This is a genomic window from Pararhodobacter aggregans, assembly GCF_003075525.1.
Classification (GTDB): domain Bacteria; phylum Pseudomonadota; class Alphaproteobacteria; order Rhodobacterales; family Rhodobacteraceae; genus Pararhodobacter; species Pararhodobacter aggregans.
This window is the reverse complement of sequence record NZ_QDDR01000002.1, coordinates 277,858-333,660: the sequence shown is the minus strand read 5'-3', so window position 1 is coordinate 333,660 and position 55,803 is coordinate 277,858. Positions and strand designations below refer to the sequence as shown.

Annotated in this window: 51 protein-coding genes (1 of these 51 only partly in view); 16 read left to right on the top strand and 35 right to left on the bottom strand. The window is 69.0% G+C overall.

What is annotated here, in order from left to right:
* The 13 genes from DDE23_RS05720 to DDE23_RS05660 form a co-directional block, all read right to left on the bottom strand.
* On the bottom strand, window positions 1-921 hold the 5' portion of the coding sequence (locus DDE23_RS05720; RefSeq protein ID WP_107750561.1) for a flotillin family protein. It extends 630 nt beyond the left edge of the window; only the first 921 of its 1,551 coding nucleotides appear in the window; its start codon is at window positions 919-921; its stop codon lies beyond the left edge, outside the window.
* Window positions 922-943: 22 nt separating this feature from the next.
* Complete coding sequence (locus tag DDE23_RS05715) at window positions 944-1,699, bottom strand: hypothetical protein (RefSeq protein WP_107750562.1); 756 nt, start codon at window positions 1,697-1,699, stop codon at window positions 944-946.
* A gap of 2 nt (window positions 1,700-1,701) precedes the next feature.
* A complete protein-coding gene (locus DDE23_RS05710) occupies window positions 1,702-3,174 on the bottom strand; it encodes an aldehyde dehydrogenase family protein (RefSeq protein ID WP_107750563.1) in 1,473 nt (490 codons plus the stop codon).
* A 1-nt stretch (window position 3,175) separates the two neighbouring features.
* Entirely contained in the window at window positions 3,176-4,363 is a 1,188-nt protein-coding gene (locus tag DDE23_RS05705) for an ABC transporter ATP-binding protein (RefSeq protein ID WP_107750850.1), read from the bottom strand.
* Window positions 4,356-5,087, bottom strand: coding sequence for an ABC transporter ATP-binding protein (locus DDE23_RS05700; RefSeq protein ID WP_107750564.1), 732 nt, complete (start codon window positions 5,085-5,087; stop codon window positions 4,356-4,358). Before DDE23_RS05700 ends, DDE23_RS05705 begins: the two co-directional genes overlap by 8 nt.
* Entirely contained in the window at window positions 5,084-6,007 is a 924-nt protein-coding gene (locus DDE23_RS05695) for a branched-chain amino acid ABC transporter permease (RefSeq protein ID WP_107750565.1), read from the bottom strand. Before DDE23_RS05695 ends, DDE23_RS05700 begins: the two co-directional genes overlap by 4 nt.
* Window positions 6,004-6,870, bottom strand: a complete 867-nt coding sequence (locus DDE23_RS05690) for a branched-chain amino acid ABC transporter permease (RefSeq protein WP_107750566.1) — start codon at window positions 6,868-6,870, stop codon at window positions 6,004-6,006. Before DDE23_RS05690 ends, DDE23_RS05695 begins: the two co-directional genes overlap by 4 nt.
* A gap of 63 nt (window positions 6,871-6,933) precedes the next feature.
* Window positions 6,934-8,142 (bottom strand): amino acid ABC transporter substrate-binding protein, encoded by a 1,209-nt coding sequence (locus tag DDE23_RS05685; protein WP_107750567.1) that lies wholly within the window; start codon window positions 8,140-8,142, stop codon window positions 6,934-6,936.
* Window positions 8,143-8,597: 455 nt separating this feature from the next.
* Window positions 8,598-10,676, bottom strand: a complete 2,079-nt coding sequence (locus tag DDE23_RS05680; RefSeq protein WP_107750568.1) for a TonB-dependent receptor domain-containing protein — start codon at window positions 10,674-10,676, stop codon at window positions 8,598-8,600.
* Window positions 10,677-10,730: 54 nt separating this feature from the next.
* Window positions 10,731-11,507 carry a heme ABC transporter ATP-binding protein gene (locus DDE23_RS05675; RefSeq protein ID WP_107750569.1) on the bottom strand — a complete coding sequence of 259 codons (777 nt, stop codon included), beginning with the start codon at window positions 11,505-11,507 and terminating at the stop codon, window positions 10,731-10,733.
* A gap of 1 nt (window position 11,508) precedes the next feature.
* Window positions 11,509-12,573: a FecCD family ABC transporter permease gene (locus DDE23_RS05670; protein ID WP_107750570.1), complete on the bottom strand. Its 1,065-nt coding sequence runs from the start codon at window positions 12,571-12,573 to the stop codon at window positions 11,509-11,511.
* A 3-nt stretch (window positions 12,574-12,576) separates the two neighbouring features.
* A complete protein-coding gene (locus DDE23_RS05665; protein WP_107750571.1) occupies window positions 12,577-13,389 on the bottom strand; it encodes a heme/hemin ABC transporter substrate-binding protein in 813 nt (270 codons plus the stop codon).
* A gap of 3 nt (window positions 13,390-13,392) precedes the next feature.
* Entirely contained in the window at window positions 13,393-14,505 is a 1,113-nt protein-coding gene (locus tag DDE23_RS05660; protein ID WP_107750572.1) for a hemin-degrading factor, read from the bottom strand.
* A 202-nt stretch (window positions 14,506-14,707) separates the two neighbouring features.
* Here DDE23_RS05660 and DDE23_RS05655 point away from each other — a divergent pair, with 202 nt between their 5' ends.
* Genes DDE23_RS05655 through DDE23_RS25690 form a run of 5 tightly spaced genes read left to right on the top strand, consistent with a single transcriptional unit; the run spans window position 14,708 to window position 17,531 of the window.
* A complete protein-coding gene (locus tag DDE23_RS05655; RefSeq protein WP_133239523.1) occupies window positions 14,708-15,142 on the top strand; it encodes a hypothetical protein in 435 nt (144 codons plus the stop codon).
* Window positions 15,139-15,777 (top strand): MotA/TolQ/ExbB proton channel family protein, encoded by a 639-nt coding sequence (locus DDE23_RS05650; protein ID WP_107750574.1) that lies wholly within the window; start codon window positions 15,139-15,141, stop codon window positions 15,775-15,777. The genes DDE23_RS05655 and DDE23_RS05650 overlap by 4 nt, the downstream gene beginning before the upstream one ends.
* A complete protein-coding gene (locus tag DDE23_RS05645; RefSeq protein ID WP_238149910.1) occupies window positions 15,770-16,150 on the top strand; it encodes an ExbD/TolR family protein in 381 nt (126 codons plus the stop codon). The genes DDE23_RS05650 and DDE23_RS05645 overlap by 8 nt, the downstream gene beginning before the upstream one ends.
* Window positions 16,147-16,545, top strand: a complete 399-nt coding sequence (locus DDE23_RS05640; RefSeq protein ID WP_107750575.1) for an ExbD/TolR family protein — start codon at window positions 16,147-16,149, stop codon at window positions 16,543-16,545. Before DDE23_RS05645 ends, DDE23_RS05640 begins: the two co-directional genes overlap by 4 nt.
* Window positions 16,542-17,531, top strand: coding sequence for an energy transducer TonB (locus DDE23_RS25690; RefSeq protein ID WP_107750576.1), 990 nt, complete (start codon window positions 16,542-16,544; stop codon window positions 17,529-17,531). Before DDE23_RS05640 ends, DDE23_RS25690 begins: the two co-directional genes overlap by 4 nt.
* A 260-nt stretch (window positions 17,532-17,791) precedes the next feature.
* On the opposite strand, the gene DDE23_RS05630 is transcribed toward DDE23_RS25690, so the two are convergent.
* The 6 genes from DDE23_RS05630 to argE form a co-directional block, all read right to left on the bottom strand.
* Window positions 17,792-18,952 (bottom strand): M20 aminoacylase family protein, encoded by a 1,161-nt coding sequence (locus DDE23_RS05630; RefSeq protein ID WP_107750577.1) that lies wholly within the window; start codon window positions 18,950-18,952, stop codon window positions 17,792-17,794.
* Between the two features lie 12 nt (window positions 18,953-18,964).
* The gene (locus DDE23_RS05625) at window positions 18,965-20,134 is read right to left on the bottom strand and encodes an amidohydrolase (RefSeq protein ID WP_107750578.1); all 1,170 of its coding nucleotides are present in this window, start codon (window positions 20,132-20,134) and stop codon (window positions 18,965-18,967) included.
* Between the two features lie 5 nt (window positions 20,135-20,139).
* Window positions 20,140-21,312 carry a M20 aminoacylase family protein gene (locus DDE23_RS05620; protein ID WP_107750579.1) on the bottom strand — a complete coding sequence of 391 codons (1,173 nt, stop codon included), beginning with the start codon at window positions 21,310-21,312 and terminating at the stop codon, window positions 20,140-20,142.
* Between the two features lie 78 nt (window positions 21,313-21,390).
* Window positions 21,391-22,704 (bottom strand): NAD(P)/FAD-dependent oxidoreductase, encoded by a 1,314-nt coding sequence (locus DDE23_RS05615; RefSeq protein ID WP_107750580.1) that lies wholly within the window; start codon window positions 22,702-22,704, stop codon window positions 21,391-21,393.
* On the bottom strand, window positions 22,701-23,387 hold the full coding sequence (locus DDE23_RS05610; RefSeq protein ID WP_107750581.1) for a type 1 glutamine amidotransferase: 687 nt from the start codon (window positions 23,385-23,387) through the stop codon (window positions 22,701-22,703). Before DDE23_RS05610 ends, DDE23_RS05615 begins: the two co-directional genes overlap by 4 nt.
* Window positions 23,384-24,556 carry an acetylornithine deacetylase gene (argE, locus tag DDE23_RS05605; RefSeq protein WP_107750582.1) on the bottom strand — a complete coding sequence of 391 codons (1,173 nt, stop codon included), beginning with the start codon at window positions 24,554-24,556 and terminating at the stop codon, window positions 23,384-23,386. Before argE ends, DDE23_RS05610 begins: the two co-directional genes overlap by 4 nt.
* Before the next feature lie 310 nt (window positions 24,557-24,866).
* Here argE and DDE23_RS05600 point away from each other — a divergent pair, with 310 nt between their 5' ends.
* The 5 genes from DDE23_RS05600 (at window position 24,867) to DDE23_RS05580 (ending at window position 30,662) form a co-directional block, all read left to right on the top strand.
* Window positions 24,867-25,886, top strand: a complete 1,020-nt coding sequence (locus tag DDE23_RS05600) for an ABC transporter ATP-binding protein (protein WP_107750583.1) — start codon at window positions 24,867-24,869, stop codon at window positions 25,884-25,886.
* Window positions 25,883-26,956: an ABC transporter ATP-binding protein gene (locus tag DDE23_RS05595; RefSeq protein WP_107750584.1), complete on the top strand. Its 1,074-nt coding sequence runs from the start codon at window positions 25,883-25,885 to the stop codon at window positions 26,954-26,956. The genes DDE23_RS05600 and DDE23_RS05595 overlap by 4 nt, the downstream gene beginning before the upstream one ends.
* On the top strand, window positions 26,953-28,659 hold the full coding sequence (locus DDE23_RS05590; RefSeq protein WP_107750585.1) for a peptide ABC transporter substrate-binding protein: 1,707 nt from the start codon (window positions 26,953-26,955) through the stop codon (window positions 28,657-28,659). The genes DDE23_RS05595 and DDE23_RS05590 overlap by 4 nt, the downstream gene beginning before the upstream one ends.
* Window positions 28,660-28,732: 73 nt before the next feature.
* On the top strand, window positions 28,733-29,743 hold the full coding sequence (locus tag DDE23_RS05585) for an ABC transporter permease (protein ID WP_107750586.1): 1,011 nt from the start codon (window positions 28,733-28,735) through the stop codon (window positions 29,741-29,743).
* Window positions 29,736-30,662: an ABC transporter permease gene (locus tag DDE23_RS05580; RefSeq protein WP_107750587.1), complete on the top strand. Its 927-nt coding sequence runs from the start codon at window positions 29,736-29,738 to the stop codon at window positions 30,660-30,662. Before DDE23_RS05585 ends, DDE23_RS05580 begins: the two co-directional genes overlap by 8 nt.
* A 182-nt stretch (window positions 30,663-30,844) precedes the next feature.
* Here DDE23_RS05580 and DDE23_RS05575 read toward each other — a convergent pair whose 3' ends face one another.
* The 3 genes from DDE23_RS05575 to purQ are packed head-to-tail and all read right to left on the bottom strand — an operon-like array spanning window position 30,845 to window position 34,798.
* Window positions 30,845-32,227 carry a sigma-54-dependent transcriptional regulator gene (locus DDE23_RS05575; RefSeq protein WP_107750588.1) on the bottom strand — a complete coding sequence of 461 codons (1,383 nt, stop codon included), beginning with the start codon at window positions 32,225-32,227 and terminating at the stop codon, window positions 30,845-30,847.
* 60 nt (window positions 32,228-32,287) lie between these two features.
* A complete protein-coding gene (locus tag DDE23_RS05570; RefSeq protein ID WP_107750589.1) occupies window positions 32,288-34,072 on the bottom strand; it encodes a sensor histidine kinase in 1,785 nt (594 codons plus the stop codon).
* A 57-nt stretch (window positions 34,073-34,129) separates the two neighbouring features.
* Window positions 34,130-34,798 carry a phosphoribosylformylglycinamidine synthase subunit PurQ gene (gene purQ, locus DDE23_RS05565; protein ID WP_107750590.1) on the bottom strand — a complete coding sequence of 223 codons (669 nt, stop codon included), beginning with the start codon at window positions 34,796-34,798 and terminating at the stop codon, window positions 34,130-34,132.
* Window positions 34,799-35,010: 212 nt separating this feature from the next.
* Here purQ and DDE23_RS05560 point away from each other — a divergent pair, with 212 nt between their 5' ends.
* The 4 genes from DDE23_RS05560 (at window position 35,011) to DDE23_RS05545 (ending at window position 39,191) form a co-directional block, all read left to right on the top strand.
* Window positions 35,011-35,502, top strand: coding sequence for a (2Fe-2S)-binding protein (locus DDE23_RS05560; protein ID WP_107750591.1), 492 nt, complete (start codon window positions 35,011-35,013; stop codon window positions 35,500-35,502).
* Window positions 35,499-35,915 (top strand): hypothetical protein, encoded by a 417-nt coding sequence (locus DDE23_RS05555; protein WP_107750592.1) that lies wholly within the window; start codon window positions 35,499-35,501, stop codon window positions 35,913-35,915. Before DDE23_RS05560 ends, DDE23_RS05555 begins: the two co-directional genes overlap by 4 nt.
* A 94-nt stretch (window positions 35,916-36,009) precedes the next feature.
* On the top strand, window positions 36,010-38,391 hold the full coding sequence (locus DDE23_RS05550; RefSeq protein WP_107750593.1) for a xanthine dehydrogenase family protein molybdopterin-binding subunit: 2,382 nt from the start codon (window positions 36,010-36,012) through the stop codon (window positions 38,389-38,391).
* An 11-nt stretch (window positions 38,392-38,402) separates the two neighbouring features.
* Entirely contained in the window at window positions 38,403-39,191 is a 789-nt protein-coding gene (locus DDE23_RS05545) for an FAD binding domain-containing protein (protein ID WP_107750594.1), read from the top strand.
* A 734-nt stretch (window positions 39,192-39,925) separates the two neighbouring features.
* Here the strand turns inward: DDE23_RS05545 and DDE23_RS05540 are convergent.
* The 9 genes from DDE23_RS05540 to murB all read right to left on the bottom strand — a co-directional run bounded on the left by DDE23_RS05540 (window position 39,926) and on the right by murB (window position 50,906).
* Window positions 39,926-40,288, bottom strand: a complete 363-nt coding sequence (locus DDE23_RS05540; RefSeq protein WP_107750595.1) for a hypothetical protein — start codon at window positions 40,286-40,288, stop codon at window positions 39,926-39,928.
* Between the two features lie 47 nt (window positions 40,289-40,335).
* Window positions 40,336-41,979 carry a DNA repair protein RecN gene (gene recN / locus DDE23_RS05535; protein WP_107750596.1) on the bottom strand — a complete coding sequence of 548 codons (1,644 nt, stop codon included), beginning with the start codon at window positions 41,977-41,979 and terminating at the stop codon, window positions 40,336-40,338.
* A gap of 21 nt (window positions 41,980-42,000) precedes the next feature.
* Window positions 42,001-42,861 (bottom strand): outer membrane protein assembly factor BamD, encoded by an 861-nt coding sequence (locus DDE23_RS05530; protein WP_107750597.1) that lies wholly within the window; start codon window positions 42,859-42,861, stop codon window positions 42,001-42,003.
* Between the two features lie 190 nt (window positions 42,862-43,051).
* On the bottom strand, window positions 43,052-43,999 hold the full coding sequence (gene lpxC / locus DDE23_RS05525; RefSeq protein ID WP_107750598.1) for a UDP-3-O-acyl-N-acetylglucosamine deacetylase: 948 nt from the start codon (window positions 43,997-43,999) through the stop codon (window positions 43,052-43,054).
* Window positions 44,000-44,230: 231 nt separating this feature from the next.
* The gene (gene ftsZ / locus DDE23_RS05520; RefSeq protein ID WP_107750599.1) at window positions 44,231-46,021 is read right to left on the bottom strand and encodes a cell division protein FtsZ; all 1,791 of its coding nucleotides are present in this window, start codon (window positions 46,019-46,021) and stop codon (window positions 44,231-44,233) included.
* Between the two features lie 292 nt (window positions 46,022-46,313).
* Window positions 46,314-47,648 carry a cell division protein FtsA gene (ftsA, locus tag DDE23_RS05515; RefSeq protein WP_107750600.1) on the bottom strand — a complete coding sequence of 445 codons (1,335 nt, stop codon included), beginning with the start codon at window positions 47,646-47,648 and terminating at the stop codon, window positions 46,314-46,316.
* Complete coding sequence (locus DDE23_RS05510; RefSeq protein WP_238149909.1) at window positions 47,645-48,955, bottom strand: cell division protein FtsQ/DivIB; 1,311 nt, start codon at window positions 48,953-48,955, stop codon at window positions 47,645-47,647. Before DDE23_RS05510 ends, ftsA begins: the two co-directional genes overlap by 4 nt.
* The gene (locus DDE23_RS05505; protein WP_420330157.1) at window positions 48,943-49,866 is read right to left on the bottom strand and encodes a D-alanine--D-alanine ligase; all 924 of its coding nucleotides are present in this window, start codon (window positions 49,864-49,866) and stop codon (window positions 48,943-48,945) included. Before DDE23_RS05505 ends, DDE23_RS05510 begins: the two co-directional genes overlap by 13 nt.
* 92 nt (window positions 49,867-49,958) lie before the next feature.
* On the bottom strand, window positions 49,959-50,906 hold the full coding sequence (murB, locus tag DDE23_RS05500) for a UDP-N-acetylmuramate dehydrogenase (protein WP_107750602.1): 948 nt from the start codon (window positions 50,904-50,906) through the stop codon (window positions 49,959-49,961).
* A gap of 111 nt (window positions 50,907-51,017) precedes the next feature.
* On the opposite strand from murB, the gene DDE23_RS05495 reads away from it, so the two are divergent.
* Window positions 51,018-51,347: a hypothetical protein gene (locus DDE23_RS05495; RefSeq protein WP_107750603.1), complete on the top strand. Its 330-nt coding sequence runs from the start codon at window positions 51,018-51,020 to the stop codon at window positions 51,345-51,347.
* A gap of 67 nt (window positions 51,348-51,414) precedes the next feature.
* Window positions 51,415-51,726, top strand: coding sequence for a hypothetical protein (locus DDE23_RS05490; RefSeq protein WP_107750604.1), 312 nt, complete (start codon window positions 51,415-51,417; stop codon window positions 51,724-51,726).
* Window positions 51,727-51,730: 4 nt separating this feature from the next.
* Here DDE23_RS05490 and DDE23_RS05485 read toward each other — a convergent pair whose 3' ends face one another.
* From DDE23_RS05485 to DDE23_RS05470, 4 genes are read right to left on the bottom strand one after another with little or no spacing between them, the layout of a single operon-like run.
* Entirely contained in the window at window positions 51,731-52,042 is a 312-nt protein-coding gene (locus DDE23_RS05485) for a hypothetical protein (protein WP_107750605.1), read from the bottom strand.
* A 48-nt stretch (window positions 52,043-52,090) separates the two neighbouring features.
* A complete protein-coding gene (murC, locus tag DDE23_RS05480; protein WP_107750853.1) occupies window positions 52,091-53,497 on the bottom strand; it encodes a UDP-N-acetylmuramate--L-alanine ligase in 1,407 nt (468 codons plus the stop codon).
* A 10-nt stretch (window positions 53,498-53,507) separates the two neighbouring features.
* Window positions 53,508-54,620, bottom strand: a complete 1,113-nt coding sequence (locus tag DDE23_RS05475) for a UDP-N-acetylglucosamine--N-acetylmuramyl-(pentapeptide) pyrophosphoryl-undecaprenol N-acetylglucosamine transferase (RefSeq protein ID WP_107750606.1) — start codon at window positions 54,618-54,620, stop codon at window positions 53,508-53,510.
* Window positions 54,620-55,786 (bottom strand): FtsW/RodA/SpoVE family cell cycle protein, encoded by a 1,167-nt coding sequence (locus DDE23_RS05470; protein WP_107750607.1) that lies wholly within the window; start codon window positions 55,784-55,786, stop codon window positions 54,620-54,622. Before DDE23_RS05470 ends, DDE23_RS05475 begins: the two co-directional genes overlap by 1 nt.
* Between the last annotated feature and the right edge of the window lie 17 nt (window positions 55,787-55,803).

The following is a 55,803-nucleotide window of genomic DNA, read 5'->3' as shown; positions in this document are numbered from 1 at the left end:
CAGCGCCCGGGCGCGCAGGATCTCGGCCTCGCGGATCGCCTGTTCGCGAGCAATGTCGGCGGCCTGGATCTGCTGCTCCATGCGGATGCGCGAGGCGGCGGCGGATTGCTCGGCCTCGGCCTTCGCCCGCGCCACCTCGGCCAGTTGCGTGGCCATCAAGGCCTCGATCTGCTGCGCCTGCGAGATTTCGGCCCGGCGTTCCTCCAGGTCGATCTCCATCTTGCGGCGCGCGGCCTCCATGGCGGCGCGGCGGACGGAAACCTGGGTATCCGACTCGATCTCGGCCCGCTCCTTCTTCGATTGCGCCACCACTTCGGCCAGCTTGCGCAGACCCACGGCGTTGAAGGCGTTGTTCTCGTCCAGCGCGGTGAACTGCGTCTGATCCAAGGCCGACAGCGACACCGCGTCCAGTTGCAGACCATAGCGCTCGATGGGTTCGGCCAGCGCCGCTTTCACGGCGGCCACGAATTCCGCCCGCCCCTCGTGGAGCTCATCCATCGTGTGCCGCGCCGCGACCGAGCGCAGGGCGTCGACCAGCATCCCCTCGATCAGCGCGCGCAACTCATCGGGCTGGAAACTGCGCCGCCCCAGCGCCTGCGCGGCGCGGGCCACGCTGGCCTCGGTCGGCGGCACCGAGAGATAGAACTCCGCCCCCACATCGACGCGCAGCCGGTCGCGGGTGATGAGCGCGCGTTCGGCGTTGCGGTGCACCTCCAGCCGGATGGTCTGCATGTTGACCCGGCTCACCTCGTGGAACCAGGGCAAGGCCAGCGCGCCGCCGTCGATGACGACCTTGCGCCCGCCGATGCCGGTCCGCACCAGGCTGACCGCGTTGGTCGCGCGCTGATAGAACGCCGCCGCCAGCGCGATCAGCGCGGCGAGGACGACCAGCAAGGCGATGATCCAGAAGATGGTGCTCATCTGTGGGTCCTTTCGGGATGCCTCAAAGCCCTTCGAGGCTGGTTTTAAGCTGGGCCCCGGCCCCGCCATCGGCGGCGAGCGAGGCCCCCGTCAGACCCGCGGCGAGGTCCGACAGAAGGAAGACGGCGGCGCGGGCGGCCAAGGCGGGCCCGGCGGAAGGATCGAGGCCCAGGGCCGCCGCCTGCGCGGTCGGCAGGCGGCCATCGGGCGCGGCGGTCAGCAGCGCGTTGACGCGGATACGGGGCCAGCGGGTGGCGCGGCCCATGGCCCAGGCCTGCATGGCCCAGCCGATCAGGCGCGGTGTGCCTGTGGGTTCGGTATCGAGGCCCCAGCGGGCGGCGAAAGCGGCGCCCTGCCCCGGCCTGAGGCTGACCCCGGCCCGGATCGCCCCCAGCGCCCCGGCCCGCTGGGCGTCATCGCCCGCACCCCGCACCACAATCGCCCCCCCGGCCGCCATCCGCGGCCCCATGAGGTCGCCCAGCAACCGCGCCAGCGCCAGCGCCTCGGCCAGTTGCCGTGCGGGCGGCCCTTCCGGCATCGCGGGCAGCAGCGCGAGGCCGTCCAGCCCCTCGGGCAGCGCGGCGGCGACGGCTTCGGCCGCACCCGTCTCGCCCGGCTCGATCCGGTAGAGCGCGCTCAGATGCTCGAACCGCGCCGCCCCGTCGATGCCCAGCACCTCGGCCCCGGCAGCCTCGGCCGCGGCGGCCACGGCCAGCCCCAGCCCCGAGGCCGAGCCCAGAACCGCGATCCGCTTGCCGGCAAGGAGGGGCAGCGCCATGGTCAGAACACCGGCGGGAAGGGCCGGCCGCCCCGGTCGAGCGTGATCCAGCGGGTTTCGGTGAAGGTCTCGATCGACCAGCGCCCTCCGTGCCGCCCGAGGCCCGAGGCCTTGGAGCCGCCGAAGGGCACATGCGGCTCGTCGTTCACCGAGGAGCAATTGACGTGGCACATGCCGGTTTCCAGCCGCCTGGCGATCGACAGCGCGCGGGCCTCGTCGCGGGTAAAGACGCCCGCCGACAGCCCGTACTCGGTGTCGTTGTTGATTGCGATAGCTTCCTCGTCGGTGCGGAAGGGGATCACCGGGACCACCGGGCCGAAGGTCTCGTCCCGGTAGACCAGCATGTCGGGGGTGACGCCGGTCAGGATCGTCGGCTCGACGAAGCGGCCGTTGATGCCGCCGCCAACGACCACCTTGGCGCCCTTGGCGATGGCGTCCTCCAGCTGCGCCCGGACCCGGGCCACCTGCCGGTCGTTAATCAGCGGGCCGATCACGTTCGACTTGTCGGCCGTATCGCCGACCTTCAGCTTCGCCGCGCGGGCCGCGAATTTCGGCAGGAAGTCGGCATAGATCTTCTCATGCACCAGCACCTTCTCGACCGACATGCAGATCTGGCCCTGATGCATGAAGCTGCCGAAATTGGCCGCCTGCGTGGCGCGCTCCATATCGGCGTCTTCCAGGATGATGAGGCTGTCCTTGCCGCCGAGTTCGACGCAGGCCTTCTTCAGATGGGCCCCCGCCTTGGCGGCGATGGCCCGGCCCACCGGGGTGGAGCCGGTGAAGGAGATGCCCTTGACGAAGGGATGCTCGATCATCTCGTCACCCATCCCCGCGACATTCTCGCGCGAGCAGGTGATGACGTTGAATACGCCCGGCGGAACGCCCGCCTCTTCCATGATCTCGGCAAAGCAGAGCCCGCCGATATAAGGCGTGTCCTCGGACGGCTTCAGCACGATGGTGTTGCCCGCCGCCATGGCGAAGGCAAAGCCCCGCGCGGTCAGGATGCCGGGAAAGTTCCAGGGGCTGATGACCGAAATCACGCCCATGGGCGAACGGACGGCGGTGGACATCTTGCCGTATTCGGACGGCATGATCTCACCCAAGGGCTGGTAGCAGATCGCGGCGGCCGAGCGGAAGACTTCGGTGACGTAATGCGCCTCGAAGGCGCCCTTGCCGAACCAGCCGCCGCCCTCGGCCTGGTTGGCGGCGATGTAGTCGGGCGCCCGGCGTTCCCAGATGTCGCTGATCCGGTGCATCAGATGCGCGCGCTCGGTGAATTTCATCGCCGCCCAAGCCGGAAAGGCGGCATGCGCGGCCTCGATGGCGGCGGCGGCATCGGTGCGGCTGCCGTCGGGCGCCTCGGCGAACAGCGCGCCGGTCGAGGGGTTGAGATCGGGGAAGGTGCGCGCGGCGCGCACCCATTGGCCGTTGATGTACTGGCCGCGGAGCGTCCTGGTGGCGGGAGAGTCGAGCATGTCAGACCTCGGTTTTGCTGAACTGGGCGGTGCCGGGACGGCGCCGGTACACCTCGACCCGGGCGGCCGAGGCGGGGATCGGCGGTGCGTCCGCCGGGGCAGTTGGCGCGGCGATGGGGGCGCCAGCGGCTGGCGCGGCAGGCCGCGCGGTGGGGCGCAGGGGTGGCAACGAACTGGCGACGGGGCGCGCGCGGGCCTGCCTTGCGGCGGCCTCGATCGCCTCGAGCGAGGCTTTCAGCGCGTCCGAGCGCTGGCTCACCGCCGCCTGCATCGCCCCGGGGCTGAGGCTGCGGGGCGCCGCCCCCCCGGGCGCCTTGCGCGCGGCTCCGGCGACGATGGCGTCGATGTCGAGGCCCGAGATTTCCGAGGACGGGACCGAGCGGATCGGCTTGACCCGGACCTGCGGCGTCGGCGGCGCGGGGACGCTGGTTTGCAGCACCGGCGCGGCCGGGGCCTTCGCGGGCCCGGTCGCGTGGCCCGAGGCGCCGCCCAGATAGGCCGCCTGCACCGCCGGGTCGTGCAGCAGGACCGAGGCCCTGTCCTCGCGCAAAATCCGGCCGTTCTCCAGCAGATAGCCCCGGTCGGCGATGCCGAGGCTCAGCTTGGCGTTCTGTTCGACCACCAGAATCCCGAGGCCGGTCTCGCGCACCTTCTTCAGCGTCTGGAACAATTCCTTGGCCAGAAGGGGCGACAGGCCGAGGCTGGGTTCGTCCAGCATCAGGATTTCCGGGTTCGACATCATCGCCCGGCCGATGGCGACCATCTGCTGCTCGCCGCCCGACATGGTGCGCACCACCTGCCGGGCCCGGTCGTTGAGCTTGGGGAAAAGCCGGGTCAGTTGCTCGAACCGCGCCTCCACCTCCTCGCGGGCGCGCTGCGGATTGGCGCCCAGCATCAGGTTCTCGCGCACCGTCAGCTCGCCGAAAATCCCCCGTCCTTCGGGCACCAGCGCGATCCCGCGTTCCACCACCTTGTGCGGCGGCAGGCCCAGAACCGGCTCGCCGCTGACGCTGACCGCGCCCGTGGCCTGCCCCTCGCAAACCCCGGCAATCGCCTTCAACAGCGTCGATTTCCCGGCGCCATTGGCCCCCAGAATGACCACGATCTCGCCCGGGCTGACCTTGAGCGACGGCCCGGCCAGCGCGATATGCTTGCCATAGCGGACGGCGAGTTCCTGCACCTCAAGCATCGTCATCCCCCAGATAGGCGCGGATCACTTCCGGGTCGGACAGCACCTCGGCCGGCGTCCCCTCGGCGATCCTGGTGCCCGAGGACATGACCACGCAGCGGTCACACAGGCTGCGGATCGCGTCCATGACGTGTTCCACCAGGATGATCGTCCGCCCCTCGTCACGCAAGGAGCGGATCAGCGCGATCCCGGTGCCGAGTTCGGTGGGATTGAGCCCCGCCAGCCATTCGTCCAGAAGCAGCACCTCGGGATCGCCCGCCAGCGCGCGCGCCAGTTCCACCCGTTTGGTGTCGATATAGGTCAGCGCCGAGACCGGCATCCCCATGACGGCGGTCAGCCCCAGACGGTCGATCAGCGTCAACGCATGGGCGCGGGCCTCGGCCCCCCAGCGGCGGCGATGGCCGAAGGCGGCACCGGCGATGACGTTGTCCAGAACGCTCAGCTCCGGCAGCAGGCGGACAAGCTGGAAGGTCCGCCCCACCCCCAGCCGCGCCACCTTATGCGCGGGCTTGCCGGCCAGTTCATGCCCCTCCAGCCGGATCGACCCGGCGGTCGGGGCGAAACTGCCCGAGATCATGTTGATCATCGTGGACTTGCCCGAACCATTCGGCCCGATCAGCCCCATGACCGAATGCTCGGTCACGTCAAAACTCACGTCATTGACCGCGACCAGCCCGCCGAAGCGCTTGGTCACGTTCCTCACCTGCAGGACCGTGCGGCTCATGTCCGGCCTCCGAAGCGACGGCGGAACCGCTCCCAGAGGCCGACGAACCCGCCGGGCAGCAGGTAGACGATGACCAGAAACGCGATGCCCAGCAGCAGCAGCGTCTGGTTCGGCGCCTGACGGGTGATCGCCTCCCACAGCAGGCTGAAGGGGATCACCCCCGCCACCGGCCCCCATAGGCGCCCGGTCCCGCCCAGCAGCGCCATGATGACGACCTGAAAGGACAAAAGCGGCGCGAAGGCGGTCGAGGGCTCGATATAGATGTAGCGCGGGGCCAGGATCGCGCCGGTCGCCGCCGCCACCGCCCCCGGCACCATGAACAGCGCCACCTTGGCCAGCGCCGTGTCGATGCCCGCGTGTTTGGCCACCGTCTCGTCATTGCCGATGATCCTGAGCGCAAAGCCCAGCCGCGAGCGGCCGATCAGCCAGCCCGCCAGGAACACCAGCGCGCCCAAGGCCACCAGCATCCAGTAGATCTCGCGCTCGGTGATCGAGGTCAGCACATACATGCCGCGATGCCCGGTCTGGTTCTGCACCCAGGTCACGACCTGCCGCACCATCTCGGCCAGGCCCAGGGTGAAGATGACGAAATAGACGCCCGACAGGCGCAGCGTCACCAGCCCGACCAGCGCCGCCAGCACCGCGCCGATCACGGCGGCCAGGGGCGGCAGCACCCAGAACGGCAGGCTCTGAAAGCCCAGACCCGTGACGAAGGTGCCGATCCCGAAGAAGGCGGCGGTCGCCAGCGAGATGTAATGCGTGGGGCCGGAAAACAGCGCCCAGCTGGTGGCCAGCACCACGAACATGGCCATGGTCGTGCCCATGGTCAGCCAATAGGGGCTGCCATAGACCGGCAGCAGCGCCGCCAGACCCAGCAGGGCGGCCGAGATGGCCAGATTGCGCCAGTCGGTGCCGCTCATCCCCGGGCCTTTCCAAAGAGACCCGCGGGCTTGAAGAGCAGCACCAGCAGGAAGAGGAGATAGGCCGCGGCCAGCGTCAGGCCCGGGTCGACCAGCCGCGCCACCGCCGTCTCGGCGATGCCGAGGATCACCGCCGCAACGATGGTGCCCCGCACGTCGCCGACGCCGCCCATGATGATGATGATCAGCGCCTTCATGGTGAAGAGGACACCCACCGAGGCATCGAGCGTGAAGAACATCGACACCAACGCGCCGCCCGTCGCCGTGACCGCGCCGCCCAAGGCGAAAGCCAGCGCCGAGGCACGGCGCACATCGACCCCGACCAAGGAGGCCGAGGCCGGGTTCACCGCCACCGCCCGCAGGTTCAGGCCGACGCGCGAATAGGTCAGCCACAGCCAGAGCGCGCCGCCGATCACTACCGCCAGCACGAAGGCCACGACGCGGTTCTGGGCGTAGGAGCTGCCGAACATCTCCAGGGGCTGCGCGAGGAAGGCATAGTTGAAATAACCGCCGCCGAAGGCCCAGGTCATGATGCCGACAAAGGCGAAGGACATGCCGAACGTCGCCAGGATCGAATCGACCTCCAGCGCGCCGCGGCTTTTTGCCCGTTTCACAAGGGGTTGCAGCATGAAGCGGTAGATCAGCCAATTGGCCACGAAGGCCACCGGCGCGATGACGATCAGCGCCGCCACCGGGTTGACCTGCCCCGCGGTATAGAGCCAGAAAGCGGCGAATCCGCCCGCGACCAGCATCTCGCCATTCGCCAGGTTCATGATCCGCGCGACGCCGTATTGCAGGTTGAGACCCAGCGCGATCAGCGCATAGGTCCCGCCCAGCAGCAGGCCGGTTATCAGGATGAACATCGGGTCAGATCCGCCGTCTTGCCGGAGGGGGCGGCGCGCAGGGACACGCGCCGCCCGCCGGGATCAGTTCCAGCCGTCGAACAGTTCGGCGGCCACGGCCCCGTCACGCCCGCGCGCCGCGATGCCCCGGAACACGCCGTCCTGCCATTGGCCGACGGTCCAGTACCGCTCGTTGTCGTTGTTCTCGTTGAAGTTCACCGGCCCGAGGATGGTCTCGTACTCGTGCGAGCGGTCCTGCAGATAGGCCAGCACCGTGGCGCGGTCGATCGACCCCGTGGCCTCGATCGCCTGCCCCAGGATTTCCAGCGTGGCATAGGTCGCGGCCGAGGCCCAGTAATCGGGCGCCTGCCCGGCGAATTCCATATGCGCCTCGGCGAAGGCCTGGAAGGCCGCGTCATCGGCATTGACGCCACCCATGCCCATCACCCCCTCGATCTGGTCGCCGAAACGGGCGGCATAGCCCGGGAAGGCGGTGGCGACGGCGGTGAAGAACACATGCGGGGCGAAGTTCTGCACGATGGCCTGATCGGTCAGCGCGAAAGTGTCACCGGGATAGGACCAGGCGATGAAGGCATCGGGGGTCGCGGCCTTGGCCCCGTCGATGACCGGCGCCAGATCCTGCGTGCCCAAGGGATACGAGCTTTCGTAGACGATCTCGAACCCGTTCTCCTCCAGCACCCCGCGCGAGATGCCCGCCATCTCGATCCCGAAGGCGTCGGCCACGTTGACCAGCGCCACGCGGTTGCCGATCTCGCCCCGGTCGCGCATGCCGACCAGCACATGGGCGGTATCCTCGGCCATGACCGAGGTCCGGCCCAGCACGAAGAACATGTTGGGGAATTGCTGCGCCAGCGCCGGCTGCTGGTCGGTGACGGCCGTCCCGGTAATCATCGGATAGCCGAGCTGCGCGAAGATCGGCGCCGCGGCCAGGTTCATGCCGGTCGAATAGGGCGCGACCATGAAATCGACCTGATCCTGCGTCGCCAGACGCTGCGCCGCCTGAATGGCCTGCTGCGGGTTGGTCTGGTCGTCGTATTCCACCAGTTCGATGGTCATGCGGCGGTCGCCGACCTGCAGCCCGCCCGCCTCGTTGGTCTGATGCACCCAGAGCCGCACGGCCGGCCAATGGGTGACGGTCGCGCCCCCGGCCAGCGGGCCGGTCTGCGGCGCGGCGGCGCCCATGCGGATGGTATCCTGCGCCAGGGACATCCCGGCCCCGGCCGCCAGCGCGACGGCGGCAGCCGCCAGCTGCGTGAATGTTCTGCGATACATGTGACATCTCCCCTTTGTCATCGTTGTCGGCTCTGTGGCCGCCGTTCGCTCCGACCCGGCGTCGCCGCCGGCCTCCTCCCCGGAACGCCGGGCATCCGCATGGATGCCGGCCCCGCGCAACGGACCCTGTCTGCCCAACCTCCCCAGACGACAAGGCAGCGCCATGATGCATTGCCCCGAATACATTTCAAGAGATTTGACACCGTGAAAGACGGTTTTCTGATGCTGCAAGGCAGCAAGAAACCGCACCACCGCGGGGGAAGCCTATATTTTTTTCAGATGCCTAGGACGCAGCCTTGCATCCAGCGACTAGCTCGGCGCCCGAGTGTCGCAATCAACGCAAACCTCTGAATGTATACATTCGGCAAAAAGTCAGTGCTTTCAGCCGCAAGACGCAAAAGCCGGGCGCAAGGGATGCGCCCGGCCGTTTTGCCATCAACCGAGGTGACGAGGGTTCAGAAGGTGATCGTGCGGCCCAGCGTCAGGCGGAAATCCCGGCCCCGGCGCGGCAGCGAGGTCGAATAGGAGCCGTCGAGCGCGTTGAAATAGTTCAGGTCGAAGACGTTGTTGACCGCGAACTGCACATCGATCCCGCGCAGCGCCCCGCTCTGCGGGCGCCAGGTCAGGAACAGGTCATGCACGGCATAGCCCGGGAACCGGTCGCCCGAGGCCAGCGTCACCGGCCCCGCGAAGGTGCCGCGCCAGCCGATCTCCAGGTTCTGCTGCGGCAGGCGGCGGCCGATCTCCAGCATCAGTTCCGGCGCCGGGGTCGAGGCGAGGCGGTCGCCCGTGCCCTGGTCGATGCCCTCGATCCAAGCGGCGGCGCTGCGGCCGAACCACAGGTCGGACTGGTAGGAGGCCTCAAGCTCGATCCCGCGGATCCGGGCCCGGCCGATGTTCTGGAAGCTGGGCTGACCGACGATGCCGACCCGTTCGATCCGGTCGCGGAACTGGTTGTTGAAGGCAGTAAGCTTCAGGTCCAGCCCGTCGCCCTCGGCGATCAGGCCCCGCCCCTGCCAGGCGACGCCCAGCTCGACGGTGCGCGCGTGTTCCGGCCGCAGCGCGATCGAGGAGATCCCGCCCCCGGTGCCGCTGTCGAAGACCTCGTCCAGCGAGGGCAGGCGCGTGGTTTCGGCCAGGGTGCCGAAGACCGACCAGGCCTCGTTGAAGCGGTATTGCGCCGACAGCGAGGCCGCGGTGCCGCTATGGGTGATCGGCGTGTTCAGATAGGCCGGATCGACGCCCGCCGTCGCCACCATGCGCGAGCTGTCGTGACGCAGCGCGGCCAGCAGGGTGAAGTCCTGGTTCAGGACGAATTCGTTCTGCACGAAGACGCCCCAGGTGTCGGCGCTGCCCGCCGGGTGCGAGGTCAGGGTCGAGGCGCCCGAAACCTGCACGCGCTCGCGCTGCGCCGCCTCGGCGCCGAAGGTCAGATAGTTCTGCCAGGTGGCGCCTTCCATGGTGATGGTGTTGCGCGCGTTCAGCGACAGGGTCTCGTAGGCATAGACCGAATCCTGGAAAATCGAATAGGGCGGCGAGAAGGGCCAGCCCGGGTAGCCGGTGGCGTTCGACTGGTCGACCTCGGAGCGCGAGAAGCTCAGCTGCACCCGCGCGTCGATCCAGGGATTGTCCGAAGCCGGGTTCTCCCAGGTGATCTGCGCCGTGTCATCGGTCACCACCCGGTCGACGAAACCGAAGACGGTGAAATTGCCATAGGCCGAATAGGGCACCTGCACGCCCGAATTGGTCCAGCGCGACAGCGTGAAGCGGAAGCTCTGCTCGCTCTCGTCGAAGGGCCGCCAGGTGGCGTTGATGAGCGCCGACTGGCTGGACAGGTTGGTGCCCGAAACCGGCACCCCGCCGCCCGCCTCGTAATTCTGCTCCTGCCGCCCGGTCAGCGCGGCGAGGAACTCGAACCGCTCGTTGAAGCGATGCGCCAGGATCAGCGAGCCGGAATAGCCCGCGTTCGATTGGCCCGAAAGCCGGAAGCGCAGCGCGGTGTTCTCGTCGCCGGTCAGGAAGTCCGAGGCCTCGCGCGTCTCGAAGGCGACGACGCCGCCGATGGCGCCCGAGCCATAGAGCAGGGACGCCCCCGGGCCGCGCAGCACTTCCACCCGGCGATAGAGGTCCGGCTCGCCGAAATGCGAGCCCACGCGGTATTGCTCGAAGTATTTCTGCACGCCGTCGACGGTGACGACGATGCGGTTCTCATCCGAGGCCGATTGCGTGCCGACGCCGCGGATGTTCAGGAACTGGCCGGTCATCGACTCGCCGCCGAAGGCCTGAACGCCCGGCACGGCGCGCAGCAATTCCCCGGGCGTGGTCGCCTGTTCGCGGTCCAGGTCTTCCTGTTCCAGCGCGGTCACCGCCTGGGGCGTGTCGATGGCGACGCGGGCGCGGCCCGCGGACAGGATGATCCGGCCCAGCAGCGTGAAGACGCCCTCGCCGGTGGCCTGTGCGGCGGCGGGGGTCGAGAGCGCGGTGGCAAGCGCCAGCGTCGAAACCGCACCGAGGCGGCGGATGGTGGGTGACATGGGTCCCTCGTATGGTTGTTGTTGATGCTGGCGAGGGGCTGGCAGTTGGATGGGTCAGGCCGCGGCTTGCGGCAGGATGAAAGGCGTGCCGTCGGACGGCGGCGTGGACACGCGGATCGCGCAGCCATAGGCGGCGGCAAGCGTGGCATCGGTGAAGACCTCGGCCGGGGTGCCGCGCGCGGCGATGCGGCCCGCGGTCATCAGCCAGACCTGATCGGCGACCATGGCGGTGAGGTTCAGGTCATGCATGACGGCGATCACGCCCCCGCCCGCCTCGGCGAAGTCGCGGGCGATGCGCATCACCTGCAACTGGTGGCCGATGTCGAGCGCGGCGACAGGTTCATCGAGGAACAGCCAGCGCGGGATCCCGTGGACCACCGGCTGCCAGACCTGCAACAGGACGCGGGCCAGATGGACCCGCTGCTGCTCGCCACCCGAGAGTTCCTGGAACAGCCGCCCCTCATAGCCTCCCAGCCCCACGCGGTGCAGGGCCTGCGCGGGCAGGCTGCGGGCATCGGCGCCGGGCACCCCGGTCAGGCCCAGCCGGACGATCTCCAGCACGGTGAAGGGAAAGGCCAGCGGCACCGATTGCGGCAGCACGGCCCGGCGCAGCGCCAGCGCCTCGGGCTTGAGGCTGCGCAGGTCCTGCCCGTCAAGGCGCAGCCGCCCGGACGAGGCGACCTCGCCCGTCAGCGCCCGCAGCAGCGTCGTCTTGCCCGAGCCGTTCGGCCCGACGATGCAGGTCAGCGTCCCGGCCTTTGCCTCAAGGTCGATGCCCTTGAGGATCGGCTTGCGGCCCAGCGTGACGGACAGGGTTTCGGCGTCCAGCATGTCAGAGATCCACCAGCCCGCGCTTGCGCAGCAGGATCCACAGGAAGAACGGCCCGCCCGCCAGCGCCGTGACGATGCCGATGGGCAGTTCGGCGGGCGCGGCGATGGTGCGCGCGACCATATCGGCGCCGATCAGCAGCGCCGCCCCCAGCAGGCCCGCGGCGGGCAGCAGGAAGCGGTGATCCGGCCCCATGGCAAGGCGCAGGAGATGCGGCACGACGATGCCGACAAAGCCGATCCCGCCCGACACCGCCACCGCTGCCCCGGTCATCGCCGCCACCGCGAGGATGGCGAGGCGCTTGGCGCGCTCCACCCGGATGCCCAGATGCATGGCCGTGGCCTCGCCCAGCGACAGCGCGTTCAGCGCCCTTGCCATGAAGGGCACGGCCAGCAGCCCCAGGATCATCACCGGCGCCGCGGCGGCAAGGCGGGTCCAGCTGGACCCGGCCAGCGAGCCCATGTTCCAGAAGGTCAGATCCCTGAGTTGCGCGTCGTCCGCGAGGAAGATCAGCACGCCCATACCGGCGCCCGCCAGCGCCGCCATGGCGATCCCCGCCAGCAGCATCGTCGCGACCGAGGTGCGCCCGGCGCGGGTGCTGATCCGGTACAGCAGCAGCGTGCTGGCCCAGCCGCCGAGGAAGGCGCCGATCGGCACCAGATGCGACCCCGCCAGCGCCACCAGCCCGGCGGGCAGCAGACCGCCCAGCACGATGACCAGCACCGCGCCGAGGCTCGCGCCTGCGCTGACCCCGACGATGCCGGGATCGGCCAGCGGGTTGCGGAACAGGCCCTGCATCACCGCCCCGGCGACGGCCAGCGAGGCGCCGACCAGCGCCCCGGTGACCAGCCGCGGCAGACGGATGTCGAGCAGGATCACCCGCTCGCGCAGCCCGATCGCCTCACCCGCCAGCCAGTCGCCCAGCACCGCCCAGGGCGAGACCCCCGCCGCGCCCACCGCCAGCGAGGCCACGCCCGCCGCCAGCAGCAGAGCCACCAGCGCCAGCGTCACCTTCTGCGCCCGGGGGGCGCGGTCGCCGGACGAGGCCGGAGGGGTCAGCGCCACCATGGTTCAGCCCTCCAGCGCCCGGATGAGCGCCAGCGCCGCCTCGGGCGTGCGCGGGCCGAAGCCCAGCAGCAGCGCGCCGTCCATCCGCACGATCCGCCCGTTCTGCGCCGCGGGCGTCAGCCCCAGCGCCGGATGGGCCAGGATCGCCGCATCGTCCAGCGCGTGATCGCCCGAGCGGTCCATCATCAGGATCGCGTCGGGCGCGGCGGCGGCGATGGCCTCGTCGGTCAGGGGGCGGTAGCCCTCGAACCCGTCGAGCACGTTCTGCGCCCCGGCCAGCGTCAGGATGCCCTGCGCGGCGGTGCCCTGCCCCGCCGCCATCACCCGGCCCCCGGCCGCCGACAGGATGAACAGGACGCGGGGATGATCGGCAGCCGCGCGGGCTTCGGCGAGGGTGGCGAAACCCTCGGTCACCGAGCCCACCAGCGGCGACGGATCGACGCCGAGCGCCTCTGCCACGCCCTCGATCCGGGCAATGACACCGGCCTCGGTGAAATCGGCCGCGATCCGCACCACCGGCACGGCGCTGGCCGCGACCAGATCCATCGTCGCGGGCGGACCCGCATCGACATCGGCAAGGATCAGATCGGGATCCAGCGACAGCAGCCCCTCGGGCGAGAGCGCCCGCAGATAGCCCACATCGGGCAATCCGGCGAAAACCTCGGGGTACATGCAGGTCGTATCGCGACCGACCACCCGATCCACCTGCCCCAAAGCCGCGACCACCTCGCACAGCGCCGAGCCCGCCACCACGACGCGGTCCTGCGCCAGGGCGGGCGTGGCGGCCAGAGCCGCCACAACCAACAATCCGCGCATGGCTCAGATCCCGTGCGTCTGGGCGAGCGTGTCGGTCAGCGCGACCCAGCCCTCGGTCCCGGGCAGCGGGCCGCTGTTGTCCTCGGGCGCGGGTTCCGAGCGTTCATTGCCCGGCGCCCGCTGGCCGAAGATCTGGGCGATGACCATGCCGTCGGCGTCGAAGAATTCGATCGACACCGCCATGCCGTGCTTGGTCGGCTTGCGCACCAGCCAGACCTCGGCGATCTTGTCCGCGCGCAGGTGCAGGTTGAAGCCCGGATCCAGCACGTTCAGCCAGGGGCCCATCTGCTCGATCCGGTGGACCGGGCCGCCGTGGATCTGGATGCAGCCCATGTTGCCGACGAAGATCATCACCGGGACCTGACCCTCGGCCGCACCGCGCAGGGCGGCATCGACCGCCTCGGGCTTCAGCGCCACGGCATAGGGCGCCCCGGCGATGCGATAGGCGCCAAGGCGGTTCATCTTCAGTTTCGAGGTGAGGCGCAGGAACTGGTGCGTATCGGTCAGCGCGTCCCATTCCTTCAGCAGGATGTCGCGCTTCTCAAGGTTGGACTTCGCCGCCTCGACCGGGGAGCGCGGCTGGGTCTCGATCCCGTCCGACTGGTCCTCGGCCCGCAGATTGGCGACCAGCGCCTCGAAGGCCGCGACATTCGAGGCCGGGCGCAGATGCACCTTGTGCACCGCATCCCCCGCCGCATCGAAGATCTGTATCGAGCGCTTGTCGCCGTCGCTCAGCGCGAAAGCATGCACCCAATGGCGCGGAAAGATCCGCAGGTCGATATCCGGGCCCAGCACCATCGCCGCATGCGGCCCGGGGTGATAGTCCAGATAGGCGCCGTCCTTCTCGTGCACGCAATGCTCGTTGCGGGTCAGCGCCATGACCGGACCCAGGGTCCCCAGCGCCGGGAACAGCCGGTCGATGTCACAGGTCAGGCGCACCACCCCCGTGCCGTCGACGCCCGAGGCCACCAGATGCGCCTCGCTCACGCCCAGCTGCTCGGCCAGATCGCGGATGCGGCTTTTCGGATTCCCGGCGCGGGCATCGCGCAGGCCCTGCGGCGAGCGGTCGAGCGCGCTCACCTCGGCGGTGAGGTCGGGGGCGGTAAGGCTGGACATGGCAATCCCTTTCATGACCAAGGCAGCGGGGGCAGGCGCGTCTGGCGAAAGGCTGGATTGCGCGGTCGCGCCGAAGAGGGCGCGGTTACTTGACAAAATCTGTTAGGTATCCTAGCCGAAACATGCAAGCGGAAAATTCGTTTCCGCGGTCCCCGCCAGCCATCGTGCCAGCCAGATCCTTACCCTGCAAGCCGAGGTCATGATGGCTGTCCGATTCCCCGCCCTCTGCGGCGCGCTGATGCTCGCCGCGCAGAGCGCCCTCGCCCAATCCGCTCCTGCCCAATCCGCCCCCGATCAGACCACCCCGGCGGTCAGCGTCGAGCTGAACGCCATCCACCCCCGGGACGGCGCCTGCCAGTTCGTGCTGGTCGGCCAGAACGGGACCGAGGCCGATATCGACCGGCTGGTGCTGGAGGCAGTGCTCTTCGACACCGAGGGGCGGGTCGCGACGATGACGCTGCTGGACCTGCAGGACCTGCCCGCGGGCCGCATGCGGGTCCGCAGTTTCGAGATCGGCGGCATCACCTGCGAGGGCGTCTCGCGGCTGCTGATCAACGGCGTCAGCACCTGTGAGCCCGAGGGCTGCGGCGCGGCGATCGAAGCCCGCTCCGTCACGCCGATCGAGGTGCTGCAATGAACGCGCTGTTCGAGGCCGTCGCCAATGTCGCGGAACTCGGCGGCCCGGTGGTCATGGTGCTGCTGGCCATGTCGCTGGTGGCCCTGGCCCTGATCCTGGCCAAGATCTGGCAATTCCTGCGCCTCGGCGTCGGACGCCACGGCGCGCTGGACCGGGCGCTGACCGCCTGGGACCGCGGCGCCGCCACCGAGGCCCGTCAGCAGGCCAAGACCGCGCCCAGCCATCTGGGGCCGGTGACCCTGCTCGCGCTCGATGCCGCCGGCGATGGCCAGCACGACGAGGCCGCGCTCCGCGCCCGCCTCACGGGCGAGGCCGCGGCCCGTCTCGCGCGACTCTCGGCCGGGCTCAGGCTGCTCGATTCCGTGGCGCAGGTGGCGCCGCTGCTGGGCCTTTTCGGCACGGTGCTGGGCATGATCGAGGCCTTCCAGGGCCTGCAAGCGGCGGGCGCGGCCGTCGATCCCTCGGCACTGGCGGGCGGGATCTGGGTGGCGCTGCTGACCACCGCCGTGGGCCTGGCCGTGGCCATGCCCGCCTCGCTGATCCTCAGCTGGTTCGACGCCCGCATCGCCCGCGAGGCCGCGATGTCCGAGCGGATCATCGACACCGCCCTCTGCGCCGGCCTCGGTCATGGCTGACAGCCGCCTGATGCCCGCGCCCCGACGGCGCGGCCTGTCGCTTACCTCGCTGATCGACGTGATCTTCCTGCTGCTGCTGTTCTTCATGCTGACCTCGACCTTCACCAAGCTGGGCGAGCTGGAGCTGACCGCTGCGCCGCAGGGCGCGGGCAGCGCCGAGACGCCGCCCGCCTTTGTCCAGCTCGGCGCCGAGTCGCTGCGCCTCAACGCCCGCGACATCCCGCTCGAGGACCTCCGCGCCGCGCTGACCGAGCTTGCCGGACCCGAAGGCACGGCGCTGATCGCGCTGGCCGAGGGCGTCGAGGCGCAGCGCCTGGTCGATATCCTGGCCGCGCTGCGCGGGGCGCCCTTCGCCGTGCGGGTGCTAGGATGAGAGCCGCCACACCCACCCGCAGCAAGGGCGAGCCGACCATCGGGCTTATCAACATCGTCTTCCTGATGCTGATCTTCTTCCTGATCGCCGGGACCATCGCCCCCTCGCCCGATCCCTCGGTGACGCTGGTCAGCATCGCCGAGCTGGAAACCCGCGCCCCGCCCGAGGCGCTGGTCATCACCGCCGAGGGCGGGCTGCGCATCGACGGCATCGACTGGCCGGACACGCCCGAAGCGGGTGCGCTGGCCTATCTGGAAACCCTGCCCGAACCGCGCGTCGCCCGCCTGCTGGTCGACCGGGCGGCGCCCGCGGCGCTGGTCGTGTCCCTCGCCGAGGGGCTGCGCGGCGCCGGGGCGGAACGGGTCGTCCTGTTGGGAGAAAGGGCCCTCGAATGAGCTTTGCCCGCACCGAACCCGCCTGGCCGGCGCTGGTCGTCGCCGGAGCCCTGTCGCTCGCCGCCCATGCCGCGGTGCTGGCGGGCTTCGCCGGGCGCGGCGAGTCGCTGATGATCGAAGGCGGCGGCGTGGCCGAGATCGCCGCGCTCGGCAATGATTTCCGCGACTTCACCCGCGGCGCCCTGCCCTCGCAGGCGGCCGAGGCTGTGCCGGAAACCCCGGCCGAAGCCGCCCCGACACCGCCCCCGGTGGCGCCCCGGGCCGCGACCAGCGACACGCCCCCGGCCGCGACCGAGGCGGTCGAGGCCCCGGCAACACCCCCGGTCGCCGCGCCCCGGACCCAGGCCGAAACCGCGCCCGAAACCGCCCCCCCGGCCAGCGAGACCCCCACGGTGACCGCCGCCCCCGCCGCGACCCCGGTGGCAAGCTCGCCCGCCACCCCGCCCGCCGCGACGCAAGCCACACCCCTCGCCGCCGCCGCGCCCGTCACCCCGCCGACCACCGCCCCCACACCCGAGGTCGAGGTGCAGATCGCCGCCGCCGACACCCCCCGTCCGCAACGCCGCCCCGACCCCGAGACCCGGCGCCCGCCGCAACAGGCCAGCGCCGCCCAGTCCGCGGGCGATTCCGACCGCGACGCGAGGCGCGGCTCGGACCAGGGCCAGCAACAGGCCACGGCAGCCCGCGCCGCTCCCCGACAGGCGGCGGCCGCCGCGCCGGGCAATGCCGCGGCCTCGAACTACCCGGGCCAGGTGATGCAGCGCATCCAGCGGGTCCGCCGCGCCCGGGTCAACGCGCGGGGCACGGCGGTGGTCGCCTTCACCATCGGTGCAGGCGGCGGGCTGGCGGGGGTGCAGATCGCCCGCGCCTCGGGCAGCGCCGCGCTGGATCAGGCGGCGCTCGACCACATCCGCCGCGCCGCCCCGTTCCCCGCCCCGCCCGACGGCGCGCAACGGCAATTCTCGTTCGAATTCGTCGGACGCTGAGAGGGAAAAAGAGAGGGGGCCGTCTGCCCCCTCTTGGCCTGCGGCCAATTCACCCCCGAGGATATTTAGGGAACAAAGAAGGCGGCTTAACGCCCTCTTAACTTTCATCTTTGTTCTCTAAATATCCTCGGGGGTTTCCAAAGGGGGGTGAGCGGCGTCTCGGAAACGCGCCAGTGGCGCGTTTCAGCCTCGAACGCCGCGCCCGTGGCGCGGCCGGGAGCCGAGGGGGCTGGCCCCCCGCTTCCGCCAGCCCGGTCATGTCAAACCGGCATGCGCTGCTCGACGATCTCGGCCCACCACGAGCAGCCCGCCGGGATCGCATTGTCGTCGAAATCGTATTTCGGGTGGTGCACCATCGCCGTGTCGCCGTTGCCGACCAGGATATAGGCGCCCGGACGCTCCTCGAGCATGAAGGCGAAATCCTCGCCGCCCATGATCAGGGGTGCGGGGGCGCAGGATCCCGCGACCTTCTCGGCCACGCGGGCCGCAAACTCGGTCTGTTCGGGGCTGTTCACCATCACCGGATAGCCCTTGATATACTCGACCCGCGCTTCGGCGCCGAAGGCCGCGGCGACGCCGGTGCAGAGCGCGGTGATGCGTTTCTCGGCCATGGCGCGGGTCTCGGGGTCCATGGTCCGCACCGTGCCCCTCAGCTCGACATGCTGGGGGATGACGTTGAAAGCCTCGGATTCGGTGCGAAACGAGGTGACCGAGACGACGAGATTCTTCACCGGATCGTGGTTGCGGCTGGCCACGGTCTGCAGGGCCGTCACCATCTGCGCGGCGACGACCGTTGTGTCGATGGTCTCGTGCGGTTTGGCGGCATGGCCGCCCAGCCCCTCGACTTCGATCCGGAAGGTGTCGGTGGCGGCAAAGAAGGCGCCCTCGCGGATCGCGAAACTGCCCAGCGGCAGGCCCGGCATGTTGTGCATGCCGTAGACCTCCTGAATGCCCCAACGCTCCATCAAGCCATCATCACACATGACCTTGCCGCCGCCGCCGCCCTCTTCGGCGGGCTGGAAGATCACCACCACGGTCCCGTCGAAATTCCGCGTCTCGGCCAGGTACTTGGCGGCGCCCAGCAGCATCGCCGTATGCCCGTCATGGCCGCAGGCGTGCATCTTGCCCGGCGTCTTCGAGGCGTGCTCGGCCCCCGTCGCCTCATAGATCGGCAGGGCGTCCATGTCGGCGCGCAGCCCGATCACCTTGCCCGAGCCCTGGGCCCTGCCCCGGATCACCCCGACGACGCCGGTGCGCCCGATGCCTTCCGTCACCTCGTCGCAGCCGAAGGCGCGCAGCTTTTCGGCGACGATGCCGGCGGTGCGGTGGGTGTCGAACAGAAGTTCCGGGTTCTCGTGGAAATCGCGGCGCCAGGCGGTGATCTCGGGCAGCAATTCGGCGAAGCGGTTCTTGACGGGCATGTCTGTCTCCTTTCAGGCCGAAAGCGGCATGCGCTGTTCGGCAAGCGTGGCGAACCAGGAGCAACCGGCCGGGATCGCCTCGTCGTTGAATTCATATTCCGGGTGGTGCAGATCGGCCGAGGGGCCGATACCGAGAAAGACGAAGGCCCCGGGGCGCACCGCCAGCATGTCGGCGAAATCCTCGCCGCCCATCGAGGGCTCGAAAGCCGTGTCGATCTCGGCCGAGACGGCCTGCGCGGCGGAGAGCGCCACCTCGGCCTCGGGGCCCGAGTTGATCGTGGGCAACACGCCGTCCTGATAGGTCAGCGTGGCGGTGGCGCCATAGGCCTCGGCGGTGGCGCGGGCGATGGCGGCGATGCGCTCCTTGATGAGCATCTTGGTCGGCACGTCGAAGGTCCGCACGGTGCCGGTCAGCCGCACCGCATCAGGGATCACGTTATGCGCCATCGTGTCGGTCGCCATGCCGGTGACCGACAGGACCGCCGGTTGCAGCGCCGGGACATTGCGCGCCACCACCTGTTGCAGAGCCATGACCACGGCGGCGGCGGCGAGCGTGGTGTCCGCCGCCAGATGCGGCATCGCCCCGTGGCCGCCCTTGCCGCGCACCGCGATCTCGAAGAAATCGGCCGCCGCCAGCACCGGGCCGGGCTTCACCGCGAAGGAGCCGAGCGGCTGGTTCGGGCGGTTGTGCAGGCCGTAGACCTCCTGAATGCCCCAGCGCTCCATCAGCCCATCCTCGACCATGGCCTTGGCGCCGCCGCCCATCTCCTCGGCCGGCTGGAAGGCCAGGACAACCGTGCCGTCGAAATTCCGCGTCTCGGCCAGATATCTGGCCGCGCCCAGCAGCATGGCCGTATGGCCGTCATGACCGCAGGCATGCATCTTGCCCGCCTCGGTCGAGGCATGGGGCAGGCCCGTCGCCTCATGGATCGGCAGCGCGTCCATGTCGGCGCGGAAACCCAGCACCCGGCCCGAGCCGGTCTGGCGCCCCCTGATGACCGCGACGACGCCGGACTGGCCGACGCCTTCGGTGATCTCGTCCACCCCGAAGCTGCGCAGCAGCTCGGCGACCCGGCCCGACGTTCGGGGAAGGTCGAACCTCAATTCGGGATGGGCGTGGAAATCCTGCCGCCAGGCGGCGATCTCGGGCAGCCAGTCGGCGAAACGGTTCTTCACGGGCATGGGCGTTACTCCAGGGGCATCCGGCGTTCGGCGAGGGTCACGAACCACGAGCATCCGACCGGGATCGCCTCGTCATCGAAGCGATAGGCGGGGTGGTGGCACATCGGCGTGTCGCCATTGCCGAGGAAGATATAAGCGCCGGGCCGGGCCTCGAGCATGAAGGCGAAATCCTCGGCGGGCATCACCGGCCGGGTGTCGCGGTCGACATTGGCCTCGCCCACCACCTCGGCCGCGCAATCGGCGGCGAATTGGGTCTGCTCGGGGTGGTTCATCGTCACCGGATAGCCCCAGCGGAAATCCACCTCGGCCGTGGCGCCATAGGCCTGGGCCGTCATCGGCACCAGCGCCATGATCCGCTCATGCGCCAGCTTGCGCAGCTCGGGGTCCAGCGTGCGGACCGTGCCCTTGAGCGTGACCTCATGGGCGATGACGTTCGAGACGACCGAATCGGTGTGGAAGCTGCCCACCGTCACCACGACCGAGCCCAAGGGGTCGATGTTGCGCGCGACGATGGATTGCAGGGCGATGACGATATGGCTGGCGACCAGCGTCGTGTCGATTGCGGCATGGGGCATCGCCGCATGGCCGCCCTTGCCCGTCACCGTGATCTCGAATTCATCGGCCGAGGCCAGCAGCGCCCCCTCGCGGATGGCGAAGGTGCCGACCGGCTCGCCGGGCATGTTGTGCAGGCCATAGATCTCCTGCACGTTCCAGCGGTCCATCAGCCCGTCATCGACCATCGCCTTGCCGCCTGCCCCGCCCTCTTCGGCGGGCTGGAAGGCCAGCACCACGGTGCCGTCGAAATTCCGCGTCTCGGCCAGATACTTGGCGGCGCCCAAGAGGATCGAGGTATGGCCGTCATGGCCGCAGGCGTGCATCTTGCCGGGGGTCTTCGACGCAAAGCCGAGGCCCGTGGCCTCGGTGATCGGCAGCGCGTCCATGTCGGCGCGAAAGCCGATGACCTTGCCCGAACCCGTCTTGCGCCCGCGGATCACGCCGACCACGCCGGACACGCCGATCCCCGGCACCACCTCGTCGCAGCCGAACTCCTGCAGTTTGGCCGCCACCACGCCCGAGGTGCGGGGCAGGTCGTACATCAGTTCGGGGTTCTCGTGCAGATCGTGGCGCCAGGCGGTGATCTCGGGGTGAAGTTCGGCGAGGCGGTTGCGGATTGGCATGGCGGCTCCTTCGGGTTCTTCACATGTTAACGTGGCGCGGATCGGGCCGTATCGCAAGGCTGCTCTGCGCGCCCCGGCTCAGAACCGGCCGTAGCGGAAGGCCGACAGATCGTGCCCCGGATCGCCCCCGGTCGCCAGCTCCGCCAGCACCCGCCCCACGGCGGGCCCGATCCCGAAGCCATGCCCCGACAGCCCGGTGCCCAGGACCAGTCCGGGCAGGCCCGGCACCTGATCGAGGATCGGCACCACATCCGGCATCGTGTCGATCAGCCCGCCCCAGGTGGCGCGGTAGCGGATCGGTCCCAGCTGCGGAAAGGCGGCGGAAAAGGCACTGGCGGCGCTGGCCAGCGCCTTGGCGTCGGGCCCGGGATCGAGGATGCGCGTCACCTCGAAGGGGCTGCGGTCCTCGGCTGTCCAGCGGCGGGGGGTGGTCCAGGCATCGGGCCAGCCGCGGGGCGCGCCCGGCCTGAGCCGCGTGGTGCGCCATTCCTTCTTCAGGATCGACAGATAGGCGCCGAAATGGCGGAAGGCATCGGGGCCCACGGGCATGACATGCGAATTGGGCGCGGCCAGCGAATAGCCGCCATCGGCACGACGGCGGAACCCCACCTCATTGTCCGAGGCGTTGCCGTCATGGATCAGCGGCAGCGGCTCGGTCGCGCCGACCGAGGCCAGAACCGACAGTTGCGGGATGCTCAGCCCGTGCAGCCTGAGCAGCAGGGACGACCAGGCGCCGCCCGCCAGCACCACCGAATCGGCGCGGATGCGGCCTTCCTCGGTGATGACGCCCCTCAGCTGCCCGCCCTCGATATCCAGCGCCCGCACCGCGCAATGTTCGCGAATCGCCACGCCCGCCTGTGCCAGCGCCCGGGCCATCATCGGCACCGCGACCCAGGGCTCGGCCCGCGCGTCGGAGGGGGTGTGCAGCGCACCCAGCCAGCGGCCCTCGGTCGCGCCGGGGATCAGCGCCTGCGTCTCGGCGGCGGACAGGCGGCGGGTGTCGAGATCATGGGCCCTGGCATGGGTCATGAAAGCCTCATGCTCGGCCAGGTCGCGGTCATTCTCGGCCAGATAGGTGACGCCGACAATGCGATGGCCCAGATCGGGGCCCAGCCGCTCGGCCCAGCGGGACCAGAGGCGCTTGGCCTCGATGACCAGCGGGATCTCGGCCGGGTCACGGCCCTGCACCCGGATCCAGCCCCAGTTGCGGCCCGATTGCTCGGCCCCGACAAGGCCCTTCTCGCAGAGCACCACCTGCAATCCCTTGCCCGCCAGCTCCCAGGCGGTGCTGATCCCGGCGATGCCGCCGCCGATCACCACCACATCGCAGGCCAGGGGGATCGGCGCGCGGTGTTCCGGGGGCAGGCCGTTGTGGAAGGGGAAGTCGTTCATGCGAAGAACCGGGCGAGGAAGGCGTTGAACCAGCGGTCGATCTCGGCGTCGTGACGGGCCATCAGCGCGTCCTGTTCGGCCCGGGTCTGGGCGCCGGGTCTGCCCCAGGGCGCAGCCTCCAGCCCCTGCCAGTAGCGCATGAGGTCGGGCGTGACCTCAGGGTGGAACTGGAACCCCCAGGCCGAACCCAGCCGGAACGCCTGATTGGGAAAGAGCGGCGAGGCGGCCAGAACCTCGGCCCCCTCGGGCACGCCGGACCCGTGCCAATGCCATTGCGGCATGACCGGCGGGGTCGGGAACAGCGCGCGCCCGGCCTCGGTCGGCGTCAGCGCGTAATAGCCGAATTCATAGGCGCCGTCGGAACGATGCGCGACCTCGGCCCCATGCGCATAGGCGATGCATTGCGCCCCCAGACAAAGGCCCAGAAGCGGCACATCCGCGGCCACCGCCCGGCGGGCAAAGGCGTGTTCGCCCGCCAGATAGGGGTAGAGGTCGGTCTGGTAGATCTCCTGCCCGCCGCCATAGATGACGGCGGCGGCGATGCCCGCCATGCTGTCGGGCAAGGCGTCGCCCTGATAGGGGCGCAGCACCTCGTAGGGGCGGCCCGTCCGCTCCAGATACAGCCGCACACGGTCGGGCGTCGGCCCGTCATAGCCGTGTTCGATCAACAGGATGCGGCTCATTGGCAGAGATCGTCGACCAGCTTTTCCATGAAGGCCTGCCCGGCGGCGAATTGCTCCAGCGTCAGGAATTCGTCGGGCTGATGCGCTTGGGCGATGTCGCCCGGCCCGCAGACCACCGCCGAATAGCCGCGCACCTGGAACTGCCCGCCCTCGGTGCCGTAGCTGACGACATGCTGGCCGTTGTCGCCGGTCAGCCGCCGGGCCAGTTCCTCGGCCGGGCCGCCCTGTTCGGGGGTCAGCGGCGGCACGCCGAAGACGGAACTGAGGTCCATCCCCGTCTCGGGCCGGATCGCCTGCATCCCCGCCTCGATGGCGCGCGCGGCCTCGACGATCTTCTCGCCCCAGCCGGTATCGCCCGGCACCTGCCGGACCGAGATCAGGAACTCGCAATCCTTGGCGGTGATGTTATGCGCGGTCCCGCCATTGATGACGCCGACATGCAGGGTGGAAAACGGCGGATCGAACACCGCCGCCATCTCCGACGGCGTCGCCGCCGCGTTCTCGGCGTTGCGGTCGTTGCACCAGTCGATCAGCCGCGCGGCCTCCATCACCGCGCTCACGCCATAGGGCTGCAGCGAGGAATGCACCTCGAAGCCCCGGACATGGACCCTGATCCCCACGCCGCCCTTGTGGCCTGTCACCACCTTCATCATCGAGGGCTCGCCCACGATCACCGAGTCCGCGCGCGGCAGGTCCGAGGCGATCATCGCCTCGACCAGATCCGCCACGGCCATGCAGCCCACTTCCTCGTCATAGCTGAGCGCCAGCTGCAGGGGCTTCGTCAGCGGCGCTTTCGCGGCCCTGACCAAAGCCCAGATCGCCAGCGCGTCGAAGCCCTTCATGTCGCAGGTGCCGCGGCCATAGAGCTTGCCGTCCTTCTCGACCACCTGCCAGGGATCGCTGGTCCAGGCCTGCCCGTCGACCGGCACCACATCGGTATGGCCCGACAGGATCACGCCGCCCGGCGCCTCGGGTCCGACTTGCGCATAGAGATGCGCCTTGGTGCCGCAGGGCGACATCACCCGGTGGCTGTCGATCCCCTGCCCCGCCAGATAGCCCTGCAACCACTCGACCAGCGGCAGGTTGGTGTCGCGGCTGACGGTGGGAAAGGCCACCAGCCGTTCGAGGATCTCGCGCGGACCGAGGGGGCGGTCGCCGGGGCTGGTCATGGGATTCTCCGCTTCTCGTTCGGGTCTGGGGCCCTGGGTCTGCACCCGGGCCGGGGTCGTCAACGGGCGCATCCTCGCGCCGCCCGGATCAAGAGGTCAAGCGCACAAAAGGCGCAATCTTCTGACGTGACGGCAGGCAGTTTCGCGCCCCCAGCTTCGCATTCCGCCCAATAGATGAGCAAATCCGCACGTTCTACAAGCGTATAACAGCGCGGATTTCATCTTGCCGTACCAGATGAATGTTGCCAATCTCGTCGCATAACAACCCGAGTCAAAAATGGCCGGGATAAGAACAAACAGGGAGATGCGCATGCCCGACGGGGCAACGCCGGTTCTTGATGTCAAGAACCTTAAGACGGTTTTTGCCACGCGATCAGGCGAGGTACATGCCGTCAATTCCGTCAGCTTCGACCTCAGGCCCGGCGAATTGCTCGGCGTGGTGGGGGAATCGGGCTCGGGCAAATCCGTGACCATGATGTCGCTTCTGGGCCTCCTGCCCTCGCCCCCGGCCGAGGTCCGGTCCGGCACCGTCATGCTGGGCGGACGCGATATCCTGAAGATCGGCGCCGAGGAATTGCGCAATGTCCGGGGCCGCGAGGTGGGCTTCGTCTTTCAGGACCCGATGACCTCGCTCAACCCGGTCTTCACCGTGGGTTTCCAGCTGTGCGAGCCGCTGCGCAAGCATCTGGGCATGTCCAAGGCGCAGGCGCGCAACCGGGCGGTCGAACTGCTGGAGCTGGTCGGGATCCCCGATGCAAGGCGCCGCTTGGGCGATTATCCGCACCAGTTCTCGGGCGGGATGCGGCAGCGGGTGATGATCGCCATCGCCCTGGCCTGCGACCCCAAGGTGCTGATCGCGGACGAGCCGACGACCGCCCTCGACGTCACCATCCAGGCGCAGATTCTGGAACTGGTGAAGGAGTTGCGCCAGAAGCTGGGCATGGCGATCATCTGGATCACCCATGATCTGGGCGTGATCGCCGGCATCGCCGACCGGGTGATGGTGATGTATGGCGGTCAGGTCGCGGAACATGGCCCGGTGCGCGAGGTCTTTGCCAATCCGGCGCATCCCTATACCCGGGCTCTCTTGCAGACCATGCCGAAGATGCACGGGGCGCGCGACGCCAAGCTGCGGGTGATCGAGGGCCAGCCGCCGATGCTGACCCGCCAGCCCGCCGCCTGCCCCTTCACCGCCCGCTGCGCCCATGCCTTCGACCGCTGCGGCCGCGAGAACCCGGCCCGGCGCGACATCGGCCATGCCCATGACGTGGCCTGTCACTGGGACCACACCACCGCCGATCCCCTCACCGCCGCCGAGGCCCCCGCATGACCGAAACCCCGCAGACCGACCGCCGCAAGCTGGTCGAGGTTCGTGACCTCAAGATGCACTTCCCCATTCTGGGCGGCATCCTGCGGCGGCAGGTGGGGGCGGTGAAGGCGGTGGACGGGATCTCGTTCGATATCTTCGAAGGCGAGACGCTGGGCGTGGTGGGCGAATCGGGCTGCGGCAAGTCCACCGCCGGCCGCGCGGTTCTCAGGCTCTACGAGGCGACGGCGGGCTCGATCCGCATCGACGGCGAGGATATCGCCACGCTGCCGGCCGAAGTTCTGCGCAAGAAGCGCCCGGCCATGCAGATGGTGTTTCAGGATCCGCAGGCCAGCCTCAACCCCCGGATGACCGTCGCCGGCATCATCGGCGAGCCGCTGGACGAGCACACCAACTGGGACCGCAAGAAGAAGCTGGCCCGCATCTACGAGCTGATGGACGCGGTCGGCCTGAACCGTGATTTCGCCAACCGCTATCCGCATGCCTTTTCCGGCGGCCAGCGGCAGCGGATCGGCATCGCCCGGGCGCTGGCGCTGAACCCGCGCTTCATCGTCTGCGACGAACCCATCGCCGCGCTGGATGTGTCGATCCAGGCGCAGGTGGTCAACCTCTTGGAGGAATTGCAGGATCAGTTCGGCCTGACCTACATGTTCATCAGCCATGACCTGTCGATGGTGCGCCACATCGCCGACCGGGTGGCGGTCATGTATCTGGGCAAGATCGTCGAACTGGCTCCGGTGAGCCGCCTCTACGATTACCCGCTCCATCCCTATACCGAGGCGCTTCTGTCGGCGGTGCCCGAACCCGACCCCTCGCTCGAGCGGCGCAAGGACCGGATCGTGCTGAAGGGCGACGTGCCCTCGCCCGCCAACCCGCCCAAGGGCTGCAACTTCTGCACCCGCTGCCCCAAGGTCATGGACATCTGCCACCAGCTCGACCCCGAGACGGTCGAAGCGGTACCGGGGCATTTCGTCGCCTGCCATCTGGTTTCCCATCCACAGACCGCCGGACGAACCGGCGGCGCCGAGGCCGAGCACAATCAAATGAAAACCCAACAAGGAGAGGTTGCATGAAACGCAGAAGTGCCCTGTACGGGGCGGCTGCCGCACTGGCGCTCGCGCCCATGGCGGCTTGGGCCGACCGTGGCGAGGACGGTCACCTGAACATCATCTACTGGCAGGCGCCGTCCATCATGAACCCGTATCTCTCGGGTGGCACGAAGGACGTCGAGGCCTCGTCGCTGGTCATCGAACCGCTCGCCCGCTACAATCAGGACGGCGAACTGGTCGCCTGGCTCGCCGAAGAGATCCCGACCGTCGAGAACGGCGGCGTGGCCGAGGATCTGACCTCGATCACCTGGCGGCTGCGCGAAGGGCTGCTGTGGTCGGACGGCTCGCCCGTGACCTCGGCCGACATCGCCTTCACCGCCCAGTATTGCATGCATCCCGAGGGCGGCTGCGCCCAGGCGGCGCGCTATCAGGACGTGGAAAACGTCGAGGTCGTCGACGAGCGCACCGTGACCGTGCATTTCTCGGTGCCCAAACCCGTGCCCTATGGCCCGTTCGTCTCGGCCCAGTCGCCGATCCTGCAGGCGGCACAATTCGCCGATTGCCTCGGTGCCCGGGCGCCGGAATGCACCGAAGCGAACTTCTATCCGATCGGCACCGGCGGCTTCCGGGTCGTGGATTTCCGTCCCAATGACGTGATCCAGATGGAAGCCAACCCCAATTACCGCGATCCCGCCCTGCCCCATTTCGCCACGCTGACCCTCAAGGGCGGTGGCGATGCGGCCTCGGCCGGGCGCGCGGTGATGGAAACCGGCGAGATGGACTACGCCTGGAACCTGCAGCTGGCGCCCGACGTCATCGCCACCATGGCCCAGGGCGGCCGCGGTGTCCCGGTCTCGGCCTTCGGCACGCTGGTCGAACGGATCGAGATGAACCTCACCGATCCCTCGCCCGACCTGCCGCCGGAAACGCGCTCGACCCGCGCGCATCCGCATCCGGTCCTGTCGGACATCCGCGTGCGTCAGGCGCTCAGCATGGCCATCGACCGCGAATTGCTGGTGGAAATCGGCTATGGCCAGGCGGGTCGTCCGACCTGCAACCTGGTCCCGGCCCCGCCGATCTTCGCCTCGACCGCCAATGACGCCTGCCTCGTGCAGGACCTCGACGGCGCCCGGGCGCTGCTCGATGAAGCCGGCTGGACGGTCGGCGGCGACGGCATCCGCGTGAACGCCGACGGCCGCCGCCTGGTCCTCGACTACCAGACCTCGACCAACGCCGTGCGTCAGGACTTCCAGGCCCTGATCCAGCAATGGTGGCGCGAGATCGGCGTCGAGGCCAACCTGCGCAACATCAACTCCTCGGTGTTCTTCGGCGGCGACCCCGGCTCGCCCGACACGTTCCAGAAGTTCTATGCGGACGTGGAAATGTACGCCAACAACTTCAACGGCACCGACCCCGAGTCGTATCTGGGCGCCTATCGCTGCGGCGTCGAGCCCCGGCCGGAAACCCAGTGGCAGGGCGAGAACATCAACCGCTTCTGCGATCCGGCCTATGACGAGCTGCACCTGCAACTCGCCCAGACCGCCAGCATCGAGGAACGCGGCCGCATCGGGCGTGAACTCAACGACATCCTGATGCAGAACTACGTCATCGTGCCGCTGGTCGACCGCGGCCGGGTCTCGGCCCATTCGGTGACCCTGGGCGGCGTGCTGCTGAACACCTGGGATTCCGAACTGTGGAACGTTGCCGACTGGCACCGGACCGAGTGATCTGAGCCCGGACCCGCCCCGTCACGGGGCGGGTCCTTTCCTCACGGAACGCTGAACCAAGGCGCCGAACCCCATGTTCAACTACACGCTGCGACGATTGCTGCTGGCAATCCCGACGCTTTTGTTCATCGCATTGGCCATCTTCCTGCTGCTGGAGCTTTCGCCCGGCGACCCGATGGCCGACATGCCGCTGACCATCCCGCCCGAGGTGCGCGAACAGATGCGCCTGGCGCTCGGCCTGGGCGAGGCCTGGTACATCCGCTTCTTCAAATGGCTCTACCTCTTCTCGGTGGTGGAACCCAGCCATGTGCTGGCCAACATGACCGGGCTCGACTGGCTGGCGATCGAGGGGCAGCGGATCATCTCGTTCCAGACCCGCTCGCCGGTCGGCGACATCATCGCCCAACGCCTGCCGCAGACGCTGTGGGTGGTCGGGCTCAGCTATATCTTCGGGATCATGGTGGCGGTGCCGATCGGCATCTATTCGGCCTACCGGCAGTATTCCTGGTTCGATCAGGCCGGCACCTTCATCTCGATGGTCGGCTTCTCGCTGCCCACCTTCTTCACCGGGCCGCTGCTGATGCTGATCTTCTCGATCTGGCTGGGCTGGTTCCCGATCATCTACGACACCACCCTCGTGGTCGACAGCTGGTACGACTTCGGCCTGCAATTGCGGCAGATGGCGATGCCGGTCTTCGTGCTGACGCTCTACAACGCGGCGCAGATCACCCGCTTCATGCGCGCCTCGATGCTGGACAACCTGACCCAGGATTACGTCCGCACCGCCCGCTCCAAGGGGATGACGGAAAAGGTCGTGGTGCTGGTGCATGTGCTCAGGAACTCGATGATCCCGGTGATCACCGTCATCGCCCTGGGGATCCCGACGATCTTTACCGGCGCCATCATCACCGAGCAGATCTTCCGCGTGAACGGGCTCGGCGCGCTCCTGATCACCGCCATCTATGCCTCGGACATCCCGATGGTGCTGACGCTGTCGGTGGTCTTCGCCATCCTCATCGTCCTCTTCAACCTGATCGCCGACCTGCTCTACGCGGTCTTCGACCCGAGGATCCGCTATGACTGAGACCGCGCCCGAAAAATCGCTCGACGTCGCCGCCTTCCGCCCGCCGCGCAACCAGTGGTGGGACGTCTGGGACCAGTTCAAGGTGCACAAGGGCGCGCTGGCCGGCTCGCTGGTCTTCGGGCTGATCGTGCTCTTCTGCTTCGTCGGGCCCTGGTTCTGGCCCTATGACGCGACTTTCATCGACATCCGCTCGCGCAATCAGGGCATGAGCCTGGCGCATCCGTTCGGCACCGACCAGCTGGGCCGGGACATCATGGCACGGATGATGGCGGGCGGTCAGGTCTCGCTGGCGGTGGGCATCGTCGCCATGCTGCTGTCGATCCTGATCGGCACGCTGATCGGCGTCGTTTCGGGCTACTTCCGCCGCATCGACGGGCTGATGATGCGGATGACCGACCTGTTCCTCGCCCTGCCCCTGCTGCCCCTGCTGCTGGTCATGTCGATGCTGTTCCGCCAGCCGCTCAGCGCGGTCTTCGGGGTCGAGATGGGGATGTTCCTGCTGATCGTCACCGCCATCGGCATCACCTCGTGGATGCGCACGGCGCGGGTCGTGCGGGGCGATGTGCTGGCGCTGAAGGAGCGGGAATACGTGCTGGCCGCGCGCTCGATCGGCACGCCGCCGCGGCGGCTGATCCTGCGGCATATCCTGCCCAATGTGCTGTCGCCGGTCATGGTCTCGGCCACGCTGATGATCGCCACCGCCATCATCACCGAAAGCGCGCTGAGCTTCCTCGGCATGGGCTTCCCGCCGGATTTCCCGACCTGGGGCCGGCTGGTCTATGACGGGATCGACTATCTGCAGCAATATCCCTCGCGGGCCATGCTGCCGGGGGTGTTCATCTCGCTGACGGTGTTGAGCGTGAACTACATCGGCGACGGGCTGCGCGATGCGCTGGATCCGAGGATCCGGGGCCGCTGAGGGAAAAGCGGGGGGCCGGAGCCCCCGGAGAACGCAAAAGGCGGGGGGCTGCGGCCCCCCGCACCCCCTGCTTCAAGGAGGGTTTTCCACCCTCCTTGAAAATCCTCCCGAGGATATTTTCAGAACAAAGAAGGGGCAGGTTTTACCCTGCCCCCTGGTCGTTCTGCGGCCGCGGCCCCGGCTCAGACGTAATCGCCGCGGCTGAGGCCGTATTTCGCCATCTTCTCGTTCAGGGTGCGGCGCGGCAGGCAGAGTTCCTCCATCACCGCGACGATCGAGCCCTTGTGGCGGCGCATTGTGTTGTCGATCAGCGTCCGCTCGAAAGCCTCGACGTAATCCTTGAGCGGCTTGCCCTCGGTGGTCAGCGCGCTGCCCGAGGCCTCGTTTTCCGCCATCACCAGCGACACGACCGAGCCGGTGCCGCGACGGCTTTGCAGCACGCTCTGCTCGGCGATGGACACCAGCTGCCGGATGTTGCCGGGCCAGGGCGCCTGCAACAGATAGGCCGCATCCTGCGCCGAGAGATCGGGCGCCGGGCAGCCGTATTCCTCGGCGTAATCGCTGGCGTAGCTCTTGAAGAGCGCGAGGATATCCTCGCCCCGGGTCCTGAGCGGCGGCAGGGTCAGTTTCATCGCCGCCAGCCGGTAATAGAGGTCGGGCCGGAGCACATCCTCCAGCGTCCGACCGGGCTTGTGGTCGTTGCAGATGGCGACGATCCGCGTGGCGGGGGGCGCGGGCTGGTCGTTGATGAAGGTCAGCAGGCGACCCTGCAGCGCGGCGCTCAGCGATTCGATGTCTTCAAGGCAGAGCGTGCCGCCCCGCGCCTCCTCGACCAGCGGCAGGCCGCCGGCCTCGACCGGGCCGAAGAGCTTGGCGGCCAGCGCCTCGTCCTCGATCCCGGCGCAGGAGACGGCGACGAACTTGCGCCCGGCGCGGGGGCCTACTGCGTGCAGCGCATGGGCCACCAGCGTCTTGCCGGTCCCGGTCTCGCCGTCGATCAGCACATGGCCGTCGGCCTGGCCGTAATCGAGGATATCCTCGCGCAGGCGCACCATCTCGGGCGACTGGCCGACCAGGCGGCGCATGATCGTGCTGCCATCGGACAGTTCGTGCCTCAGCGCGCGGTTTTCCAGCGCCAGACCGCGGGCCTTGAGCGCGCCGCGGGCGAGATCGGCCATCCGTTCGGGATCGAAGGGTTTTTCGAGGAAATCATAGGCGCCGAGGCGCATCGCCTCCACCGCCATCGGCACGTCGCCATGGCCGGTGATCAGGATCACCGGCAGGCCCGCGTCCATCCCCATCAACCGCTTCAACAGCGCCATCCCGTCCATGCCCGGCATGCGGATGTCCGAGACGACGATGCCGGGGAAATCGGCACCCAGCACCGCCAGGGCCTCTTCGGCGCTGCCGAAAGTCTCGGGCTGGAACCCCGAGAGCGACAGCCACTGGCTGATCGAGGCCCGCATGTCCTGTTCGTCGTCGATGACCGCAACACGGGTTGGCGTGCGGCCGGCCAGCGGCGCGGTGGCGGGGTCCAGCTTGGGGGCGCTTTCCGGAGCGCTCATACAGTCTCTCCTGATGGTCATGCGGCGGCGGGTCCACGACCCGCTGAGCCAATATAGGGGTTATGCCGCCGATTGTCCGGCATTGGCCAGTACCGGTAACGCAATATCGAACGCGGCGCCGCCCTCGGGCAGGTTCCGCGCGGTCAGCCTGCCGCCGTGATCGGCGACGATGCCCGAGGAGATGGCGAGGCCAAGGCCCACGCCCTCGCCCGCCTTTTTCGAGGTGTAGAAGGGCTCGAACACCTTGCCGATATCGGCGATGCCGGTGCCGTTGTCCTTGATGGTCAGCGTCACTGTATCGCCCTGGGTCAGGATCAGGTCGATCTGCGGCGCGTTGACGGCGCGGGTCGCATCGACCGCGTTGCGCATCAGGTTGATGATGACCTGTTCCAGCCTGAGCCGGTCGCCCATCACCGTGACGGGTTCCTTCGGCAATGTCCGAACCACCAGCACCCGGCGTTCGCGCAGGCGCGGTTCCATCATGGTCAGCGCCTCGGTCACGCAATCGCGCAGGTCGAGCGGCTCGAAGGCGTCGCCGCCCTTGCGGGCGAAGCTTTTCAGCTGGCGGGTGATGGCGCCCATCCGGTCGATCAGGTCGTCGATGCGCTGGAAGCTGACCAGCGCCTCCTCGCCCCGCCGCCGGGTCATCAGCAGCCGCGCGCCCGCCAGATAGGTCTTCATCGCGGCGAGCGGCTGGTTCAGTTCGTGACTGACCGCGGCCGACATTTCGCCCAGCACCGCCAGTTTCGAGGATTGCGCCAGGGTCTGTTCGGCGACGTTCAGCTCCTTCTGCACCTTTTCGCGGGCGGCGATCTCGCGTTGCAGGCGCAGGTTCAGCTGCCTGAGTTCCAGCGATTCCTGTTCCAGCCGGGCCGATTGCGACCAGGCGCGGCGCGAGAAGAGGTAAAAGACCATCGCCAGCAGGATGGCGAAGCCCATGATGACCAGCGCCAGCACGCCGTTCACCTTTTCGCGCACGCCGTCATAGGTCGTGTAGCTGATCAGCCGCCAGCCGCGGTGCTGGACCCGGGTTTCCGAGCGCAGCACCGCCTCGTTCGACAGGAACGCATCGGGGCCGCGGCCCGCCAGATCGGCGGTGTAGCGCAGCGCCCGTTCGATGGCGGTGGGGGCGTCGCGCATCGACAGCGCTTCGGCCTCGGTCCGGCCGCGCCAGCGGGGCTGGGTGGACAGGATGATCCGCCCTTCGCTGTCAATCAGCGCCACCGCATCCAGAAGCCCCGACCAGGAGCGTTCGAACTTGGCCAGATCGACCTCGACGGTGATGACGCCCAGAATCTGCCCGCCCTCGCGGATCGCGCGGGCATAGGCGAAGCCATAGCCGCCGGAATCGCGGGCCTGCACGGCAAACAGCGTCTCGTTATTGCCGCTGCCATCGACCAGACGGCGCGAATCGACGAACAGCGCCTCGTTGCCGCGCTGGGTGCCCAGACGGTTGCGGTCGGTGGCGGCGACCACCCGGCCCGCGGTGTCCAGAAGCTCGATCGAGGCCGCGCCGACCTCTTGCTGCAGCGAGATGAAGATCTGCGAGATGGTCGTGTAATTGCCCGAACGCAGCGCCTCGCGCAGGACCGGGTCGCGCGACAAAAGGATCGGCACCACCTGGGTGCGCTGCAACTCGGCCTCGATGTTCCCGGCATAGAGGACAAGGCGCAGCTGGGCCCGGTTGCGGGTGTCGACGGTGAAGCTTTCGCTCAGCCAATCGTCCATCACCCAGACCACGGCGACTGCCACCACCATCAGCAGCCCGACGATGGCCTTGCCCCATGGGGGCAGGCCAAGCCGCAGGGGCGCCGCCGAGGCGGGGGTCGGGGAAGTGTCGCTCATGGCGGCATACTAGGGGCGCGCGTGCGGCGCCTCAAGGCGCCGCGGCACGGGGGCCCCTCAGGTGAGCGCCAGAGCGCCCATAACCCCCTGGAACAGCGCCGAACCATCGGTCCCGCCATGCTGCGCACTGACCGCGCGCTCGGGGTGCGGCATCATGCCGAGGACGCGACGGTTCTCGGACAGGATCCCGGCGATCGAATGCTGCGAGCCGTTGGGGTTCTCGACATAGCGGAAGGCCACGCGGTCCTCGCCCTCGAGCAGCGCCAGCGTCTCGGCGTCGGCCTGGTAATTGCCGTCATGGTGGGCAATCGGGATGATCGCCGTGGCGCCCTTGGCATAGCCCTGGGTGAAGGCGCTGTCGGCGCTCGCCACTTCCAGCGCCACCGGCTTGCAGATGAACTTGAGGCCCGCGTTGCGCATCAGGACACCCGGCAGCAGACCCGTCTCCACCAGCACCTGGAAGCCGTTGCAGACCCCCAGCACATAGCCGCCCTTCCGGGCATGGGCCACGACCGCCGAAGCGATGGGCGAGCGGGCGGCGATGGCGCCGCAGCGCAGGTAATCACCGAAGCTGAAGCCGCCGGGGAGGCCGACCACATCGGTGCCGGGCGGCAGGGCCGCGTCCTTGTGCCAGACGCGGGTCACCTCGGCGCCGGCGGCCTCGAAGGCGACGGCCAGATCGCGGTCGCAGTTGGAACCCGGGAAGGTGATGACGGCGGCCTTCATGCGGCGTCTCCTGTGGGGGCTGGGGATGGGCCTGCCATACTGCGTTGCCGCGTCCAAGAAAAGGGAAAACCGGCCCCCTGCCCGCCCCATGCGCCGACCCGCCGCCCGCGCCTCTCGCCTGGCTCTGTCCAAGACCGGGGAATTAGTCCTAAGGTGGCATATCGCGGTCTGGCGGCCCGTGCTTACATGCCGCCATCCGAAGGGAGGGATACATGACCAAGGTTACACTGACCGTCAACGGCCGGTCCATGTCGGGCGAGGCCGAAGGGAGGACGCTTCTGGTGTCGTTCCTGCGCGAGGAGCTGGGTCTGACCGGTACCCACGTGGGCTGCGACACCAGCCAATGCGGCGCCTGCGTCGTGCATGTGGACGGCAAGGCGATGAAAAGCTGCACGGTTCTGGCGCAGGACGTGAACGGCGCCAGCGTGACGACCATCGAGGGGATGGCCAACGAGGATGGCTCGCTGGGCACCGTCCAGCAGGCGTTCCAGGACCACCACGGCCTGCAATGCGGCTTCTGCACGCCGGGCATGGTGATGTCCTCGGCCGCCCTTCTGGCCGAGAACCCCAAGCCCTCCGAGGCCGAGATCCGCCATTATCTGGAAGGCAACATCTGCCGCTGCACGGGCTACCACAACATCGTCAAGGCGGTGCTGGCGGCCTCGGGGCAGGATGTCTCGACCCTGGGCGTCGCGGCCGAATGATCCGCCTTCCCGCCCTGCGTTCCCTTGCCCTCCTGCCGCTTCTGGCGGCGGGTCTGGTGTTGGCGATGCCGGGAGAAGGTCGTGCTGACGGCTTCTACGTCCACGATCTGGGAGACGGCGGCGCGCCCGAGGCCTGCATGGCTCAGGCGCTGGCAGCGCTCTCGGCCTATGCGACCGCGACCGGCACCCCCGGGGCGGTGATCCAGGCCGGGGTCTGGTCGGTCGATGCCTATGGCCTCGAACCGGGCGGCGTCGATGTCGATATCGCCTGCCCCTACCGCGACAATCATGTCGGCGTGGCGCTTCTGACCGCCCATGGCACCGGCGCCGAGGAGGATCGTGCGGCGGTCGCCGACGGCATCACCGGCTATTGGAACGGCGGGATGCCGGCACAGGGCGGCGCCACGAAATAACCCCCGACCGGCCGTGCATCAGGCGGCGGCCGGCTGATCCGTGAGACAGGCAGCGCGCTCCGGGCGCGCCCATCAGACACAAAGGGAGGATTCCATGCCCAAAGACGGTGGCATCGGCGCCAGCACCAAGCGGCGCGAAGACATCCGCTTCCTCACCGGACGCGGCGTCTATACCGACGACCTCAACCTGCACGGCCAGACCTTCGCGGTCTTCTGCCGCTCGACCGTAGCGCACGGCAAGATCGTGTCCATCAACACCGCCGCGACCGAGGCGATGCCCGGCGTGCTGGCGGTCTTCACCGGCCAGGATTTCAAGGACGTGGGCGGCAACCCCGCCGGCTGGCTGATCAACAGCCGCGACGGCACGCCGATGCGCGAACCCAAGCGCCCCGTGCTGGCGCATGGCAAGGTCCGCCATGTCGGCGACGCCTATGCCGCCGTCATCGCCGAGACCTATGCCCAGGCCAAGGACGCGGCCGAACAGCTGGCCGCCGATACGGTGATCGACGAACTGCCCGCCATCGTCGACATGAAGGCCGCCGTGGCCGATCCCTCGAACCGCGTGCATGACGAGATCCCCGACAACCTCTGCTTCGACTGGGGCTGGATCGAGGACAACCGCGCCGCGGTGGACGAGGTCTTCAAGACCGCGCCCCATGTCACCACGCTGGAACTGGTCAACAACCGCCTCGTGCCCAACGCCATGGAGCCCCGCGCCTCGATCGGCGAGTATTTCCCCGGCACCGGCGATTACAAGCTGACCACCACGTCCCAGAACCCGCACCTGACCCGGCTGCTGATCGCCGCCTTCGTCATGGGCATCCCGGAAAACAAGCTGCAGGTCGTTGCGCCCGACGTGGGCGGCGGCTTCGGCTCGAAGATCTATCATTACGGTGAAGAAGCCGTGGTGCTGGCCGCCGCGAAGAAGCTGAAGCGCCCGGTGCGCTGGACGGCGGAGCGCTCGGAGAGCTTCCTGTCCGACGCCCATGGCCGCGACCATGTGACCAAGATCGAACTGGCCTGCGAGAAGGACGGCACCTTCCTCGCCTTCCGGACCGAGACGCTGGCGAACGTGGGCGCGTATCTGTCGAACTTCTCGACCGCGACGCCGACCTTCCTGCACGGCACGCTGATGGCCGGGCCCTACAAGGTGCCGAAGGTCTATGTGAACGTGAAGACCGTCTTCACCAACACCGCGCCCGTCGATGCCTATCGCGGCGCCGGCCGGCCCGAGGCGACCTTCAGCCTTGAGCGCGTGATCGACAAGATGTGCCGCGAGCTTGGCCTCGACCAGTTCGAGGTGCGGCGCAAGAACTTCATCACGCCCGACATGTACCCCTACACCACGCCCGTCGGGCTGGTCTACGACACCGGCAATTACCACGCCACGCTCGACAAGGCGCTGGAAATGACCGACCTCGCCGGGTTCGAAGCCCGCGCGGCCGAGGCCAAGGCGCGCGGCAAGCTGCGGGGTCTGGGCCTCAGCACCTGGATCGAGGCCTGCGGCATCGCGCCCTCGAACCTGGTGGGTGTGCTGGGCTCGCGCGTCGGCCTCTATGACGCGGCGACGGTGCGGGTGAACGCCACCGGCAACATCTCGGTCATGACCGGCGCCCACAGCCACGGGCAGGGCCATGAAACCGTCTTCGCCCAGATCGTGGCCGAAAAGCTCGGCGTCGACGCGACTTCGGTCGAGATCGTGCACGGCGACACCGCCAAGATCCCCTTCGGCATGGGCTCCTACGGCTCGCGCTCGCTGGCGGTCTGCGGCTCGGCCATCGACCGGGCCATGGGCAAGATCATCGCCAAGGGCAAGAAGATCGCCGCCCATATGCTCGAAGCCGCCGAGGGCGACATCGAGTTCAAGGACGGCACCTTCTCGGTTGCCGGCACCGACAAGGCCAAGACCTTCGGCGAGATCGCCTTCTCGGCCTATGTCCCCCACAATTACCCGCTGGAGACGCTGGAACCGGGGCTGGAGGAAACCGCCTTCTACGATCCGGGCAACTTCACCTATCCCGCGGGCGCCTATCTGTGCGAGGTCGAGGTCGATCCCGACACCGGCAAGGTGCAGGTCGTGGCCTTCCACTGCGCCGACGATTTCGGCAACATCATGAACCCGATGATCGTCGAGGGTCAGGTGCATGGCGGCGTCGGACAGGGCATCGGTCAGGCTCTGTGCGAGAACACGACCTATGACGAGAACGGGCAGCTCACCTCGGCGTCCTTCATGGATTACGCCATGCCGCGGGCGGATGACGTGCCGTTCTACAACGTGGATTATTCCTGCCAGACGCCCTGCACCCACAACCCGCTGGGGGTGAAGGGCTGCGGCGAGGCCGGGGCCATCGGCTCGCCGCCCGCCGTGGTCAACGCGGTCATCGACGCGCTGCACCGGGGCGGTTATGACCATGTGACGCATATCGACATGCCCGTCTCGCCCGCCCGGGTCTGGGCGGCGATGCAGAAGCACTGAGGGAGGTCCCGATGTACAATTTCGACTTCGTGAAACCCAGCACCCTGGACGAGGCGGTCGCCGCGCTGGGGGGCGAGGATGCACAGCCGCTGTCGGGCGGGCAGACCCTGCTGCCCTCGATGAAACAGCGCCTGAACGCGCCGGGGGTGCTGGTCTCGCTGACCGGGATCGCCGCGCTGAAAGGCGTGTCGATGGAAGGCCGGCTCTTGGTCATCGGCGGCGCCACCCCGCATGCGGTGGTGGCGGCCGAGGTCGCCTCGGCCTATCCGGCGCTGGCGGCGCTGGCCGGGGGCATCGGCGATCCGGCGGTCCGCAACCGCGGCACCATCGGCGGGTCGCTCGCCAACAACGACCCCTCGGCCTGCTATCCTTCGGCGGCGCTGGGGTCGGGCGCGACCATCGTCACCAACAACCGCGAGATCGCCGCCGACGATTTCTTCACCGGCATGTTCGAGACGGCGCTTGAGCCGGGCGAGATCATCACCGCGGTGAAGTTCCCGGTGCCCGAGAAAGCGGCCTACGCCAAGTTCCAGCAGCCCGCCTCGCGCTTCGCCCTGACCGGGGCCTATGTCGCGAAGTATGGCGACGGGGTGCGGGTGGCGATCACCGGCGCCTCGGAAGGCGGCGTGTTCCGCTGGACCGAAGCCGAGGAGGCGCTGAGCCGCTCCTTCACGGCCGAGGCGCTGAACGGCCTCTCGCTGCCGGAGGACGGCATGATGGGCGACCTGCACGGCACGCCCGCTTACCGCGCGCATCTCTGCGCCGTGATGACCCGCCGCGCCGTGACCGCGGCCCGCTGAGACATACCGGGCGGCGGGGAAACGCCCTGCCGCCCGGCCTTTGCTACGCCCGGCCCCTCGACGCGAGCCCCGAAGGCCGCGCCTCTGACGGACAGGCCGAGACCCCGTTAGCGAGTGTGATCTCGTGACGGGCGAGGCAAGACCGCTGGCCTTGCCGCAAGCCCAAGGCCCGCACCTCCTGATCCATTGGCACATCCTTTGGCGCGCCATTGCCTCCCGATGAGGAGCCGACGCTAGCCAAAGGCATCATCTTGCCAGAAATACGCACCTCCGACCCTCCCGAAGGTTCTGCAGAGCCTTGACGGGATACACCCCTCTGTCTTTTTTCCTGAGATAAGGGCGCGGCCCTCTGCTCACCGGGCTGCGACAGCAAGTGTCCGCCAAGGTCCGCCGAAGAGCTCCATCCAGAAGGCGAGGCGGCAGCGCAGCTCATAAGCCTCGATCCTCCAGGACAGAGCCTTGAGACCGCATCACAGGCAGACCAGACGGCCCCCCGCAGGAAGCCAGAGAAGCGGCCCATCGCCCTTCCCTATCGTCCCTGTACTCTGTTTGGGAATGTCCGGGCCTCTGCCAACGACATCAGTCGGACGATCAGCGCGCAGCGCCACGACCGAAAGTCGACATCATCCCTCAACCTCGCGCCTGCAAAGGGTCCCGGCCCCGGGCGCTGGCCTCTCCGCGGCGGGAGGCGCGCGGGGTGGGCGGGCGGGAGCGTGCCTCCCGCCGCCTTGCGCCTAAAGCGTCATGATCCGGGCCTGGCCCGAATCGTAAGCGTAGCTGCAACGTACCTCGACCGTCTGGCCGCCGCGCTGAACCCGCAGCATCACATCGCGCGACGTGCCCTGTTCGCGGGTGCCGACCACGCCCTGCACGTCGAACCCGGCCTCGCGGCCCGCGCTCATGCAGGCGCCTTCGGCCTGGCTGGCCGAGGGCCCGGCCACCACCGGCTCCGACGGCACTACCGGGGTGCCGCCATAGCCCCCGCCATAGGCCGGACGCCCCCCGCCCTGCCCGAAGCGCATGTCCGGGATATCCCCGCAGCCCGCGAGTGCCGTTGCCGCGGCCAGTGCCGCCGTGATCCAGATTGCCCGTGTCATGCCCGGCCTCCGTCTGGGGGACGGGTTGGCCCCGCCCCGGTTGTCCGTCACGCGCCGATCAGGGCGCGGGCCGCGCCGCGCGCCGCCTCGGTAATGGTATCACCCGACAACATGCGGGCAATCTCGTCCACGCGTTCCCCGGCGGAAAGCGGCGTCACATGGCTGAGAGTGGCCCCGGCCTCCACCCGCTTCTCGACCCGCCAGTGATGCGCGCCGAGCGCCGCCACCTGCGGCGAATGGGTGACGACCAGCACCTGCGCGCCCTCGGCCAGCGCCCGCAGCCGGCGGCCCACCGCATCGGCCGTCGCCCCGCCGACCCCGCGGTCGATCTCGTCGAAGATCATCGTCACGCCCGATTGCCCGCGGCTGAGACAGACCTTCAGCGCCAGCAGAAAGCGCGACAGTTCCCCGCCCGAGGCGATCTTGTTCAGCGCCCCGGCCGGTGCGCCGGGGTTGGTCGCCACTTCGAAGGTCACCGCATCCGCCCCTTCCGGCCCGGGTTCGGTCGGCTCGATCACCGTCTGGAAGACCGCGCGCTCCATCTTCAGGGGCGCCAGTTCCGCCGCCATCGCCTGATCGAGCGAGGCCGCCGCCGCCTTGCGTTCCGCCGTCAGCGCCGCGCAGGCCGCGGTGAAGCCCGTCTGCGCCGCGGCCTCGGCCTGGGCCAGCGCCGCCATGCCCTTGTCGCCGGAATCCAGCGCCTCCAGCCGTTCGCGCAGCCCGGCGGCATGGGTGCCCAGATCATCGGGCAGCACCGAATGTTTGCGCGCCAGGCCCCTCAGCGCGAAAAGCCGCTCCTCGACCCGCTCCAGCTCTGCCGGATCGGCCTGCATCTGGTCGAGGCAGGCCTCGATCTCGCCCGTGGCCTCGCCCAGTTCCGACAGCGCCCGGCCCAGAGCCTCGATCGCCGCGTCGAGCCGACCCTCGACGCCTTCGGCCGCATCCTCCAGCCAGCGCAGCGCGTCCAGCGCCAGACGCTCGGCCCCGTCCTCGCCCAAAGCCTGCCGGGCGCGGGCCACATCGCCCACCAGCCGGGTCGCGGCCTGCATCAGGCGGCGGCGGGTGTCGAGCTCGGCCTCCTCGCCGGGCTGCGGGTCCAGTTGATCCAGCTCCTTGACCGCATGGCGCAGGTATTCCTCTTCGGCCCTGAGACCCGCCAGCCGGGCCGCGGCGGCCTCACGCGCCTTGCGCGCCTCGGCCAGCGCCCGCCATGCGGCGCGCACGGCGCCGGTGTCGGCCCCGGCATAGGCATCGAGCAATTGCCGGTGCCCGCGCGGGTTCAGGAGCCCGCGGTCGTCATGCTGGCCATGCAGTTCCACGAGGGTATCCGACAGCGCCCTGAGCACCTCGCCCGAGGCGCGGCGGTCGTTGATCCAGGCGGTCTTGCGCCCCTCGGCAGTGTTGACACGGCGCAGGACCAGCTCGTCTTCCAGCGGGATCCCGGCCTCGTCCAGCACGGCGCGGCCCGGGTGCCCCTCGGGCAGATCGAACACCGCCTCCACCTCGCCCTGCTGGGCGCCCTGCCGCACCAGATCGGCGCGGCCGCGCCAGCCCAGCACGAAACCCAGACTGTCCAGCAGAATGGATTTGCCCGCCCCGGTCTCGCCGGTCAGCACATTGAGGCCGGGATGGAAATCCAGCTCAAGCCGCTCGATCAGCAGCATGTCCCGAATCGAGAGCGCCCGTAGCATTCCCGCGCGCGCCCCCCGGCGTCAGAGCCACTCGCCGCGAATGGTCCGGCGATAGATGTCGTTGAGCCAGCTGGTGCCCTGCGCCTGATCGCTCAGCCCTGCCGCGGTCAGCAGACGGAAGCTGTCCTCGTAGAAGGGCGAGGAGCGGAAGTTGTGGCCCAGGATCGCGCCCGCGGTCTGCGCCTCGTCGCGCAGCCCCAGCGCCAGATAGCTTTCCACCAGCCGGTGCAGCGCCTCGGGCGTCTGGGTGGTGGTCTGGTATTGCTCGACCACGGCGCGGAAACGGTTGATCCCCGCCTGATAATTGCCGCGCGACAGGTAGAAGCGGCCGATCTCCATCTCCTTTGCCGCCAGACGGTCGAAGGCCAGATCGAATTTCAGCACCGCCGAGCGGGCGTATTCGGTGTTCGGGTATTGCTCGATCACGTAGCGCAGATGGTTCAGCGCCTGGAAGGTCAGGCCCTGGTCGCGGCCCACGTCCTCGATCTGATCGTAATAGGTCAGCGCCACGATATAGGCGGCCCAGGCGGCGTCCGGATCGCCCGGATACTGGTCGAGGAAGCGCTGCGCCGTGGCGCGGGCCTCGTCATACTGGCCGTCGCGATGCAGGGCATAGGCCTGCATCACCAACGAGCGCCGGGCCCAGTCGGTATAGGGATAAAGCCGCTCGACCTCGCGGAAATAGCGCATCGCCGGTTCGATCCGGCGGTTGTTCTCCAGCACGTATTCGCCGCGCGTGAAGATTTCCTCGGCCGAATAGCCGTCCAGCGGCTCGTCGGTGCCGACCTGGTTCCCGCAGGCGGCCAGTGCCAGCACCAGAACGCTGCTCAGCGCCAGCGTCGACAGCCTGCGCCGGGCCGATTTGCCAAGGGTGCCGACCATGCCGATCCTCATTCTTGTCTTACCGAAGGGCGCCGCAGCCGACATCCCGGGCGAATCCCGGGCTCGCCGGGGGCGCGTCCCGGCGTGTCCTAGCACGTTTGCCGGGCGCACGCAAAACGCCATTCAGCAGAAAAACATCCCCGTGTTCAGCGGACTGGCCAAGACGCCGAAAGCCGCTCACGGCGGCGCCTCAGGCGGCCGAGGCGGTGGTGGCGCCGGTGGCCAGCAGATCCGCGGCGCAGACCCCGGCGCCGGGCATCCGGTGCGCCTGATCGCCCTCGACCGTGACATGCTCCCAGGCGGTGGCGTCATCCAGAAGCGCCCGCACCAGACGGCCGGTCAGGGTGTGGCCCGCACGGTGGCCGATATAGCGGCCGAGGATCGGCGCCCCGGCCACGGCAAGGTCACCCATCGCATCGAGCATCTTGTGGCGCACCGGCTCGTCGATCCGGCGCAGGCCGCCGGGGCTGAGGATATCGGCCCCCTGCACCACCACCGCATTCTCGTAGGTGCCCCCCAGCGCCAGGCCATTGGCACGCATGAAATCCACATCCGCCTGACGGCAGAAGGTGCGGCAATCCGAGAGTTCGCGCACGAAGGTGCCGTTGGCCAGTTCCAGCTCGCAGGTCTGGTGGCCGATGGCGGCATCGGGGAAGTCGATCTCGAACGCGATGGACAGCGCCTCGGCCGGTTCCAGCCGGGCCCAGGCCTCGCCCATGCGGACCTCGATCGGCTTCAGCACGCGGATCGCCGTCAGCGAGGCCGCCTGCACCCGGGTGCCCGCCGCGACGAAGGCCGCGACGAAGGGCCGGGCCGAGCCGTCGAGGATCGGCACTTCCGGCCCGTCCAGCGTCACCCGCGCGTTATGGATGCCACACCCGGCCAGCGCCGCCATCAGATGTTCGATGGTCGCCACGGAAACGTCATGATCGTTGCCGATCTTGGTGCAGAGGTTGGCCTCGATCAGCGCCGAGGGCGTGACGGCGATGCGGCGCTGCGCCACAGGCAGGTCGAGGTCGAGACGTTCGAACACCACCCCGTGCCCCGCAGGCGCGGGGCGGACATGCATGACCACGGCCCGCCCCGAATGGAGCGCGGTGCCGTCGAAACGCACGGAAGATTTCAAGGTTGTCTGCACGAGTTGGTCCTCGGCCTGAATTTCTGCTCGGCTCACAGTTTCTTTATGAATCCGTGCGTTAATGCTCAAGTCACGCTTTGTAACACGATGTAACACTGCCCTCACGCATGCGCGAGTTTCCGCGCACGTCAGGCAGGCCTTCCGTAACGCCCTGAATTCAAAATGAAAAGAACCGGCTCTCGCCGGTTCTCCACAGGCCCCGCGGGGCAGGATTTGATCGCGCTTTTCAGCTCAGTTCGCCTGACGACGCAGGAAAGCCGGGATTTCGAACTGGTCGGCGGCGCGGTGCTGGTGCTCGTCCTCGTAAGCCTGGACCTGCGGCTGCGGGCGGGCGTGACGGGCGGGCTGCTCGGCCGCGGCGGTGGCGGCGGGCGCGGCATGGCCCGCCATGCGGTGGATCAGGCTGCCGATGCCCAGACCGCGGCGCGCTTCCGGCTGCGGCGCGGGGGCCGGGGCCTGCTGCTGCGGCTGGTGCTGCGCGACCGGACGGCGCGCGGGCGCCTCGGGCTGCTTCTCGACCGCGGCGCGCAGGCGGGCCAGGGTCTCGGGGCTGGGCTGACCCGGGTTGCGGCCCGGACGCGGGGCGGTGAAGGCCGCCTCGGGCTGGTGCTGCTGCGGCTGATACTGCTGCGGTTGCGGCTGGTATTGCTGCGGCTGCGGGGCACGGACGGGCTCGGCCATGGCCGGACGGCGGACCTGCGGCTGCGGGGCGACCGGGGCCTCGTTGCGCAGCACGTCCTCCAGGAAGAAGTCCTCCTGCACCGGCTCGGCCGCGGGGGCCTCGTGATAGGCGGCATGGGTCGGGGCCTCGTAGCGGGGCTCCGGGTGACGCTCCATGTGACGCTCGACCTGACGTTCGGCGTGACGCTCCACCGCGCGCGACTCGAACATCGGCGGGTTGTAGGCGGCATCCTCGTAGGCGGGCTCTTCATAGGCCGGGGCCTCGAAGCGCGGCTCTTCGGCGACCGGGGCCGGCGCGGGCTCTTCGACCACGACCGGGGTCTCGGTGACCAGCGGCTCGGCCATGCGGCGGCGCGGCACCTCGGCGGTGACCGGCTGGGCCTCGATGCCGGTGGCGACGACCGAGACGCGGATCGCGCCTTCCATCTCCGGGTCCAGCGTCGAGCCGACGATGATATTCGCCTCAGGATCGACCTTGTTGCGGATCAGATTGGCCGCTTCGTCCAGTTCGAACAGCGTGAGGTCATTGCCGCCGGTGATGTTGATCAGCACGCCCTTGGCGCCGTTGAGGCTGATCTCGTCCAGAAGCGGGTTGGCGATCGCCTTCTCGGCCGCCTGACGGGCGCGGTCCTCGCCGGTCGCCTCGCCGGTGCCCATCATGGCCTTGCCCATCTCGTCCATCACCGCGCGGACGTCGGCGAAGTCGAGGTTGATCATGCCCGGACGGACCATCAGGTCGGTCACGCCCTTGACGCCCTGATAGAGCACGTCATCGGCCAGCGCGAAGGCCTCGGTGAAGGTGGTGCGCTCGTTGGCCAGACGGAACAGGTTCTGGTTGGGGATGATGATGAGGGTGTCGACGACCTTCTGCAGCTCCTCGACGCCGGACTCGGCCTGACGCATCCGCTTGCCGCCTTCGAAGGCGAAGGGCTTGGTCACCACGCCGACGGTCAGGATCCCCATCTCACGCGCCGCCTGGGCGATGATCGGGGCCGCACCGGTGCCGGTGCCGCCGCCCATGCCGGCGGTGATGAAGCACATATGCGCGCCGGACAGATGATCCATGATCTCTTCCAGCGTCTCGGCCGCGGCATTGGCGCCGACCTCGGGACGGGCGCCCGCCCCCAGACCTTCGGTCGCCTGCACGCCCAGCTGGATGCGGGTCGGGGCCTTGGACTGCTGCAGCGCCTGCGCATCGGTGTTCGCGACGACGAAATCGACCCCTTCAAGGTTCTGGTCGATCATGTTGTTGACGGCATTGCCGCCCGCGCCGCCCACACCGAAAACGGTGATGCGCGGAGTCAAGTCCTTGGTCTCGGTTGCGAGAAAAGTCAGAGTCATGCCTGTCCGCCTTATTGGGAGCCGGGTATTCCCGGTCTCAGTTGCTCGTTCGTGATCTGGTCATTTCGGTGATTTGCCAGATTTGAAACGATCTTAGCGCGACCCTGAATCGGCGTCATCAAAAAAACGAACCAAAACAGCGCAATGGCTTAGATTCCCGCGGAAATTTGCCTCCCGGGGGTTCAGGCGAGAAACCCCTGAACAGCGTTTTTTCACGCCGCATCAGGGGTTTTCAGGGTGTTGTTGAGACGAGGGGGCCGTCAAATGTCAGACATCAGACGGGTGGTAGCGCTCACCAATTGTCGCGGAACCACTTCATGGCGCGCTTGAGCGGCCGGGCGGCGAACATCTGGGCGGGAATGTCGAAATCCCACCATTCGTCCTGCGGATGGGCGGCGTATTGGCACAGGCCCACAATCGCCGAATAGCCCGGTGCCGTCGCCGCCTGCGGCAGACCCGGCACGCGGATCGGACGGCCCAGCCGCACCTGCGTTCCAAGGACCCGCGCCGCCATCTCCAGCAGCCCCGGCACCTGGCTGCCGCCGCCGGTCAGCACCACCTGCTGGCTGGGCAGATGGTCGAAGCCGGCGATATCCAGCCGCGCGCGCAGCTCTTCCAGGATCTCGCCCATCCGGGGCCGCATGATGCCGATGAGTTCGGTGCGGGTGATGGTCCGCCGGTCCTTGTCCCAATCGCCCGAATTGCCGCCGATCTCGATTCGCTGCCGGTCGTCCTGCCCGGTGGCGAAGAGACCGCCATGCAGGGTCTTGATCCGCTCGGCCGTCGAATAGGGGATGGTCAGCACCTTGGCGATATCGCCGGTGATGTGGTCGCCGCCCAGCTTGACCGTATCGGCATAGATCATGTGGCCCTTGATGAAGATCGACAGCGAGGTCGTGCCGCCGCCCATGTCGATCGCCGCAGCCCCCAGCTCCTGCTCGTCCTCGACCAGCGCCGCCCGCCCCGAGACATAGGGCGCCGCCGCCAGCCCCGCGACCTCGACGTCGCAGCGCTTGAGGCAATGGACCAGGTTCTGCACCACATCGGTGCCGACGCTGAGCAGATGCATGTCGCAGCCAAGGTTGCGCCCCGCCTGCCCGCGCGGATCCGACAGGCCCGAGCGGTGGTCCAGCACGAAATTCACCGGCTGCGCGTGCAGCACCTCGCGGCCATGGCCGATATCGGGCGTGTCGCAGGCATCCAGCACCCGGGCGATATCGTTTTCGCTGACGCGATCGGCCTCGATCTCGACATTGCCCTCAAGCCCGTAACTGCGGATATCGCCGCCCGAGAAGGTCAGGATCGCGTGGTCGACCCGGGTCTGCGCCATCTTCTGCGCGTTCTGCAACGCCGTGCGCACCGCCCGCTCGGTCTCGCGCATGGCCGCGATCTCACCAAAGCGGATGCCGCGCGAACAGGTGGTGCCAGCGCCGATCACCCGGAAGGCCGCCTGCCCCGCCATGTTGCCGACGCCGAACCCCTCCTGCGGGCCGTCCGAGGCGCCGAATTTCAGGATCAGGCAGGCGACTTTATGGGTGCCGATGTCCATCACCGCGATCACCCCCCGCTGCATCGCCTGACGGCGAAGGTTGCGCATCGCGCGCTGCGATTCGTAGAGGTCGGTCATCGGCGGGGGGCTCCTCTGGTTTCGGTTCGGTTGCGGGTCAGTTCGGTCATCGCCTCGGCGGTCAGGCGCAGGGTCGGGCGCACCGGCTGGCGCATGTCGACAATGGTCACGTCGCGTGACAGCAATTGCTGCGCGCCCTCGGACATGGCGACGACGCGCTCCAGCGCCTCGAGCGCGCCGGTCTCGGGCAGAAGGATCCGCTGGTTGCGGTCCAGAACCACGTCCCAGCGGCGTTCGCCCACGCGCACCAGGCCGCGGATCCGCCCCTGGATCGGCGCGGCGGCGGTCCAGAGCGCCTGCGCCTCGGCGATCGCCTCGGGCGCACCGGCCCCGGCGATCAGCGGCAGATCGGCGCGCGCGGCGCGGGTGGCCAGACGGGCGACGCGATGGCCCTCGTCATCGACCAGATCCAGCACTTCGCCATTGCGCCAGATCATCGCCGGGACGCGCTCGGCGATGCGCACCTCCAGCACCCCGCCCGAGCGGATCTGCAGCCAGGCGCGCTCGACCGCGTCGAGCGATTCAGCCCGGGCGCGCAAGTCGGTCAGGTCCAGATCCCACGACGACAGCGGGAAGCTGAGCCCCAGAAGCTGTTCGACCCCTAGCGCCACCTCGGGCGAGCGGGCCTCGACCTCGATGCCGGTGACGCGGAACATCGGCTGGTTCTGCACCCATTCGACGGTCTGGGCGATCTGGCCGGTGACCATCTCGCGGTTCTCGGGCTTGGACGCCCAGGCCCCGGCAAAGGCCGCGACCACCAGCAGGGGCAGGCCCAGCCGCAGGAAATTGCGCACCAGCGGCGTCAGCCACAGCCGGTTCAGGCGATAGGCCAGACGGCTGGGCGACGGATCAAACGCAGGCGACGGCGCCGGACCCGCGGGCACCGGGTCGGCCCATCCGGCCTGCGCCGCCCCCAAAGCCGCTGCCGTCGCGCCCGGCATCGGCGCATGCAGCGCCTGCGCCGGCGCCGCGCTGTAACCCGGGTTCGCCTGAAAGCCGAAAGTGCCGCGGATCGGCTTTTCGGGCAGGGTCAGCGCGTCGTATTCCTCGAAGGCCGCGGGCTCGGGCGGCTCGACCGTGCGCAGCGCGCGGGGCGCGCGCTCGCCGCCGTCGGGCGCGGGAGGCCAGAAGGGCGCGGGCGGATCGCTGGGCCATTGCCCGCTGGCCGGCAAGCCGCCCGAGCGCACCGGACGCCCGGCGCGCACGGCGGGTGCCGTCACCTCCTGCGGGTCGGGCCAGAGCCAGGCCCCGCCCTGCGGCTGGGTACGGGCCGAATTCATCGGATCGCGGCTCTTCAGCGCTGACACGAGGCATCCTCCACCAACCAGCGGCAAAGTTCCGGGAACGGGATCCCGCAATGCGCCGCCTGTTCGGGGCTGAGCGAGGTGGGCGTCATGCCGGGCTGGGTATTGGTCTCCAGCAGCACCAGCCCGGCAAGGCCCCGGGCCTCGTCCCAGCGAAAATCGGTGCGGCTGATGCCCCGGCAGCCCAGGACCTGATGGGCCCTCAGCGCATAGTCCATGCAGGCGTCGAAGATCTCGGCCGGGATCTCGGCCGGGACCACGTGGCGCGAGCCGCCGGTCTTGTATTTGGCGTCGTAATCGTACCAGCCTTCGGTGATGATATCGGTGACGGTCAGCGCCCGGTCGCCCATCACCGTGCAGGTCATCTCGCGCCCCGGCACATAGGCCTCGACCATCACCACCTCGGGCATCCGGTCATCCAGTTGCGGCGGGCCGTTGTTCTCCTCGGCCACCAGCCAGACGCCGACGGACGAGCCCTCGTTATAGGGCTTCACCACATAGGGGGCTGGCATGACATGGCGCGCCCGGACCTCGTCCCGCGTCGCCAGGACCGAGGGCACGATGGGCAGACCGGCCGCCGCATAGGCCTTCTTGGTGCGTTCCTTGTCCATGGCCAGAGCCGAGGCCAGGACGCCCGAATGTGTATAGGGAATGCGCAGCCATTCCAGCAGACCCTGGACGCAGCCGTCCTCGCCCCAGCGCCCGTGCAAGGCGTTGAAGGCCACGTCCGGCGCCAGCGCCAGCATACGCTCGGCCAGATCGCGGCCGGCATCGACCTCGACAGTATGGAATCCCGCCTCCCGCAGCGCGGCCGCGCACATGCGCCCCGTCGACAGCGACACCTCGCGTTCAGCCGAGGGTCCGCCCATCAAAACCGCTACTGTGGGGGCTGCCCTGCTCGACATGCCCACCAACTCTGCCTCTCGTGGGGCTTTGCGCCCCTTCTTGTGCGGCGGCGCCGTTACGCCGCCCGTCCGGTTCTTTTACACTCGGGTCTGATGCCCGACTAACCGTTACCGCCCGCCGGTTCGCCGACGCGCATGATCTCCCATTCTAGCGTAATCCCGCTGTTTTCCAACACCCTTTTTCGGACTTCCTCGCCCAGCCCTTCCAGGTCGGCGGCCGTGGCTCCGCCGGTGTTGATCATGAAATTGGCGTGCAGGGGCGACATCTGCGCCCCGCCGCGCGTGGCGCCACGCATCCCCGCGCCGTCGATCAGGGACCAGGCCTTGAGGTCGTGGACATCGTCGGCCCTACCGGTAGAGGAAAACCCGGCCGGATTGCGGAAGGTGGAACCGGCGGTCCGGTCCTTCACCGGCTGCGTCGCGTCGCGCTTGGCCAGTTGCTCGTCCATCCGCGCCTGAAGGGCCGCCGGGTCACCCTCGGGCGCCTCGAATACCGCGCTTGTGATGACCGAGCCCTCGGGCAGCGCGCTCTGGCGATAGGCGAGGCCCAGCTCGGCCGCCGGGATCTCGCGGATTTCGCCCGCCCGGGTGACGACGCGCACGCCGACCAGCCGGTCGGCGACGTATTGCCCGTAGCAGCCCGCGTTCATCCGCACCGCCCCGCCGATCGAGCCGGGGATGGTGCGCAGGAAGGTCAGGTCGCGCCCGGCCTCGGCCGCCTTGCGCGCGACATGCGCGTCCAGCGCCGCGGCCCCGGCGGTCACCCGCGCCCCCTCGACGCTGATCCCGTTGAAACCCCGCCCCAGCCGGATCACCACGGCCCTGAGCCCCCCGTCCCGGACGATCAGGTTCGAGCCCACGCCCATGGGAAACACCGCCACCCCGTCCGGCAACGCCGCCAGAAAGGCCGCGAGATCCTCCTCGTCGGCGGGCTGGAACAGCCAGTCGGCCGGGCCGCCCACGCGCAGCCAGGTCAGATCGGCGAGGGCGCGGTCCCGGGTCAGGGCGCCGCGCGGGGTGTAGGAAAGGTCTGCAAGGCTCTGGGTCATGGCCAAGGGATAGCCGCGCCGCCCGTCCCTCGCAAGCACCACAATAGGCGGGAACCCGCCGGGGTCTGGCGGCGTTGACCTCTCAACATCTTGATCCCAACAGGACCCGTCATGCGCCAGCTGCCCCCTGCCCTGACCGCCGCCCTGCGCCCCGCGCTGCCCACGCTGGCGGCCGGTGCCCTCGCCGGTCTCTATGTCATCCTCATGCTCGCCGCGGGCAACCGAGACACCCAGCTCTTCGGCTATGCCCTCGCGCTTGGCCTTGCGGTGCTGGTGCCGTTCGAGGCGACCGCCTTCTGGCTGCGCCGCGGTGCGCCGCTGCCTGCCCTGCCGCTGCCCGCCCTCGCGACGCTGGCGCAACCTGTCCTCCGCCTTGCCCGGCAGGCCCGCGGGCGCGACAGGGGTCAGCCGGAAGCCGCCCGCGTGGTTCCGGCCGAGTAACCGGCCCGGAACCCCGACCCGGCCCCGGGCGTTGGTTCACAGCTGTCCCTCATCGAAGGAGAACACCATGATGATCCCCGCCGCCCCCCTGCGCTCGACCATGGCGACGCTGGCCGTGGCCTGCATCGCCGGTGCCCTCGTCATCGCGGGCCTCGCCTTTGGCTGGTACGACTGGCGTCTCTTTGCGCTGGCCGGGGTTGCCGGTCTGGTGATCGGTGTGCCGCTGGGCATCGCCATCGCCCGCAGGATGCGCGCCCAGCCGCCGCTGCCCCGGCCCGAAGGCGCTGCCTATGACCCCGAGGCCGCGCAGCGCGCCGTCGATCCCTCACGGCCGGTGGCCTATCCGCCCGCGCTCGACCAGCAACCGGCCAGCGCCTGAACCCTCACCCGCGCGGCGCCTCCGCCCCGCGCGGGGATCCCTGACGCCGGCGCCGCCTGAGGCTCACGCCCAGCCACCCGGCCAGCGCCCCGCCCAGGGCGGCGGGCGCCAGCAGCAACAGGCCGCCGACCATATAGGCCAGCCCGTCCCAGCCGCGCGTGCCCTGCCCCAGCAGGACCAGCACCGCGGCACCGCCTGCCAGCAGCCCGACCCAGACCACGGCCGCGATCCCGCCGGCATAGCGCCCGAGGAAATACCCCGGCACCGCCCCGACGATGAAGGCCGCCAGACCCACAATGAGAACTTCCGATTCCATGCCGGGATTTGGCCCCCCTGCCTGCCGCCCGTCAACCCGGCCGGTGCTTCAACCCGCCGTCGACAGATGCCCCGGCAGCGCCTGAGCCCAGGCGCTGATCGTGCCCGCGCCGAGGCAAACCACCATGTCGCCCGGCTTCGCCTCGGCCCGGACCAGCGCCTCCAGATCCGCCTCCTGCGTCAGCGCATGGGCCGAGGGATGCCCCCGCCCCCGGATCGCCGCCACCAGATGGTCGCGGTCGACGCCCGGGATCGGCTCTTCGCCCGCTGAATAGACCTCGGCAATGGCCACGACATCGGCGCCGTCGAAACAGGCGGCGAAATCCGCAAACAACGACGAAAGCCGGGTGAACCGATGCGGCTGATGCACGGCGATCACCCGGCCGGAACCGCCCAGCGATTGCCGCGCCGCCTTGATGACGGCGGCAATCTCGACCGGGTGATGGCCGTAATCGTCGATCACCGTGACGCCGTTCACTTCACCCACCCGGGTGAAACGCCGCCCGACCCCGGCGAAGCCCGCCAGCGCCGCGCGGATCCGGTCGTCCGACATGCCCAGATGCAGACCGACTGCCACCGAGGACAGCGCGTTCGAGACATTGTGGTCCCCCGGCATCGGCAGGGTCACGCCCGCGATCACCCGGCCCTCGCGCTGCAGCCCGATGTCGAAATGCGCCACGCCCTTCTCGAACCGCAGGTTCAGCGCGCGCAGATCGGCGCCCTCGTTGAAGCCGAAGGTCACGATCTGCCGGTTCTCGATCCGCCCGGCCAGCGCCGCGACCTCGGGATGATCGGTGCAGAGCACCGCGAGCCCATAGAACGGGATCCCCTGCACGAAGCGGCGGAAGCCGTCGCGCAACGTGTCGAAATCCTTCCAATGGTCCATGTGTTCGGGGTCGATGTTGGTCACCACCGCCACATGCGTCGGCATGATGTTGAACGAGCCGTCGCTTTCGTCGGCCTCGACCACCATCCACTCGCCCGCGCCCGCCTTGGCGTTCGAGCCATAGGCATGGATGATGCCGCCATTGACCACGCCCGGATCGAAGCCGCCCGCCTCCAGCATCGCCGCCATCATCGTCGTGGTGGTGGTCTTGCCATGGGTCCCGGCGATCGACACCGTGCGGCGCAGGCGCATCAGCTCGGCCAGCATCTCGGCCCGGCGCACCACCGGCAGGCCGAGGCGCTTCGCCTCGGCATATTCGGGGTTCGAAGGCTTGATCGCGGTCGAGGCCACGACGACCGAGGCCCCCGTCACATGCGCCGCCTCATGGCCGACATGGATCACCGCGCCGAGCCGGGCCAGCCGCTCGGTGATGGCCGAGCCCTTGGCGTCCGAGCCCTGCACGGCGAACCCCTCGCCCAGCAGGATTTCGGCAATGCCGGACATGCCGATCCCGCCGATACCGATGAAATGGACGGGGCCCAGGCCCCGGGGAAGCAGCGTGCGATTCATGGAGATCGTCTCAGGAAGGGGGACCGGCCAGATGCTCGGCGAGATCCGCCAGACGCCCGGCCGCATCGGGAATACCCAGCGCCGTTGCCGCCCGCGCCATGCGGCTGGCAGCCTGCGGCTGGGTCAGGATGGAATGGATCGCCGCCGCCAGCGCCTCGGGCGTGAAGGCAGGCTCGCGGATCAGGACGGCGGCTTCGGCCTCGACCAGGCCCCGGGCATTCGCCTCCTGCTCGCCGCGGATCGCCGCCGCATAGGGCACCAGCACCGAGGGCCGCCCGATCACCGTCAGATCCGCCACCGTCGAGGCGCCGGAGCGCGCGATGACCAGCTGCGCCTCGGAGAACCGGCGCGGGATGTCGTCGAAGAAACTCTCGACCTCGGCCGGGATGCCCGCGGCGTCATAGGCCGCGACCACCCGCTCCAGATCCTCGGGGCGGGCCTGCTGCGCCACCCGCAGATGCTGGCGCAGGCCCTCGGGCAGCAGCGCCAGCGCCGCCGGCACCACGTCGGACAGCACCCGCGCGCCCTGAGAGCCGCCGATCACCACCACCGACATCGGGTAATCCCCGGGCTCGATATAGGGCGAGGCCGCCCGCTCGCGCACCGTGGCGCGCACCGGATTGCCGGTATGCACGCCCTCGACACCCTGCGGCAGGGCGGTGGGCCAGGTGCCGCAGGCGACGACCGAAACGCGCTTGGCGAAGACCTCGTTCACCCGGCCCAGAACGCCGTTCTGTTCATGGATCAGCCGCGGCAGGCGCAGCAGCCAGGCCGCGGTCAGGGCCGGGATCGAGGGATAGCCGCCGAACCCCGCCACCACCGAGGGCCGGTCGATCAGCTGCGACAGCACCGCCCGCGCCACGCCGCCCACGATCCGGAAGGGCACCAGCAGCTTGGCCAGCACACCGCCCCGGGCGAAGGTGGCCGAGCCCACGACCCGGCGCTCGACCTCGGCCGGGAAGCCCCCGGCATAGCGCGCGCCCCGGGCGTCGGTGGACAGGACCACCCGCCAGCCGCGCGCCAGCAATTCCTCGGCCAGCGCCTGGGCGGGAAACATGTGCCCGCCCGTCCCGCCGGCCGCGATCACTGCCAGCGGGCGCTTCGATCCCGAAACCTGGGCCATCAGCGTCCTCGCGTCTGCAACAAGTCCCCGATCTCACCCTGCGGGCGGGTGCGCGTCAAGGCCAGCAGCATGCCCACCATCACCCCCATCGCCAGCAGGGACGAACCGCCCTGGCTGATGAAGGGCAGCGTCATGCCCTTGGCGGGCAACAGCCGCACGGCCACGCCCATGTTGATCATCGCCTGGGCCGAGACCATGGCGACCAGCCCCGTCCCCGCCAGCCGGATGAAGGGATCGCGCTCGCGCGTCAGCCGGGTGAGCGCCCGCAGGCAGATCACCGCGTAAAGGGTGATGATGAAGGCCACCAGCAGGAAGCCGTATTCCTCGGCCGCCACGGCGATGACGAAATCGGTATGGGCATCAGGCAGTTGCCATTTCACCTGCCCCTCGCCCACGCCCATGCCCCACAGCCCGCCCTCCTGGATGGCCGAGGTGGCGTAGCCCAGCTGCGAGCGGGCATCGAGTTCCGACGACAGGAAGGCGTCGATCCGCCGGGCAAAGTGCTCCGAGGTGTTGTAGGCCACGAAACCGCCCGTCACCGCCGCCCCGGCCAGCGCCAGGATCACCACCATCGAGGCGCCCGAGACGAAATACATCGCCCCCCAGCCGAAGAGCACCAGCACCGATTGGCCGAAATCCGGCTGGATCACCAGCAGGCCCACTGTCGACAACGTGATGCCCAAGGACAGAAGCCGCCCGGGCGGACCGTTCAGATCCTGCCCCGCCGCCAGGAGCCAGGCCGCGGTCACCGCAAGGCAGGGCTTGACGAATTCCGACGGCTGGATCGAGGTGAATCCCAGGCTCAGCCAGCGCGTCGCGCCCTTGCCGAAATCGGAGCCGATGAAGGGCAGCGCCATCAGCGTCAGGATCCCCACGCCGAACCCCAGCACCGCCCAGCGGCGTACCGTCTCGGGGCTGCGCATCGAGATGAAGAGCATGATCGCCACGCTCATCGCCGCAAAGATCGCGTGCCGCTCGAAATAATGGAACGGGGCCTGATGGTTGCGCGCCGCCAGCGGCGGCGACGAGGCCAGCGCCAGCAGAAGGCCCACACCGACCAGCAACAAAACGCTGGAGATCGTCCAGCGGTCCACCGTGCGCCACCAGCGCGACAGCACAGGCTCGCCCACATGGGCGGGCATGCTGCCATGCACCATTTCCGTCATCTTGCCGCTCGCTCTGC

What these genes read in the sequence shown, in the direction of transcription:
- DDE23_RS05715 (WP_107750562.1), bottom strand. Translation starts at nt 1,699, where the DNA reads ATGGCGCTGCCCCTCCTTGCCGGCAAGCGGATCGCGGTTCTGGGCTCG.
- DDE23_RS05710 (WP_107750563.1), bottom strand. Translation starts at nt 3,174, where the DNA reads ATGCTCGACTCTCCCGCCACCAGGACGCTCCGCGGCCAGTACATCAAC.
- DDE23_RS05705 (WP_107750850.1), bottom strand. Translation starts at nt 4,363, where the DNA reads ATGCTTGAGGTGCAGGAACTCGCCGTCCGCTATGGCAAGCATATCGCG.
- DDE23_RS05700 (WP_107750564.1), bottom strand. Translation starts at nt 5,087, where the DNA reads ATGAGCCGCACGGTCCTGCAGGTGAGGAACGTGACCAAGCGCTTCGGC.
- DDE23_RS05695 (WP_107750565.1), bottom strand. Translation starts at nt 6,007, where the DNA reads ATGAGCGGCACCGACTGGCGCAATCTGGCCATCTCGGCCGCCCTGCTG.
- DDE23_RS05690 (WP_107750566.1), bottom strand. Translation starts at nt 6,870, where the DNA reads ATGTTCATCCTGATAACCGGCCTGCTGCTGGGCGGGACCTATGCGCTG.
- DDE23_RS05685 (WP_107750567.1), bottom strand. Translation starts at nt 8,142, where the DNA reads ATGTATCGCAGAACATTCACGCAGCTGGCGGCTGCCGCCGTCGCGCTG.
- DDE23_RS05680 (WP_107750568.1), bottom strand. Translation starts at nt 10,676, where the DNA reads ATGTCACCCACCATCCGCCGCCTCGGTGCGGTTTCGACGCTGGCGCTT.
- DDE23_RS05675 (WP_107750569.1), bottom strand. Translation starts at nt 11,507, where the DNA reads ATGCTGGACGCCGAAACCCTGTCCGTCACGCTGGGCCGCAAGCCGATC.
- DDE23_RS05670 (WP_107750570.1), bottom strand. Translation starts at nt 12,573, where the DNA reads ATGGTGGCGCTGACCCCTCCGGCCTCGTCCGGCGACCGCGCCCCCCGG.
- DDE23_RS05665 (WP_107750571.1), bottom strand. Translation starts at nt 13,389, where the DNA reads ATGCGCGGATTGTTGGTTGTGGCGGCTCTGGCCGCCACGCCCGCCCTG.
- DDE23_RS05660 (WP_107750572.1), bottom strand. Translation starts at nt 14,505, where the DNA reads ATGTCCAGCCTTACCGCCCCCGACCTCACCGCCGAGGTGAGCGCGCTC.
- DDE23_RS05655 (WP_133239523.1), top strand. Translation starts at nt 14,708, where the DNA reads ATGGCTGTCCGATTCCCCGCCCTCTGCGGCGCGCTGATGCTCGCCGCG.
- DDE23_RS05650 (WP_107750574.1), top strand. Translation starts at nt 15,139, where the DNA reads ATGAACGCGCTGTTCGAGGCCGTCGCCAATGTCGCGGAACTCGGCGGC.
- DDE23_RS05645 (WP_238149910.1), top strand. Translation starts at nt 15,770, where the DNA reads ATGGCTGACAGCCGCCTGATGCCCGCGCCCCGACGGCGCGGCCTGTCG.
- DDE23_RS05640 (WP_107750575.1), top strand. Translation starts at nt 16,147, where the DNA reads ATGAGAGCCGCCACACCCACCCGCAGCAAGGGCGAGCCGACCATCGGG.
- DDE23_RS25690 (WP_107750576.1), top strand. Translation starts at nt 16,542, where the DNA reads ATGAGCTTTGCCCGCACCGAACCCGCCTGGCCGGCGCTGGTCGTCGCC.
- DDE23_RS05630 (WP_107750577.1), bottom strand. Translation starts at nt 18,952, where the DNA reads ATGCCCGTCAAGAACCGCTTCGCCGAATTGCTGCCCGAGATCACCGCC.
- DDE23_RS05625 (WP_107750578.1), bottom strand. Translation starts at nt 20,134, where the DNA reads ATGCCCGTGAAGAACCGTTTCGCCGACTGGCTGCCCGAGATCGCCGCC.
- DDE23_RS05620 (WP_107750579.1), bottom strand. Translation starts at nt 21,312, where the DNA reads ATGCCAATCCGCAACCGCCTCGCCGAACTTCACCCCGAGATCACCGCC.
- DDE23_RS05615 (WP_107750580.1), bottom strand. Translation starts at nt 22,704, where the DNA reads ATGAACGACTTCCCCTTCCACAACGGCCTGCCCCCGGAACACCGCGCG.
- DDE23_RS05610 (WP_107750581.1), bottom strand. Translation starts at nt 23,387, where the DNA reads ATGAGCCGCATCCTGTTGATCGAACACGGCTATGACGGGCCGACGCCC.
- argE (WP_107750582.1), bottom strand. Translation starts at nt 24,556, where the DNA reads ATGACCAGCCCCGGCGACCGCCCCCTCGGTCCGCGCGAGATCCTCGAA.
- DDE23_RS05600 (WP_107750583.1), top strand. Translation starts at nt 24,867, where the DNA reads ATGCCCGACGGGGCAACGCCGGTTCTTGATGTCAAGAACCTTAAGACG.
- DDE23_RS05595 (WP_107750584.1), top strand. Translation starts at nt 25,883, where the DNA reads ATGACCGAAACCCCGCAGACCGACCGCCGCAAGCTGGTCGAGGTTCGT.
- DDE23_RS05590 (WP_107750585.1), top strand. Translation starts at nt 26,953, where the DNA reads ATGAAACGCAGAAGTGCCCTGTACGGGGCGGCTGCCGCACTGGCGCTC.
- DDE23_RS05585 (WP_107750586.1), top strand. Translation starts at nt 28,733, where the DNA reads ATGTTCAACTACACGCTGCGACGATTGCTGCTGGCAATCCCGACGCTT.
- DDE23_RS05580 (WP_107750587.1), top strand. Translation starts at nt 29,736, where the DNA reads ATGACTGAGACCGCGCCCGAAAAATCGCTCGACGTCGCCGCCTTCCGC.
- DDE23_RS05575 (WP_107750588.1), bottom strand. Translation starts at nt 32,227, where the DNA reads ATGAGCGCTCCGGAAAGCGCCCCCAAGCTGGACCCCGCCACCGCGCCG.
- DDE23_RS05570 (WP_107750589.1), bottom strand. Translation starts at nt 34,072, where the DNA reads ATGAGCGACACTTCCCCGACCCCCGCCTCGGCGGCGCCCCTGCGGCTT.
- purQ (WP_107750590.1), bottom strand. Translation starts at nt 34,798, where the DNA reads ATGAAGGCCGCCGTCATCACCTTCCCGGGTTCCAACTGCGACCGCGAT.
- DDE23_RS05560 (WP_107750591.1), top strand. Translation starts at nt 35,011, where the DNA reads ATGACCAAGGTTACACTGACCGTCAACGGCCGGTCCATGTCGGGCGAG.
- DDE23_RS05555 (WP_107750592.1), top strand. Translation starts at nt 35,499, where the DNA reads ATGATCCGCCTTCCCGCCCTGCGTTCCCTTGCCCTCCTGCCGCTTCTG.
- DDE23_RS05550 (WP_107750593.1), top strand. Translation starts at nt 36,010, where the DNA reads ATGCCCAAAGACGGTGGCATCGGCGCCAGCACCAAGCGGCGCGAAGAC.
- DDE23_RS05545 (WP_107750594.1), top strand. Translation starts at nt 38,403, where the DNA reads ATGTACAATTTCGACTTCGTGAAACCCAGCACCCTGGACGAGGCGGTC.
- DDE23_RS05540 (WP_107750595.1), bottom strand. Translation starts at nt 40,288, where the DNA reads ATGACACGGGCAATCTGGATCACGGCGGCACTGGCCGCGGCAACGGCA.
- recN (WP_107750596.1), bottom strand. Translation starts at nt 41,979, where the DNA reads ATGCTACGGGCGCTCTCGATTCGGGACATGCTGCTGATCGAGCGGCTT.
- DDE23_RS05530 (WP_107750597.1), bottom strand. Translation starts at nt 42,861, where the DNA reads ATGGTCGGCACCCTTGGCAAATCGGCCCGGCGCAGGCTGTCGACGCTG.
- ftsZ (WP_107750599.1), bottom strand. Translation starts at nt 46,021, where the DNA reads ATGACTCTGACTTTTCTCGCAACCGAGACCAAGGACTTGACTCCGCGC.
- ftsA (WP_107750600.1), bottom strand. Translation starts at nt 47,648, where the DNA reads ATGACCGACCTCTACGAATCGCAGCGCGCGATGCGCAACCTTCGCCGT.
- murB (WP_107750602.1), bottom strand. Translation starts at nt 50,906, where the DNA reads ATGACCCAGAGCCTTGCAGACCTTTCCTACACCCCGCGCGGCGCCCTG.
- DDE23_RS05495 (WP_107750603.1), top strand. Translation starts at nt 51,018, where the DNA reads ATGCGCCAGCTGCCCCCTGCCCTGACCGCCGCCCTGCGCCCCGCGCTG.
- DDE23_RS05490 (WP_107750604.1), top strand. Translation starts at nt 51,415, where the DNA reads ATGATGATCCCCGCCGCCCCCCTGCGCTCGACCATGGCGACGCTGGCC.
- DDE23_RS05485 (WP_107750605.1), bottom strand. Translation starts at nt 52,042, where the DNA reads ATGGAATCGGAAGTTCTCATTGTGGGTCTGGCGGCCTTCATCGTCGGG.
- murC (WP_107750853.1), bottom strand. Translation starts at nt 53,497, where the DNA reads ATGAATCGCACGCTGCTTCCCCGGGGCCTGGGCCCCGTCCATTTCATC.
- DDE23_RS05475 (WP_107750606.1), bottom strand. Translation starts at nt 54,620, where the DNA reads ATGGCCCAGGTTTCGGGATCGAAGCGCCCGCTGGCAGTGATCGCGGCC.
- DDE23_RS05470 (WP_107750607.1), bottom strand. Translation starts at nt 55,786, where the DNA reads ATGACGGAAATGGTGCATGGCAGCATGCCCGCCCATGTGGGCGAGCCT.